The 55,725-nt window shown below is 72.2% G+C and carries 56 protein-coding genes and 1 tRNA gene (2 of these 57 running past the window's edge); 30 read left to right on the top strand and 27 right to left on the bottom strand.

The features are described from left to right. The 5 genes from purL to purM all read left to right on the top strand — a co-directional run. Nucleotides 1-1,893, top strand: the 3' portion of a protein-coding gene (gene purL, locus AB7F12_RS07070; protein ID WP_428500095.1) for a phosphoribosylformylglycinamidine synthase subunit PurL. It extends 390 nt beyond the left edge of the window; only the last 1,893 of its 2,283 coding nucleotides appear in the window; the start codon falls outside the window, past its left edge; the stop codon is at nucleotides 1,891-1,893. Beyond that, nucleotides 1,886-2,218 (top strand): sterol carrier family protein, encoded by a 333-nt coding sequence (locus tag AB7F12_RS07065; RefSeq protein WP_428500096.1) that lies wholly within the window; start codon nucleotides 1,886-1,888, stop codon nucleotides 2,216-2,218. The genes purL and AB7F12_RS07065 overlap by 8 nt, the downstream gene beginning before the upstream one ends. A 139-nt stretch (nucleotides 2,219-2,357) precedes the next feature. Then, nucleotides 2,358-4,574, top strand: coding sequence for a putative bifunctional diguanylate cyclase/phosphodiesterase (locus AB7F12_RS07060; RefSeq protein WP_428516320.1), 2,217 nt, complete (start codon nucleotides 2,358-2,360; stop codon nucleotides 4,572-4,574). 122 nt (nucleotides 4,575-4,696) lie between these two features. After that, complete coding sequence (gene purF, locus AB7F12_RS07055; protein WP_428500099.1) at nucleotides 4,697-6,274, top strand: amidophosphoribosyltransferase; 1,578 nt, start codon at nucleotides 4,697-4,699, stop codon at nucleotides 6,272-6,274. A 252-nt stretch (nucleotides 6,275-6,526) separates the two neighbouring features. Further along, nucleotides 6,527-7,651 carry a phosphoribosylformylglycinamidine cyclo-ligase gene (purM, locus tag AB7F12_RS07050; protein WP_428500100.1) on the top strand — a complete coding sequence of 375 codons (1,125 nt, stop codon included), beginning with the start codon at nucleotides 6,527-6,529 and terminating at the stop codon, nucleotides 7,649-7,651. Between the two features lie 151 nt (nucleotides 7,652-7,802). Here purM and AB7F12_RS07045 read toward each other — a convergent pair whose 3' ends face one another. From AB7F12_RS07045 to AB7F12_RS07030, 4 genes are all read right to left on the bottom strand, one after another. After that, nucleotides 7,803-8,495 (bottom strand): NUDIX hydrolase, encoded by a 693-nt coding sequence (locus AB7F12_RS07045; protein ID WP_428500101.1) that lies wholly within the window; start codon nucleotides 8,493-8,495, stop codon nucleotides 7,803-7,805. Nucleotides 8,496-8,671: 176 nt separating this feature from the next. After that, nucleotides 8,672-9,031 carry a GntR family transcriptional regulator gene (locus AB7F12_RS07040; protein ID WP_428500102.1) on the bottom strand — a complete coding sequence of 120 codons (360 nt, stop codon included), beginning with the start codon at nucleotides 9,029-9,031 and terminating at the stop codon, nucleotides 8,672-8,674. A gap of 1 nt (nucleotide 9,032) precedes the next feature. Beyond that, complete coding sequence (locus AB7F12_RS07035; protein WP_428500103.1) at nucleotides 9,033-9,983, bottom strand: hypothetical protein; 951 nt, start codon at nucleotides 9,981-9,983, stop codon at nucleotides 9,033-9,035. Nucleotides 9,984-10,136: 153 nt separating this feature from the next. Beyond that, nucleotides 10,137-10,346: a DUF3073 domain-containing protein gene (locus AB7F12_RS07030; RefSeq protein WP_428500104.1), complete on the bottom strand. Its 210-nt coding sequence runs from the start codon at nucleotides 10,344-10,346 to the stop codon at nucleotides 10,137-10,139. 163 nt (nucleotides 10,347-10,509) lie between these two features. Between AB7F12_RS07030 and AB7F12_RS07025 the strand changes: the two genes are divergently transcribed. Continuing rightward, on the top strand, nucleotides 10,510-11,325 hold the full coding sequence (locus AB7F12_RS07025; protein ID WP_428500105.1) for a hypothetical protein: 816 nt from the start codon (nucleotides 10,510-10,512) through the stop codon (nucleotides 11,323-11,325). Nucleotides 11,326-11,328: 3 nt separating this feature from the next. Here AB7F12_RS07025 and AB7F12_RS07020 read toward each other — a convergent pair whose 3' ends face one another. Both AB7F12_RS07020 and AB7F12_RS07015 read right to left on the bottom strand, forming a co-directional pair. After that, nucleotides 11,329-12,429: a YgfZ/GcvT domain-containing protein gene (locus tag AB7F12_RS07020; RefSeq protein ID WP_428500106.1), complete on the bottom strand. Its 1,101-nt coding sequence runs from the start codon at nucleotides 12,427-12,429 to the stop codon at nucleotides 11,329-11,331. Then, the gene (locus tag AB7F12_RS07015; protein ID WP_428500122.1) at nucleotides 12,426-12,875 is read right to left on the bottom strand and encodes a Fur family transcriptional regulator; all 450 of its coding nucleotides are present in this window, start codon (nucleotides 12,873-12,875) and stop codon (nucleotides 12,426-12,428) included. Before AB7F12_RS07015 ends, AB7F12_RS07020 begins: the two co-directional genes overlap by 4 nt. Before the next feature lie 224 nt (nucleotides 12,876-13,099). On the opposite strand from AB7F12_RS07015, the gene AB7F12_RS07010 reads away from it, so the two are divergent. Both AB7F12_RS07010 and AB7F12_RS07005 read left to right on the top strand, forming a co-directional pair. Further along, on the top strand, nucleotides 13,100-15,145 hold the full coding sequence (locus AB7F12_RS07010) for a hypothetical protein (RefSeq protein WP_428500107.1): 2,046 nt from the start codon (nucleotides 13,100-13,102) through the stop codon (nucleotides 15,143-15,145). 45 nt (nucleotides 15,146-15,190) lie between these two features. Further along, nucleotides 15,191-16,468, top strand: coding sequence for a hypothetical protein (locus tag AB7F12_RS07005; RefSeq protein ID WP_428500108.1), 1,278 nt, complete (start codon nucleotides 15,191-15,193; stop codon nucleotides 16,466-16,468). Nucleotides 16,469-16,508: 40 nt separating this feature from the next. On the opposite strand, the gene AB7F12_RS07000 is transcribed toward AB7F12_RS07005, so the two are convergent. The 6 genes from AB7F12_RS07000 to AB7F12_RS06975 all read right to left on the bottom strand — a co-directional run bounded on the left by AB7F12_RS07000 (nucleotide 16,509) and on the right by AB7F12_RS06975 (nucleotide 20,552). Further along, on the bottom strand, nucleotides 16,509-17,114 hold the full coding sequence (locus tag AB7F12_RS07000; protein WP_428500123.1) for an FABP family protein: 606 nt from the start codon (nucleotides 17,112-17,114) through the stop codon (nucleotides 16,509-16,511). 293 nt (nucleotides 17,115-17,407) lie between these two features. Next, on the bottom strand, nucleotides 17,408-17,707 hold the full coding sequence (locus AB7F12_RS06995; RefSeq protein ID WP_428500109.1) for a DUF1416 domain-containing protein: 300 nt from the start codon (nucleotides 17,705-17,707) through the stop codon (nucleotides 17,408-17,410). Next, nucleotides 17,707-18,546 carry a sulfurtransferase gene (locus AB7F12_RS06990; protein ID WP_428500110.1) on the bottom strand — a complete coding sequence of 280 codons (840 nt, stop codon included), beginning with the start codon at nucleotides 18,544-18,546 and terminating at the stop codon, nucleotides 17,707-17,709. Before AB7F12_RS06990 ends, AB7F12_RS06995 begins: the two co-directional genes overlap by 1 nt. Then, the gene (locus AB7F12_RS06985; RefSeq protein ID WP_428500111.1) at nucleotides 18,543-19,055 is read right to left on the bottom strand and encodes a DUF4395 domain-containing protein; all 513 of its coding nucleotides are present in this window, start codon (nucleotides 19,053-19,055) and stop codon (nucleotides 18,543-18,545) included. The genes AB7F12_RS06990 and AB7F12_RS06985 overlap by 4 nt, the downstream gene beginning before the upstream one ends. 234 nt (nucleotides 19,056-19,289) lie before the next feature. Next, entirely contained in the window at nucleotides 19,290-19,718 is a 429-nt protein-coding gene (locus AB7F12_RS06980) for a thioredoxin family protein (protein ID WP_428500112.1), read from the bottom strand. Between the two features lie 36 nt (nucleotides 19,719-19,754). Continuing rightward, complete coding sequence (locus tag AB7F12_RS06975) at nucleotides 19,755-20,552, bottom strand: LmeA family phospholipid-binding protein (RefSeq protein WP_428500113.1); 798 nt, start codon at nucleotides 20,550-20,552, stop codon at nucleotides 19,755-19,757. A gap of 278 nt (nucleotides 20,553-20,830) precedes the next feature. On the opposite strand from AB7F12_RS06975, the gene AB7F12_RS06970 reads away from it, so the two are divergent. The 6 genes from AB7F12_RS06970 (at nucleotide 20,831) to pstB (ending at nucleotide 26,745) form a co-directional block, all read left to right on the top strand. Next, nucleotides 20,831-21,592 carry a winged helix-turn-helix transcriptional regulator gene (locus AB7F12_RS06970; protein ID WP_428500114.1) on the top strand — a complete coding sequence of 254 codons (762 nt, stop codon included), beginning with the start codon at nucleotides 20,831-20,833 and terminating at the stop codon, nucleotides 21,590-21,592. A 30-nt stretch (nucleotides 21,593-21,622) separates the two neighbouring features. Continuing rightward, nucleotides 21,623-22,531 carry a mycothiol synthase gene (mshD, locus tag AB7F12_RS06965; protein ID WP_428500116.1) on the top strand — a complete coding sequence of 303 codons (909 nt, stop codon included), beginning with the start codon at nucleotides 21,623-21,625 and terminating at the stop codon, nucleotides 22,529-22,531. A 217-nt stretch (nucleotides 22,532-22,748) separates the two neighbouring features. After that, nucleotides 22,749-23,864, top strand: coding sequence for a phosphate ABC transporter substrate-binding protein PstS (gene pstS / locus AB7F12_RS06960; RefSeq protein ID WP_428500117.1), 1,116 nt, complete (start codon nucleotides 22,749-22,751; stop codon nucleotides 23,862-23,864). A 112-nt stretch (nucleotides 23,865-23,976) separates the two neighbouring features. Further along, on the top strand, nucleotides 23,977-25,047 hold the full coding sequence (gene pstC / locus AB7F12_RS06955; protein ID WP_428500118.1) for a phosphate ABC transporter permease subunit PstC: 1,071 nt from the start codon (nucleotides 23,977-23,979) through the stop codon (nucleotides 25,045-25,047). Next, entirely contained in the window at nucleotides 25,044-25,955 is a 912-nt protein-coding gene (pstA, locus tag AB7F12_RS06950) for a phosphate ABC transporter permease PstA (RefSeq protein WP_428500119.1), read from the top strand. The genes pstC and pstA overlap by 4 nt, the downstream gene beginning before the upstream one ends. Nucleotides 25,956-25,968: 13 nt before the next feature. Then, entirely contained in the window at nucleotides 25,969-26,745 is a 777-nt protein-coding gene (gene pstB / locus AB7F12_RS06945) for a phosphate ABC transporter ATP-binding protein PstB (RefSeq protein ID WP_428500120.1), read from the top strand. Nucleotides 26,746-26,812: 67 nt separating this feature from the next. Here the strand turns inward: pstB and phoU (AB7F12_RS06940) are convergent, their stop codons facing one another. The 4 genes from phoU (AB7F12_RS06940) to AB7F12_RS06925 all read right to left on the bottom strand — a co-directional run bounded on the left by phoU (AB7F12_RS06940) (nucleotide 26,813) and on the right by AB7F12_RS06925 (nucleotide 29,879). Further along, nucleotides 26,813-27,469 (bottom strand): phosphate signaling complex protein PhoU, encoded by a 657-nt coding sequence (phoU, locus tag AB7F12_RS06940; RefSeq protein WP_428500121.1) that lies wholly within the window; start codon nucleotides 27,467-27,469, stop codon nucleotides 26,813-26,815. Between the two features lie 77 nt (nucleotides 27,470-27,546). Beyond that, nucleotides 27,547-27,756, bottom strand: coding sequence for a dodecin (locus AB7F12_RS06935; RefSeq protein ID WP_428516323.1), 210 nt, complete (start codon nucleotides 27,754-27,756; stop codon nucleotides 27,547-27,549). Nucleotides 27,757-27,818: 62 nt separating this feature from the next. Next, complete coding sequence (gene phoU, locus AB7F12_RS06930) at nucleotides 27,819-28,475, bottom strand: phosphate signaling complex protein PhoU (protein ID WP_428497665.1); 657 nt, start codon at nucleotides 28,473-28,475, stop codon at nucleotides 27,819-27,821. 102 nt (nucleotides 28,476-28,577) lie between these two features. After that, a complete protein-coding gene (locus AB7F12_RS06925) occupies nucleotides 28,578-29,879 on the bottom strand; it encodes an LCP family protein (RefSeq protein ID WP_428497664.1) in 1,302 nt (433 codons plus the stop codon). 234 nt (nucleotides 29,880-30,113) lie between these two features. Between AB7F12_RS06925 and AB7F12_RS06920 the strand changes: the two genes are divergently transcribed. Further along, the gene (locus AB7F12_RS06920) at nucleotides 30,114-30,236 is read left to right on the top strand and encodes a hypothetical protein (protein WP_428497663.1); all 123 of its coding nucleotides are present in this window, start codon (nucleotides 30,114-30,116) and stop codon (nucleotides 30,234-30,236) included. An 897-nt stretch (nucleotides 30,237-31,133) separates the two neighbouring features. On the opposite strand, the gene AB7F12_RS06915 is transcribed toward AB7F12_RS06920, so the two are convergent. The 3 genes from AB7F12_RS06915 to AB7F12_RS06905 all read right to left on the bottom strand — a co-directional run bounded on the left by AB7F12_RS06915 (nucleotide 31,134) and on the right by AB7F12_RS06905 (nucleotide 33,902). Next, complete coding sequence (locus AB7F12_RS06915) at nucleotides 31,134-31,970, bottom strand: GGDEF domain-containing protein (RefSeq protein WP_428497662.1); 837 nt, start codon at nucleotides 31,968-31,970, stop codon at nucleotides 31,134-31,136. A 134-nt stretch (nucleotides 31,971-32,104) separates the two neighbouring features. Next, the gene (gene dusB / locus AB7F12_RS06910) at nucleotides 32,105-33,295 is read right to left on the bottom strand and encodes a tRNA dihydrouridine synthase DusB (RefSeq protein ID WP_428497661.1); all 1,191 of its coding nucleotides are present in this window, start codon (nucleotides 33,293-33,295) and stop codon (nucleotides 32,105-32,107) included. A 19-nt stretch (nucleotides 33,296-33,314) separates the two neighbouring features. Then, nucleotides 33,315-33,902 (bottom strand): superoxide dismutase family protein, encoded by a 588-nt coding sequence (locus AB7F12_RS06905; RefSeq protein ID WP_428497660.1) that lies wholly within the window; start codon nucleotides 33,900-33,902, stop codon nucleotides 33,315-33,317. 142 nt (nucleotides 33,903-34,044) lie between these two features. Between AB7F12_RS06905 and AB7F12_RS06900 the strand changes: the two genes are divergently transcribed. From AB7F12_RS06900 to AB7F12_RS06890, 3 genes are all read left to right on the top strand, one after another. After that, nucleotides 34,045-34,117: transfer RNA gene (locus AB7F12_RS06900), tRNA-Lys, on the top strand. A gap of 148 nt (nucleotides 34,118-34,265) precedes the next feature. After that, nucleotides 34,266-35,510, top strand: a complete 1,245-nt coding sequence (locus AB7F12_RS06895) for a tyrosine-type recombinase/integrase (protein ID WP_428497659.1) — start codon at nucleotides 34,266-34,268, stop codon at nucleotides 35,508-35,510. Between the two features lie 92 nt (nucleotides 35,511-35,602). Beyond that, nucleotides 35,603-36,346: a hypothetical protein gene (locus AB7F12_RS06890; RefSeq protein ID WP_428497658.1), complete on the top strand. Its 744-nt coding sequence runs from the start codon at nucleotides 35,603-35,605 to the stop codon at nucleotides 36,344-36,346. A gap of 366 nt (nucleotides 36,347-36,712) precedes the next feature. On the opposite strand, the gene AB7F12_RS06885 is transcribed toward AB7F12_RS06890, so the two are convergent. The 3 genes from AB7F12_RS06885 to AB7F12_RS06875 all read right to left on the bottom strand — a co-directional run bounded on the left by AB7F12_RS06885 (nucleotide 36,713) and on the right by AB7F12_RS06875 (nucleotide 38,989). Continuing rightward, nucleotides 36,713-37,261, bottom strand: a complete 549-nt coding sequence (locus tag AB7F12_RS06885) for an isochorismatase family cysteine hydrolase (RefSeq protein ID WP_428497657.1) — start codon at nucleotides 37,259-37,261, stop codon at nucleotides 36,713-36,715. Nucleotides 37,262-37,264: 3 nt separating this feature from the next. Continuing rightward, nucleotides 37,265-38,395 (bottom strand): hypothetical protein, encoded by a 1,131-nt coding sequence (locus AB7F12_RS06880; RefSeq protein ID WP_428497656.1) that lies wholly within the window; start codon nucleotides 38,393-38,395, stop codon nucleotides 37,265-37,267. Between the two features lie 150 nt (nucleotides 38,396-38,545). Beyond that, nucleotides 38,546-38,989 carry a winged helix-turn-helix domain-containing protein gene (locus AB7F12_RS06875; RefSeq protein ID WP_428517886.1) on the bottom strand — a complete coding sequence of 148 codons (444 nt, stop codon included), beginning with the start codon at nucleotides 38,987-38,989 and terminating at the stop codon, nucleotides 38,546-38,548. 46 nt (nucleotides 38,990-39,035) lie between these two features. Between AB7F12_RS06875 and AB7F12_RS06870 the strand changes: the two genes are divergently transcribed. The 11 genes from AB7F12_RS06870 (at nucleotide 39,036) to mobF (ending at nucleotide 49,780) form a co-directional block, all read left to right on the top strand. After that, nucleotides 39,036-39,368, top strand: coding sequence for a helix-turn-helix domain-containing protein (locus AB7F12_RS06870; RefSeq protein ID WP_428497654.1), 333 nt, complete (start codon nucleotides 39,036-39,038; stop codon nucleotides 39,366-39,368). Continuing rightward, nucleotides 39,365-39,604 (top strand): hypothetical protein, encoded by a 240-nt coding sequence (locus AB7F12_RS06865; RefSeq protein ID WP_428497653.1) that lies wholly within the window; start codon nucleotides 39,365-39,367, stop codon nucleotides 39,602-39,604. Before AB7F12_RS06870 ends, AB7F12_RS06865 begins: the two co-directional genes overlap by 4 nt. Then, nucleotides 39,601-39,993 carry a WhiB family transcriptional regulator gene (locus AB7F12_RS06860; protein ID WP_428497652.1) on the top strand — a complete coding sequence of 131 codons (393 nt, stop codon included), beginning with the start codon at nucleotides 39,601-39,603 and terminating at the stop codon, nucleotides 39,991-39,993. The genes AB7F12_RS06865 and AB7F12_RS06860 overlap by 4 nt, the downstream gene beginning before the upstream one ends. Further along, a complete protein-coding gene (locus AB7F12_RS06855) occupies nucleotides 39,994-40,440 on the top strand; it encodes a hypothetical protein (RefSeq protein WP_428497651.1) in 447 nt (148 codons plus the stop codon). Next, nucleotides 40,437-40,799, top strand: coding sequence for a hypothetical protein (locus AB7F12_RS06850; protein ID WP_428497650.1), 363 nt, complete (start codon nucleotides 40,437-40,439; stop codon nucleotides 40,797-40,799). The genes AB7F12_RS06855 and AB7F12_RS06850 overlap by 4 nt, the downstream gene beginning before the upstream one ends. Next, the gene (locus AB7F12_RS06845; protein WP_428497649.1) at nucleotides 40,796-42,709 is read left to right on the top strand and encodes a type IV secretory system conjugative DNA transfer family protein; all 1,914 of its coding nucleotides are present in this window, start codon (nucleotides 40,796-40,798) and stop codon (nucleotides 42,707-42,709) included. The genes AB7F12_RS06850 and AB7F12_RS06845 overlap by 4 nt, the downstream gene beginning before the upstream one ends. Then, nucleotides 42,706-43,044, top strand: coding sequence for a hypothetical protein (locus tag AB7F12_RS06840; protein ID WP_428497648.1), 339 nt, complete (start codon nucleotides 42,706-42,708; stop codon nucleotides 43,042-43,044). The genes AB7F12_RS06845 and AB7F12_RS06840 overlap by 4 nt, the downstream gene beginning before the upstream one ends. A 41-nt stretch (nucleotides 43,045-43,085) precedes the next feature. Then, the gene (locus tag AB7F12_RS06835) at nucleotides 43,086-43,826 is read left to right on the top strand and encodes a hypothetical protein (protein WP_428497647.1); all 741 of its coding nucleotides are present in this window, start codon (nucleotides 43,086-43,088) and stop codon (nucleotides 43,824-43,826) included. Next, complete coding sequence (locus AB7F12_RS06830; protein ID WP_428497646.1) at nucleotides 43,823-44,200, top strand: hypothetical protein; 378 nt, start codon at nucleotides 43,823-43,825, stop codon at nucleotides 44,198-44,200. The genes AB7F12_RS06835 and AB7F12_RS06830 overlap by 4 nt, the downstream gene beginning before the upstream one ends. Further along, complete coding sequence (locus AB7F12_RS06825; RefSeq protein WP_428497645.1) at nucleotides 44,197-45,105, top strand: hypothetical protein; 909 nt, start codon at nucleotides 44,197-44,199, stop codon at nucleotides 45,103-45,105. Before AB7F12_RS06830 ends, AB7F12_RS06825 begins: the two co-directional genes overlap by 4 nt. A gap of 238 nt (nucleotides 45,106-45,343) precedes the next feature. Further along, on the top strand, nucleotides 45,344-49,780 hold the full coding sequence (mobF, locus tag AB7F12_RS06820; RefSeq protein ID WP_428497644.1) for a MobF family relaxase: 4,437 nt from the start codon (nucleotides 45,344-45,346) through the stop codon (nucleotides 49,778-49,780). A gap of 67 nt (nucleotides 49,781-49,847) precedes the next feature. Here the strand turns inward: mobF and AB7F12_RS06815 are convergent, their stop codons facing one another. Both AB7F12_RS06815 and AB7F12_RS06810 read right to left on the bottom strand, forming a co-directional pair. Then, nucleotides 49,848-50,378 carry a hypothetical protein gene (locus tag AB7F12_RS06815; protein WP_428497643.1) on the bottom strand — a complete coding sequence of 177 codons (531 nt, stop codon included), beginning with the start codon at nucleotides 50,376-50,378 and terminating at the stop codon, nucleotides 49,848-49,850. A gap of 78 nt (nucleotides 50,379-50,456) precedes the next feature. Beyond that, the gene (locus AB7F12_RS06810; protein ID WP_428497642.1) at nucleotides 50,457-53,303 is read right to left on the bottom strand and encodes an NACHT domain-containing protein; all 2,847 of its coding nucleotides are present in this window, start codon (nucleotides 53,301-53,303) and stop codon (nucleotides 50,457-50,459) included. A 657-nt stretch (nucleotides 53,304-53,960) separates the two neighbouring features. On the opposite strand from AB7F12_RS06810, the gene AB7F12_RS06805 reads away from it, so the two are divergent. Beyond that, entirely contained in the window at nucleotides 53,961-54,731 is a 771-nt protein-coding gene (locus AB7F12_RS06805) for a hypothetical protein (RefSeq protein ID WP_428497641.1), read from the top strand. 84 nt (nucleotides 54,732-54,815) lie between these two features. On the opposite strand, the gene AB7F12_RS06800 is transcribed toward AB7F12_RS06805, so the two are convergent. From AB7F12_RS06800 to AB7F12_RS06790, 3 genes are all read right to left on the bottom strand, one after another. Further along, nucleotides 54,816-54,995, bottom strand: coding sequence for a hypothetical protein (locus AB7F12_RS06800; RefSeq protein WP_428497640.1), 180 nt, complete (start codon nucleotides 54,993-54,995; stop codon nucleotides 54,816-54,818). Further along, on the bottom strand, nucleotides 54,992-55,285 hold the full coding sequence (locus AB7F12_RS06795) for a hypothetical protein (RefSeq protein ID WP_428497639.1): 294 nt from the start codon (nucleotides 55,283-55,285) through the stop codon (nucleotides 54,992-54,994). The genes AB7F12_RS06800 and AB7F12_RS06795 overlap by 4 nt, the downstream gene beginning before the upstream one ends. A 166-nt stretch (nucleotides 55,286-55,451) precedes the next feature. Continuing rightward, nucleotides 55,452-55,725, bottom strand: the final stretch of a protein-coding gene (locus AB7F12_RS06790) for a class I SAM-dependent DNA methyltransferase (protein WP_428497638.1). It continues 2,546 nt past the right edge of the window; the window shows 274 of its 2,820 coding nt (coding positions 2,547-2,820); its start codon lies off the right edge, out of view; the stop codon is at nucleotides 55,452-55,454.

Here is a 55,725-nt window from a genome sequence, read left to right as displayed (position 1 = left end):
GGCGGCATCGTGCGCGACATCATGGCGATGGGGGCCCGGCCGATCGCGGTGGCCGACCCGCTGCGCTTCGGGCCGGCCGACGCACCCGACACCGCGCGGGTGCTGCCCGGTGTCGTGGCGGGCGTCGGGGGCTACGGCAACTCCCTGGGCCTGCCCAACGTCGGCGGCGAGGTGGTGTTCGACGCCAGCTACGCCGGCAACCCGCTGGTCAACGCCATGTGTGTGGGGTCGATGCGGGTCGAGGACCTGCACCTGGCGTTCGCGTCGGGCACCGGCAACAAGATCATCCTGTTCGGCGCCCGCACGGGTCTGGACGGCATCGGCGGCGTGTCGGTGCTGGCGAGCGAGACGTTCTCCGGCGACGGCGGCGGCCGCAAGAAGCTGCCGAGCGTGCAGGTGGGCGACCCGTTCACCGAGAAGGTCCTCATCGAGTGCTGCCTGGAGCTGTTCCACGCGGGGCTCGTCGTCGGCATCCAGGACCTGGGTGGCGCGGGCCTGTCGTGCGCCACGAGCGAGCTGGCCAGCGCGGGCGACGGCGGCATGTTCGTCGACCTCGACGCGGTCCCGCTGCGCGCCGACAACATGACGGCCGCGGAGATCCTGTCCAGCGAGTCGCAGGAGCGCATGTGCGCGGTCGTGCGGCCCGAGGACGTCGACGCGTTCATGGCCGTCTGCGCCAAGTGGGACACGATCGCGACCGTGATCGGCGAGGTCACCGAGGGCGACCGGCTGCGGATCGCCTACCGCGGTGAGACCGTCGTCGACGTGCCGCCGCGCACCGTCGCCCACGACGGCCCGGTCTACGAGCGGCCGGTCGCGCGGGGCGAGGGCCAGGACGCGCTGCAGGCCGACGTGGCCGACCGGCTGCCGCGGCCGGCGTCGCCGTCGGAGCTGCGCGCCGAGATCCTGCGGATGGCCGCCAGCCCGAACCTGTGCAGCCGCGCGTGGGTCACCGAGCAGTACGACCGCTACGTGCGCGGCAACACGGCCTCGGCCCAGCCTGCCGACACCGGCGTCGTGCGCATCGACGAGGAGACCGGCCGCGGCGTCGCGGTCTCGACCGACTGCAACGCCCGGTTCGCCGCGCTCGACCCGTACGCGGGTGCGCAGCTGGCGCTGGCCGAGGCGTACCGCAACGTCGCCGTCTCGGGTGCCGTGCCGGCCGCGGTCACCAACTGCCTGAACTTCGGCTCGCCCGAGGACCCGCACGTCATGTGGCAGTTCTCGCAGGCCGTGCGGGGTCTGGCCGACGGGTGCGCCCAGCTGGGCATCCCGGTCACGGGCGGCAACGTCAGCTTCTACAACCAGACGGGCGACCGCGCCATCCTGCCGACCCCGGTGATCGGTGTGCTCGGTGTGCTGGACGACGTCGCGCGGCGGGTGCGCAGCGGGTTCACCGGCGAGGGCGATGCCGTCGTGCTGCTGGGGACGACGCGCGACGAACTGAGTGGCGGCGAGTGGGCGCACGTCGTCCACGGGCACCTCGGCGGGCTGCCGCCGGCGGTCGACCTGGCCGCGGAGCAGCGGCTGGCGGAGCTGCTCGCGGCGGCGTCGGCCGACGGGGTGCTGCGCGGCTCCCACGACCTGTCCGACGGCGGCCTGGCGCAGGCGCTGCTCGAGGCGGTCCTCGTCGGTGGCCACGGTGCCGAGGTCGTGCTGCCCGCCGGGGTCGACCCGTTCGTCGCGCTGTTCAGCGAGTCGGCGGGCCGGGTGCTGGTCACGGTGGCCGACGCCGACGCGTTCCTGGCCCGCGCCGAGGCGGCCGGGGTGCCGGCCGAGCGGATCGGCACCACGGGTGGTGACGGGCTGCGGATCGAGACCCTCGCCCCGTTGTCGGCCGACGAGATGCGGGAGGCGTGGGAGGGCACGCTGCCGAGGCTCTTCGGTGTCTGACGCGGTCGACGCGTGGCTCGCGGGTGGGGAGCAGCCCGACCGGGTGACGCTCAAGGCCGCGGTGAAGGCGAGCCTCGCGCTGCTGGTCGAGCGGGCGCCCGGGCACACGGTCGAGGTGCGCGTTCCGCCGTTCGGCGCCGTGCAGTGCGTCGAGGGGCCCAGGCACACGCGCGGGAACCCGCCGAACGTCGTCGAGACCGATCCCAGGACGTGGCTCGCGCTCTCCCGCGGTATCCTCACCTGGTGTGATGCGGTTCACGCCGGCGTGCTCACGGCGTCCGGATCGCGCGCACCCGAGGTGGCAACGTTGCTGCCGCTGCGCTGACAACGGGTGACGGCTGCGTCACCCGCACGGATGATCCGCAACACCTGTCGGTGGTCAAACAACCGTCGGCGGTCGAAGATTGCGCCGCGGAGTGCGCGATCTTGCGGTCGTCACGCAACGGGCGACGGAGGTGACGGGCATGGTCGTGGCACGACTGCCCGGGCCGTCCGACCGGCCCGCCCCTGGACCCGGCCGTGCCCTGCGCGCCGTCGAGCCGGTCGAACCCGTGGGTACCGGTCCCAGCACGTCCGATCCCGCCAGCCGCCTCGCCGACCGCTGGGCCGACCTGCTGCCCGGCCCCGGCAGCCCCGCGATCGGCCAGCTCCGCACCCTGCTCCGCCGGCTGTCGACGGTCCTGCGCGCCGACCCCTTCTGGCCGCCCGCCGCCCGCCGCATCGGGGCCTCCTTCTACCACTGCGGACCCGCCGGCCGCCCCCTCGGCCCGGGCGGCCCGCAGCCCGAGGAACTCCTCCCACCGACGCTGGGCCTGCTGCGCAGCGACGCACAGGCGATGCTCGGCACCCCGGGGCCCGAGGGTGCCCGCCGCCTGGCCACCGCGCTCGACCAGCTGGTCGCCGGCTACCTCGGTGCGATGCGTGAACGCGCCGAGAGCGAACGGCAGGACCTGCTCACCGCGACCCGGTGGCCACCCGAGGACCTGCAGCGCGTCCTCACCGACGGCGACCTGCACTACCGCGCGCTCTACCTGCGCGGCCGGGTCGGCATCGCCGTCGGCAGCCTCGCCGGCGACGTCATCGACGCCAACCCCGCCCTCTACCGGCTCTTCGGCGCCGACGACCCGCCCGAGTTCCCGCACGCGGCCGCCGACTTCGTCCACCCCGACGACCTGGCCACGTTCGTCGAGAGCTACCACCAGGTCGTGTCGGCCGACGGGCCCGACAGCGTCGAGATCGACGTCCGGCTGGTCCGGCCCGACCGCATCGTCGTATGGGCGCGCGTCAACGCCACCCTGGTGCGCAACGACCGCGGCGAGCCCGACCGGGTCGTCGCCGTCGTGCAGGACATCTCCGAGCGGCACCGGCTGCACTCGCGGCTCGAACGCGCCACCACCCTCGACCGGCTGACCCGGCTGCCCAACCGCGGCGTCGCCGAGGCGCAGCTGAGACAGGCCTTCGCGCCGGGAGCCGCCCGCCGGGCCGGGCTGTGCGCCGTCGACATCGACGGGTTCCGCTCCGTCAACGACACCCTCGGCCACGCGGTCGGCGACGAACTGCTCTTCGCGGTGGCCGGGCGGCTGCAGATGGCGGCGGGCGACCACCTCGTCACCCGCACCGGGGGCGACGAGTTCGCCGTCCTCGCCGTCGACACCACCGGCGCCGACGACATGACCGCCCTCGCCGACCGGCTACTCGACGCGCTGGCCCCGCCGTTCCAGCTCGCCGGCCGGTCGTTGACGGTGACCGCCAGCATCGGGGTCAGCGAGGCGCCGACGGCCACGACCGTCCCCGAGGAGCTCATGCGCTCCGCCGACGTCGCGATGTCGTGGGCCAAGGCGCAGGGCGGTGGGCGCCGCGTGCTGTTCGACCCCGAGCGCGACGCGGGTGAGGCCGCCCGGTTCACACTGCTCGCAGCCCTGCCGGAGGCCGTCGACCGCGGCGAGTTCCGGCTCGCCTTCCAACCCCTCGTCCGGCTGCGTGACGAGCACGTCCTCGGCACCGAGGCGCTGGTGCGCTGGCAGCACCCCGTCGAGGGGGTCATCGGGCCGGGCCGGTTCATCGAGCTCGCCGAACGCAGCGGCGCGATCGTCTCCCTCGGCCGCTGGGTGCTGCGCGAGGCGTGCCGCCAGGCCGCCTGCTGGCACGAGCAGCTGGGCGAGGCCTCGCCGTACGTCAGCGTCAACGTCTCGCCGGTGCAACTGGTCGCGCCCGGCTGGTTCGAGGCCGTCACCGACGCGCTGACCGAGTCGGGGCTGCCGCCGCACAAGCTGCAGCTGGAGATCACCGAGCAGGCCGTCCTCGGTGACGAGGCGCTCGCCCTCGACGTGCTGGCCGCGCTGCGCGGCGCGCAGGTGCGGCTGGCCCTCGACGACTTCGGCACCGGCTGGTCGAGCCTGGCCTGGCTGCGGCGGCTGCCCGTGCACGCCCTCAAGATCGACGGCTCGTTCATCGACGGGCTCCGCCACACCGCCCCCGACCCGATGGACGAGAGCATCGTCCGCGCGCTGGTGGAGCTGGCCCACGCGCTCGACCTCGAGGTCACCGCCGAGTGGGTGGAGACGCGCACGCAGGCCGAGCGGCTCGAACGCCTGGGCTGCGACCTCGGCCAGGGGCGCTGGTTCGGCGACGCCGGCCCCGCGGCGTGGGTGCCCGACCTGGTGCGTCGCTCCCTGCGCTGACGGCCCTTTATTCCCCACGGCGGCGATCGGTGACGCCGGTCCCGTGGGATGGGTTCTGGCCCACGGGCCGCGTACGATCGGACCACGGTGTTGCCCGCCGTCAGCTGAGGAGAGTGTGTGCGTTGAGTTCCGGCAGGAACGAGCACCCAGCCCCCCACCCCGACACCGACGACGACGTCCCGCACGACGAGTGCGGTGTGTTCGGCGTGTGGGCGCCCGGTGAGGAGGTGTCCAAGCTCGCCTACTACGGGCTGTTCGCCATCCAGCACCGTGGCCAGGAGTCCGCGGGGATCGCCGTCTCCGACGGCCACCGGATGGTGGTGTTCAAGGACCTCGGCCTGGTGAGCCAGGTGTTCGACGAGCAGACGTTGTCGTCGCTGCGCGGGCACCTCGCCGTCGGCCACACCCGCTACTCGACGACCGGGTCCAGTACCTGGGAGAACGCGCAGCCGACGTTCCGGACCACGGCCACCGGCAGCGGTGTCGCCCTCGGCCACAACGGCAACCTCGTGAACACCGCCGAGCTGCGCGACGAGATCAACGCCCGCGGCATCGCAGGTGGCGCGTTCCGCGCGAGCACCGACTCCGACCTGCTGTGCGAGCTGATGGCCGCCGACGCCGCCGACACCGGCCTCGAGGAGGCCGCGATGCGTGTCCTGCCGCGGGCCCGCGGTGCGTTCTCGCTGGTCTTCGCCGACGAGCGCACCCTCTACGCCGCCCGCGACCCGCAGGGCGTCCGCCCGCTCGTCCTGGGTCGTCTGGAACGTGGGTGGGTCGTCGCCAGCGAGACCGCGGCGCTCGACATCGTCGGCGCCTCCATGGTCCGCGAGGTCGAGCCGGGCGAGCTCATCGCCATCGACGAGAACGGCATGCGCAGCTCGCGGTTCGCCAACCCCGAGCCCAAGGGCTGCGTGTTCGAGTACGTCTACATCGCCCGCCCCGACACGACGATCTCCGGCCGCTCCGTGCACGCGACGCGCGTCGAGATCGGCCGCAGGCTCGCTCAGGAGTACCCCGTCGAGGCCGACCTGGTGATCCCCGTCCCGGAGTCGGGCACGCCCGCCGCGATCGGCTACGCGCAGGGCTCGGGCATCGACTACGGCCAGGGCCTGGTCAAGAACTCCTACGTCGGCCGCACGTTCATCCAGCCGTCGCAGACGATCCGCCAGCTCGGTATCCGGCTCAAGCTCAACCCGCTGCGCGACGTCATCCGGGGCAAGCGCCTGGTGGTGGTCGACGACTCGATCGTCCGCGGGAACACCCAACGCGCGCTGGTCCGGATGCTGCGGGAGGCCGGTGCACTCGAGGTGCACGTGCGGATCGCGTCCCCGCCGGTGCGCTGGCCCTGCTTCTACGGCATCGACTTCGCCACGCGCGCCGAGCTGCTCGCGAGCGGCCTCGACGTCGACGGTGTCCGCCGCTCGATCGGCGCCGACACGCTCGGCTACGTGTCGATCGACAACATGGTCGCGGCCACCGAGCAGCCCCGCAGCCGGCTCTGTTGCGCCTGTTTCGACGGCGAGTACCCGATCTCGCTGCCGGACGAGGCCCGCCTGGGCAAGCACCTGCTGGAGCTGGGCGACGACCGTGGCACCGCCGACGGCGGGGCGAGCTTCGCCGGTGTCGCCGCGGAGGCCTCGGGCGATGCCGCGTCCATGTCGGTCGGCTACGGTGCGGCGGACGCCCTGCGCCGTCCCTGAGCGGATCCCGCGACCCGGGGTCCCGACCCCGGGTCGCCCGCGGGCCCGGACTCGACCTCGTGGTCGGTGACCGGCCATGATGATCCAGGCCGCCCGCCGCGGGTCCACCCCGGGCGGGCCCCGGCGCGGGCCACCGGCCGGAACCGCGCCGAAGACCTACGGCCGTGCCCCGCGGCCGCCAGACGACAGGCCGCACCTGCGGCCGTGACAGACAGGACGCCCCCAGGGGCGGCCGTCAGGAGCGATCACCCCATGCCGCCCACGCCGACCGTGCCCGAGGACAACGTGCAGGACCGCGAGGACGCCCCGCGGGCCAGCTACGCGTCGGCGGGAGTCGACATCGAGGCGGGGGAGCAGGCCGTCGAGGCGTTCCGCCCGCACGCCGAGATGGCGACGCGGCCCGAGGTCCTCGGCGGCATCGGTGGTTTCGCCGGGCTGTTCGCGCCGAAGCTGAGCCGCTACTCGGAGCCGGTGCTCGCGGCGTCCACCGACGGCGTCGGCACCAAGGTCGCGATCGCCCAGGCCATGGACAAGCACGACACCATCGGCCTCGACCTGGTCGCCATGGTCGTCGACGACCTCGTCGTCTGCGGTGCGGAGCCGCTGTTCCTGCAGGACTACATCGCCGTCGGCAAGCTGGTCCCCGAGCAGGTGGCGTCGATCGTCAAGGGCATCGCGGAGGGCTGCAAGCAGGCGGGCTGCGCCCTGCTGGGCGGCGAGACCGCCGAGCACCCCGGGCTCATGGAGGCCGGTGGCTACGACATCTCCGCGACCGGTGTCGGCATCGTCGACGCCGAGGCGATGCTGCGTCCCGAACGCGTCCGCCCGGGCGACGTCCTGCTCGCGATGGGCTCGTCGGGTCTGCACTCCAACGGCTACTCCCTGGCCCGCCACGTCCTGCTCGACATCGCGCGGATGCCCCTCGACGGGCACGTCGAGGAGTTCGGGACGACGCTCGGCGAGGAGATGCTGATCCCGACCCGCATCTACGCCCGCGACTGCCTGGCGCTGGCCGCCGAGACCGGGGTGCGGACGTTCTCGCACATCACCGGGGGCGGGCTGGCCCGCAACCTGGAGCGGGTGCTGCCGCCGGGCCTCGTCGCGGTGGCCGACCGGGGCAGCTGGACGCCGGCGCCGGTGTTCAAGCTGATCGCCTCCCGGGGCCGCGTCGAGCGTGCCGAGATGGAGAAGACGTTCAACATGGGGGTCGGCATGGTCGCCGTGCTCCCGGCCGACGACGTCGACCGCGCCCTCGCGGTGCTGACCGCGCGGCACGTCCCGTCGTGGGTGCTGGGCGAGGTCCGCCGCGGCACGGGCGAGGAGCCGACGGGTGTCGGCGCCCGGGTGCAGCTGCAGGGCGAGCACCCGCGCTTCTGACGCCACCTCCGGTCGCAACCTCACGGTCGCGGTCCGCGCCCGGGGCGACCGTGGGGTTGCGCGCTCCGAGCCGGGTGCAACGTCATGGTCGTGCTCGGGCGGCCGGGGCGACCGTCGGGTTGCGCGCCGGTTCTGCCCGAGGGCGTGGTGCTCAGCCGACGCGGACGGCGGGCTCCCGCAGCATCGCCGGGTGCAGCCGGGTGGCCGGGCCGCGGCGGAACAGCTGCGCGGGCCGGCCGGGGCCACCCGTGACGTGCCGCTGCGTCGGCACCAGGAAACCAGGGGTCGAGGTGACCTTGCGGGAGAAGTTGCGCGGGTCGATCTCGGTGCGCCACACGGCCTCGTAGACCCGCCGCAGGTCGGTGACCGTGAACTCGGGCGGGCAGAAGGCTGCGGCGAGCGTCGTGTACTCCAGCGTCTCGCGGGCGCGTTCGACGCCGTCGGCGAGGATCTGGGAGTGGTCGAACGCGAGGTCGGTGACGTCGGCCACCGGGTGCCAGCCGCTGACGACGTCGGGCTGGTCGGGGTCGGGCATGTCGGGCAGCAGGGCCAGGAAGGCGACGGAGAGCACCCGGCCGCGGGGGTCGCGGTCGGGCGCGGCGTAGCCCGCGATCTGTTCGAGGTGGCCGGACACGCGTCCGGCGGTACCGGCGCCGGTCTGGGCGGCCAGCTCGCGGGCCGCGGTGTCGGGCAGGTCCTCGTCGGGCGCCACGAACCCCCCGGGCAGGCCCCACGTGTCCTCGAAGGGCTTCTCGGTGCGGCGTACCAGCAGCACGCACAGCTCGTCGTCGCGGACGGTGAGGACCACCAGGTCCACACCGACGGCGAACAGGTTGCCACGCATCGTGATCCGTTCCTGACGTCCGAAATTCTCGTCAGGGTGACACTACCGCGATGATCCATGTCACGCGGCACGACGTGTCGCCCGGGCCCGTCGCGACGAGCCTCTCCGGGTCGATCGCGCCGACCGAGAGCCTCGTTACCGCCGGTCCCGACACGTCACCCCGACGGGCGTGTGGATCACGGGCCCGATGCCGTCGACCGGACGAGCGCGACCAGTTCGTCCTCGTCGAGGTCGATGCGACGCGCAGCCGCCACGAGATCGTGCACCAGGCCCAGCAGCACCGCGCGGTCGGACCGGACCCCGTCCCGGACGGTCGCGCCCCGGCCGCGCCGCAGCTCGATCAGGTCCTCGTCGCGCAGCTGCTGGTAGCCCGCTAGCACGGTGTGGATGCTCACATCGAGCGACGCCGCCAGCTCCCGCGCCGGCGGCAGCCGCTCGCCCGGCGCGACCGTCCCGTCCGCGATGCCGCGGCGCACGTTGGCCGCGACCTGGTCGGCGAGGGGGACCGGCCGGGCCGGGTCGAGCCGGAAGAGCACGTCAGGACACCTCCTGGGCCAGGCCGGCGAGCAGGCCCGCGGCCGTTCGCGGGTCGTCGACGGTGACGGTGAACCGCCGCCCCGACCGCCGCGTCACGATCAGCGCGGGCCCGCTGCGCAGCACCACGCCCGAGCCGCCGGGGACGATCCGGTAGCCCCAGCCGCCGAACTCTGCGGGGGAGACGTCGCCGGTCGTCACCGACTCGACGTCCGCGACGGGGACGCGCAAGTGCGGCCAGCCGAACGCGCCGAGGGCGACGACGAGCCCCCGCCGGTCGACCGTCACCAGCGCCGACGAGCCGAGCGTCAGCACGGCCAGTCCGGCCACGATCAGCAGAGCGCCCGGCAGCCACCCGGCGAGCCAGCCGAGGACCAGGCCGCCGACGAGGACCACCGCCCCCAACGCCAGCGACATCCGCGACTCGACGCGGCGTGACCAGCTCACCCGCTCCGTGAGGCCGACCTGGACCGGCGCGCTCGGGGGCGCCTCGGGAGCCGGGGGCGGCGACGGCGTCACCAAATACCCGACGGCACCCGCCACGACCGCGGCCCCGACGGCGATGAGCAGCCGACCGGGGGGCAGGTGGGCCTCGGCCGCGGACGTGACGTCGACGTTGGCCGCCGTCGCCAGGTAGAGCACCGAGCCCAACAGGCCTGCCGTCGCCCACGAGACCGCGCCGAAGAACCGCGCCGTGTCCGCGGCCGACACCCGCGTCGCGGTCGGCCGGGCACCCATCGCTCCGAAGACGAGCGCCAGCAGCACGCCGAGCACGACCATCGCCGCCACGAGTGCGGCGTGCGGCATGGTCGAGGTCGCGGTGCCGTCGAAGGAGAACCGGGTGGCGGGCTCGGCCGGCATCCGGTCGGCCGCGACCAGTGCGGTCACGACCGCGGGGGTCACCGCCACCAGGTGCGGGAGCCCGGTGAGGAGCGCTCTGCCGATCCGTCCCATCGTCGGTCCACCTCTCTACTTGTTATGAACCAACTATAACAAGCAGCGGGATGTACGACCACAACCGCCGACGCCGGGGTGTCCGTGGACACGCTGAACCGGGCGCCGAGGCGCCCGGTTCACGACGACAGGACGAGAAGGAGCCGCAGCCGCCTAACGGCGGGGTGCGTCCTCGTCCTCCTCGCCGTCCTTGGAGGCGTAGGAGGAGTAGTACGAGTCGTACTCGTCGTACTCCTCGTCGTCAGAAGGAGCCGTCCCACTACCGATCTCGCGTTGCAGCGCATCGAGATCCATCGTGGGGGAGCTGTACTTGAGCTCGCGGGCCACCTTCGTCTGCTTGGCCTTGGCTCGTCCGCGCCCCATGGCTGGTCCCCCTTACAACAGGGAAGGGGCGGCCGGATGTCTCGGCGGCCCCATTCATGTCATCAATATCCTGGGGTCCACCGTACATTGCTGACCCGCCACCGTGCGACGTGGCATCGATGGTGTGACCCGGAACAGCCCCGGGCCTGGAATCATCCCGTCCATGCCGGAGCCGTTCCTGTCCTACCTGCGGGTCTACGAACCCCTCCGCGCATTCGACGGCCCCACCGGCGCGCCGGTCCGCGAAGCCCTCCGCCGCGGCCCCGTCGCCGCCGGCGACGCCGGCGACCGCGACCGCGACCGCTGCCTGCGCGTGGGCCTCGGCACCGGGAAACTGCCCGCCGACACCGTCGACGTCCTCGTCACGACGGCGCGGTCCGGCGACACGCTCGTCTGCCCGCTCGACACCCGCCCCCGCGCCGCCGCGGCCCTGCTGGCCTTCCTCGCCGAGCAACCGCCCGTGCTGCGTGCGGCCGTCCTGGGCGGCCCCGAGTCGACCGCCCGCCGCGACGCGGAGGCCGCGCTCGCCGAGATCGGCGACGGCGCCGCCCACGTCGTCACCTCCGCCTGGACCGTCCCGCTGCCCTGGTTCGCACTCGTCGACCCCGACGCCCGCCGGCTGAGCCTCCACGGCACCCGGCGCGTCCACTGGCAGGTCCCCATCGGCACCGCCCTCGCCCGGGCCGAACGCGCCGAGAAGACCGTGCGCTCCGGCATCGGCGACGACGGCCCCGCCGAGGTCCTCGCCGAGACCGCGAGCTGGCTGGCCCGCTTCGACCACGACTCGGTCGTCGAGCTCGACTACGGCGGCCTCGTCACGTTCCTCGACGACGACACCCTCCGGGGCGACAGCTCCGCCGAGCTCGTCCAGGACGCGCTGCAGGCGCTCCAGGACGGCGACGGCGACGTCGCGCAGTCCTGCTACGAGAAGCTGCGTGACTTCTGGGGAGCCGTCGCCGCCCACCGCGGCAGCGGCTGAGCGTCAGCCCCGTAGGCCCGACTGGGCCGCCCGCCCCGGCGGTGGTGCGGCCTCCTCCGGCGGCATCGAGTCCGGGTCGATCCGCGCCGGCGCCGCCCGCTCGTCGACACCCGCGACCAGCTCCGCGTCGACCGGGACCGACCGCTTCAGCAGCGTCAGCGCCACCGCGCCCAGCTCGTGGTGCAACGTCACCGTGCCCACCCGCCCGACCGCCCGCCCGTCCTTGAACACCGGGTCGCCGGCCAGCGGCAGCTCCTCGTCACCCGCGTCGAGGTGCAGCAGCACCAGCCTGCGCGGCGGCCTGCCCATGTTGGCCACCCGCGCCACCGTCTCCTGACCCCGGTAGCAGCCCTTGGTCAGATGCACGGCCGCGCCGATCCAGCCCACCTCGTGCGGAATCGTCCGCTCGTCGGTGTCGACGCGCAGCCGCGGGCGCAACGACTCCACCCGCAACGCCTCGAACGCCATCGTCCCCGCGGCACGCGCACCCGCCGCCGTCAGCCGGGCGAACCAGGCCTCCCGCTCCGCGCGCGGCACGACGACGTCCGCCGCGTCCTTGCCCGGCCACGGCATCCGCCGCACGAACCCGCCACCCGGCAACGCCGTCGCACCCGACGGCGCGTCCGGCACCGGGACCCCGGCCGCGGCCAGCACGGCGGCCGTGTCGGGCCCGACCACGCTCAGCACCGCGAGCTCCGCCGTCGCGTCCCGCGGCTCCACCTTCGACCAGAAGACCATCTTCGTCAGGTAGTCGAGCAGGCCGGCCGAGTCACCCGGCTCCGTGTCGAGCCACACCACATCGCCGACGTGCGCGACGTTCATGTGGTGCAGCACCCGGCCGTTGAGGTCCAGGACCAGGGCCTCGGTGGCCGTGTCCGCCGGCAGCGCGCTGACGTGCTGGGTGAGCAGCAGGTGCAGCCAGCTCAGCCGGTCCTCACCCGGAACCGCGATCACCTCCCGGTGCCCGCGGTCGACGACGGCCGCGCCCCGGGCCATCGCCCGCTGCTCGGCGAACGGGTCGCCCCGGTGGGCCGGTACCGCCTCGTCGGGATCGGCCGGCGCCTCCGGCCCGGCGGTGTCGACGTCCGTCTGCGGTTCGGTCACCGCGCGCTCCCTTCGGTATGACGATCGGTGTGATGGTCGGGGCCCGCCGCGGCGTCCCCCGTGTCGTCGGCGGGCTCCCCGTCCTCGGCGCAGTCGGCGCACCGGCCGGACAGGGCCACGTGCGTCGCGTCCAGGGTGAACCCGGACTCCTCCTGCAGCCGGTGCGCCAACGCGTCCATCAGGTCGGTCGGCGCCTCCGCGACCCGCCCGCAGTGGTGGCACACCAGGTGGACGTGCTGGTGGTCCTCCTCCGAGTACGTCGGGGCGCCGTGCCCCAGATGCGTGTGCCGCACCAGCCCGATCCGCTCCAGCAGCTCCAGCGTGCGATAGATCGTCGTGATGTTCACGGCGGGCGCGGTCTGCTGGACACGCGTGCAGATCTGCTCCGGCGTCGCGTGGCCCAGCTCGCGGACCGCATCGACGACGAGCTGACGCTGAGGTGTCATGCGCAGGCCGCGCCGGTGCAGCGTCTGCCGCAGCGAGGTGTCCACGACCAGATCGTAGGCGAACCCGACCCCGCCCCGCCCGTGCCCGAACCCGGCAACCGCACGAGGTCACGACGGCGGCCGGGAGCACACCGACCGGCTGATCTCTGCTCCGTCAGGGTGAACGCACTGCTTCGCTGACGGTAGGCTCGGTGGTCTGGACGCCCGGGTCAGGAGGTAACGCGATGTCGTCCGACGCCGGCGACCGGTCCCCCGGTGCCACGCACTTCGACGTCGTCTTCCGCGGCTACTCGCGCCGCCAGGTCGACGACCACATCCAGCGGCTGCACCGGGTCCTCGCCCGCATGCGCGCGGATCTCGACGCCGCCCAGGCCACCCGTCCCGTGAGTTCGCCGCCGCAGCGGCCCGGGCCTCGGCCTGCGCCGCGGCCGCGCCCCGTCGACCCGATCGACGGCATGTCCGACCGGATGCAGTCCATCCTCACCCACGCCGAGCAGGAGGCGGAGGAGATCCGGGACCGGGCCCGTCGTGAGGTCGAGGAGCTCTCGCGCCGCCGCGACGCCCTCGCCCGCGAGGTCGAGCGGATGCGCAGCGAGCTCGACGGGGCCCGGTCCGTGGCCGACCCGGCTTCCGCCGCCACGGCGGCCCACCCGCTCGCGGGCCGGCCCGCCCAGCCGCCCTCGGGGCGCTCTGCGGAACCGTCCGCGGAGCGGTCGTCCGCGGGGTCGTCCGCGGGGTCCTCGTCGCAGCCGGCCGCATCCATGCCGACGATCGTCGCCGCGCCGCCCGTCCCCGCGCGTCCACCGGGCGCCGCCGCGGGCCCGGCGCCTGCCGGCGGTCCGGCGCCGGAGACCTTCCCGGCGCGTCCGGCCGCCCCGGCACCGGCCGCGTCCGGTGGCGCGCCGACGCCATCCGGTGCGCCGCACCGTTCTGCGCCCACGACGCCGGGACGCTCCGCGGGCCCGGCCCCGGGGTCGTCGCCGGTGGGTGGGCAGAAGAAGAGTGCCGGTTCCCCGTCCGCACCCGCCCGGAAGACCCCTGCCGCGCCGGCGGGTGGGCAGCCCGCCGGCGGAGCCGCGGCAGCGGCGCGCAAACCGGGCGTTGCGGCGTCCCCGGCGCCGACGTCTCCCGGGGCGAACACATCCGCGTCGACCGCCACGGGACCTGCGCAGGGTGCGCGTAAGGCCCCCGGTCCGCCCGCCGGGTCGCGTCCGGTCTCGACCGGACCGGCGACCGCCGGTTCGTGGGGCTACACCTCCTCGCCCACCACACAGACCCCGAACGCCGCGGCGGGACAGCAGCCCGCCGGCACGCCCGGCGGGGGACCGGCGGCAACGCAGCAGACCCCGTCCCGGCAGGCTCCGGCCCCGAAGGGCCCGCCGACCCGATCCGGGCAGACGCCGGGCCGGCAGAGCCCGCCGCAGCAGAACCCGGGCCCCAAGACGCCGCCCGACCAGACTGCGGCCCAGCAGACTGCGGCCCAGCAGACTGCGGCCCAGCAGACTGCGGCTCAGCAGACTGCGGCTCAGCAGACTGCTGCCCAGCAGGCGGCGGCCCAGCAGGCTGCGGCGCCGCAGACAACGGCCCGGAAGGCCCCGGTGCGGAAGGCCCCGGGCCCGCCGACGCCGCCCGAGAAGACGTCGCAGAAGGCGCCGCCCCGGAACCCGTCCCGGACCGACCCGCCGCAGCCCGGTCTCCCGGCGAGCCCACAGCCGGGCGCCCCGAAGAAGGGGACGCATCCGACCCCCGCCGACATGCCCGCGGCCCGCGGCGGCCAGCGTCGGCCGGGAGGGGACGACGGCGCGACCGTGTCGATGCGCCCCAACGGCGACGCCGCCCAGCCGGCCGACCTCTTCCGGCCCGCGTCGGGTAGTGCCTCCCGCCCGGACGCTCCGACCACCCGCACGCCTGCGGGCACCGCGCACCCCGGCACGACGGCCGCCGACAAGGCCCAGGACAAGGGCGCGGGCACCACCGGATCGGGCGAATCGCAGAAGGCGGCCGCAGGCGCCGCGTCGCCGGCCGGCCCGGACGGCAGCGGGTCCGAGGCCTCCGGGAGACCGGCGTCGAACGGCGCCGGTAAGCCCGCCGCGCCGCCCGCGAACGGGACGAAGGGCGCGGACAACCGCACGTCACAGCGGCCGTCGACGGCCGGGGCCGGCTCCACGGGCGATCGCGGCGCCGAGGGCGGCGGTGCGCCCTCCGGCGACGGGAAGGACTCGGAGCGCAGCCGGTCGGAGCGCTCGACCTCGGGGTCACGCTCCGGGTGACAACGGTTGCGCTGGGTGATGTGACCTCGCGTACCGTCCGCGCCCATGGTGTCGCCGTTCTCGGCCGAAGCGTTCGCGCCACTGGGTGTGCCCATCGGTTGGCTGGTGGTCGCGGGCGTCGTGCTCGTCGCCGCGGTCGTGTGCGTCCTGGTGGCGCTGCGTCGTCGGCGGCGCCGACCGCTCGCGGGACAGGCCCCTGCGGCGCCGGCCGCGCCCGTTCAGGAGTCGGCGTCGGGGGAGCCGGTCGTTCCGGGTGAGCCGCTGCGCGCGCTCGGCGAGCCTGCGACCGCCGGCTCGGACACCGCGGCGGCGCGGGACGCGACCGACGTGCCGGACGCGGCAGGGTTGCCGGACGCGACCGAGGTGCCGGACGCGACCGAGGTGCCGGACGCGGCAGGGGCACCGGCCGCGGCCGCGGCGCCGGGGGAGCCCGGGACGACCCTCGAGCAGCCGCCGGAGAAGACGGTCGAGAAGAAGGACGCCGTGGCGCCCTCGGTCACGACGGTCGGCGATCTCGCCGCGCTACGGGGCGGCCGGCCCCTCCTCGTCGCCGGCGACGTGCGCGACCCCGACACGACGCCACTGCCGGTCAGCTCCGACATGCTGCTGCAGCGGGCGGCGGCCCGGCGGGCGTCGACGTCGGTGCGGGTCCGGGTGCCCGCCCGAGGCGCCGCGGCGGCCGCCACGGCGGAGCCCACCGACGACACCGACGTCGCGGCGCCGTGGCTGCGTGTCGACCTGACGCTCGCCGACGACACCGCTCCCGGCCCCGAGGCCGGCCGGTCGACCACCGGGGACGCGACGGTGTCCGCCGGGGACGGGCCCGGCGCCGGTGCCCCCGGCGCCGGGCACCGGGAGCCGCAGGACGAGCCGCCGGCCGTTGCGGCACAGCCGGAGAGCCCGACGAGCGTCCTGCGCGCGGTGCCGGCACCGGAACCCGACCCCGCCGGTCATGTCCCGGCTGCCGAGCCGGCGGGCGCCGGGCGCTCGCTGGCCGACGCCGTCGCGAACGCGCTGGCGAACCGGGCGTCGGCCGACCGGGCCGGCCCCCAGGCCGCCGCCGAGGCGCCGGACAGCGCCGCGCGCGACCGGCTGCTGGCGGTCCTGCTCGCGGACCCGGACCGCGCCGTCGGCGCCACGGTCGAGCTGGACCGGGTCCGCGGCCAGCTCGACCGGCTCGTCGAGGCGGTCCGGCACGAGCAGGACGCGCTGGCGGGTCTCGTCGAGAGGCTGGCGTCGGCGGGCCTGGACGACGCACAGATCGCCCGCCTGGCCGGCATCCCGGCGGGCGAGGTGGCGACGTTGCGGTCCGCGCAGCGCTGACGCCGACGACGCCGTGAGCGGCCGGCGGCCGCGATCGACGTCAGCCGGCGATGCGGTGCAGCCGGGCCGACAGGTGCGGCTGCAGGGGCTGGCCCATCATGGCGCGCTCGTCGACGTAGGCGAGGTCGCCGCCCTCGACGAGGCCGTAGAGCCGGTGCGACCCGGTGACGTCCTTGGCGGTCGCGGTGCGGGCGACCGCGTCGGTCTCGATCTCCCAGGACGTCAGCGTGCGTGCCTTGCCGTAGTAGATCTCGAGGATCCCGGTGGCGTGCACGATCAGCACCTCGAGGGTGCCGTCGGCCTGGGGTCGCCAGAAACCGGTCTCCCGGGCGGCCTGCCGGATGACCTTGCCGTCGTCGTCGAGGAGCCACGCGCGGGCCTCGTAGCTGACGAAGGGGCGGCCGTCGTGGGCGAAGACGAGCTGCTGGGCGTAGTGGTACGGGCCCTCGATCGTCGGGTAGACGACCTCGCCGGTGCCGCGCCACACCCCGATCAGGGGGAGCAGACCGAGGCAGGCCTCGTTGAGGTCGGGACCCTCGCGGAGGTTGGCGGTGTCGTCGGGGACCGGTAGGTCCTCCCAGCGGGGCCGGTTGCGCTGCGGTGAGTCGGGCGCGGCGTGGGCGGGGCCCTGGATCGTCGTGCCCAGCTCGGGCTCGGCGCCGGCCGAGGGGTCGGCAGCGGTCGAGGAGCCGGCAGCGGTCGAGCGGTCGGCCGGGTCGGAGGGGGAGCTCACTGTGCCTCGTCGTGGTGGGGGGTGGTGGTGAACAGCCTGCGCAGCAGGAAGCCGGTGTAGCCGGCGATCCCCACGCTGACCGCGATCAACAGTCCGGTGAACATCCAGTGCACGGCCGCGGAGCATAGTCGCGTGCCGGGCCGGTGACGTCGAACGCCGCCCCGGACGTGAGGTCCGGGGCGGCGTTCGGAAGCGGCCGGAACGGGTCAGGCGACCGCGACCTGCGTCTGGTGCAGGCCGGGCCCGTCGGCGGTCAGGACCGCCTCGCCGTTGCCCGAGCGGGACAGCGCGCGGACGGTCCAGGTGCCGGGCGCGGCGAAGAACCGGAAGTCGCCCGATGCCGAGGAGACGACCTCGGCGGTGAACTCGCCGGTGCCGTCGAGCAGCCGGACGAACGCGCCACCGACGGGCGAACCGCCGGCGACGACGCGGCCGGCGAGGACGGTCTGCTTCTCCAGGTCGGTGCCCGCGGGCAGTGCGATGGCCTGGTCAGGTGCGGCGCACATCAGTTGCCCGCCCCGAGCTCGATCGGCACGCCGACGAGCGAGCCGTACTCGACCCAGCTGCCGTCGTAGTTCTTGACGTCGGAGTGGCCCAGCAGCTCGCGCAGCACGAACCAGGTGTGCGAGCTGCGCTCGCCGATGCGGCAGTAGGCGATGACGGCCTTGCCGCCGTCGAGACCGGCGTCGCCGTAGAGGGCGGTGAGCTCCTCGTCGGACTTGAAGGTGCCGTCCTCGTTGGCCGCCTTGCTCCACGGCACGTTGATGGCGCCCTTGACGTGGCCGCGGCGCTGCGACACCTCCTGCGGGAGGTGCGCGGGGGCGAAGATCTTGCCGGAGTACTCGTCGGGCGAGCGCACGTCGACCAGGTTCTTCACGCCGATGGAGGCGACGACCTCGTCACGGAACGCGCGGATCGACAGGTCGGCGTCCTTGGCGGTGTAGGTGGCGGCGGGGCGGTCGGCGACCTCGGTGGTGAGGGTCCGGCCGTCGAGCTCCCACTTCTTGCGGCCACCGTCGATGAGCTTGACGTTCTGGTGGCCGTAGAGCTTGAACTCCCAGTAGGCGTAGGCCGCGAACCAGTTGTTGTTGCCGCCGTAGAGGACGACGGTGTCGTCGTTGGAGATGCCCTTGGCCGACAGCACGGCCGCGAAGTCCTCCTTGCTCAGGACGTCGCGACGCACGGGGTCGGTGAGCTCGGTGGTCCAGCTGAACTTGACGGCGCCGGGGATGTGTCCCCCGTCGTAGGCCGTGGTGTCCTCGTCGACCTCGACGAAGACGACGCCCTCAGCGCCGAGGTTCTTCTCGGCCCAGTCCGTGGTGACCAGGACGTCTTCGCGGCTCATACGGTCGCTCCTTCTGCGGTGTGCGGGTTGCGGGCCCGAATCCGGGCCCGGGTGCGGGAGATCAGGGTGTACATCTCGCAGCCGAGGCAGAAGCCGAAGGCTGCGTTGAGGAACGCCGCGGCGAGCGCGAACGCGGTGGCGACGATCCCGAGGGTCGTCGCTCCCGTGAGGTAGCCGATCGCGGCGACGGTGGCGAACAGGAAGCCCACGAGCTGGGAGAACCGCACGGGTGCGGCGTCCTCGCGTTCGGTGGGCGGGCCGAGGCGACGTGCGAGCAGTGCCCGGTACAGCACCGAGTAGGGCGCGAAGCGCATGCCGGCGAACGCCCCGAGGGCGAACACGAGGGCCTGCGCTGCGGCCAGCCAGCCGCTGCCTGCGAGCAGCACCAGCACGAGCACGACGGTGGTGAGGGTTGCCGCGAAGCGGACGCCCCGCGGGTCGAGGGAGGGTTCGCCCGGGGCGGGACCGGAACCCGCCGCAGGCGCGGCGGCACCATCCGGTGTGGACATGGGATCTCCTGGAGACGAACGGATCGAGTTCGTGTCCGGCGCTACGCGTGCCCCGTGTGTCACACGGGGCCACGTCGGCGGGCCGGCGTCAGGAGTCGCGACACAGGCAGCTGCCGACGCGGCACAGATCGACTGCGCGTCGTCTCGTCAGCGGCCAGTTCACGGTGGCGAGCCTAACCGAGGATCCCGCAAAGCGGGAATGCCAGGTCCGAGGGTCGGGATGCATGGCGTGCGTCACGTTCCCAGCGAGGGGGTGATGGCGTCGACCAGGTCGGGCCGGCGCGGCACGCCCGACACCCGCAGCAGTTCGGTGCCGGACCGGTCGAACGCGACGGTCGTCGGGGTGCGCATGATGCCCAGCTCGGCCGCCACCTCGGGCCGGTCGGAGACGTCGACCTCGACGTGCACGAGGCCCGGTGTGGTGGTGCTCAGCTCGTCGAGCAGCGTGGCGGTCTGCCGGCACGGGGCGCACACGGGTGAGGACACCTGCAGCAGCAGGACGCGGTCGTCGGCGACGGGGTCGTGGCCGGCGAGCGCCCACCCGGCGGCGGCCGTCCGGGTCGCGGATGTCCGGACACGTCCTGAGCGGGCCCGCATGACGAGCCCGGCCACGGTCGCGACGACGAGCACGCCGACGACCACCCACAACCCGGTGGTGTTCACGTGCCCATGAACGCGTCGCCTGCCGACGGCATTCCGTCACTGCGCCAGCGGGGACGCTCCACCGATCGTCATGTTCTCGACGGTGCCGCTGATCTCGATCGTGCCGTCGCGCGGGCGCAGCAGCCGGGGCGTCACCTCGAAGGGCAGCGTGCCGGGGCTGATGCGCATCGTGAAGCGCTCGTTGAGCGAGCGGACGAGGGCGGCGGGCAGGGGGACGCGGTCGCCGTGGCCGTCGTCGACGCGGAAGTCGTGCGGCACGATCAGGATGTCGCGCCCGTCGAGCAGGAACGACGCGATGACCGAGACCTCCTTCTCGCCCAGCACCGGGAGGTCGATGGTGCCGACGACCCGTGCCGACGAGTCGAGGTCCACGCCCAGCAGGGACGAGGACGCACCCTCGTCGACGAGGTCGGTGAGGGTGTTGCGGTCGATGTTGTCGATGCGCATCTTGGTGACACCGGGCATCAGCCGCTGCAGGTCGTCGGCGTCGATGCGGACGGTCCCGTCGGCCTCGGCGACTGTGAACGTCTTCGGGCCCGACCCGAGCAGCATCGACAGGGGGGCGTCGACGTCGCGCAGCTGCGCGCGGACCTCGACCTCGCGCAGCGGGCCGACCGACAGGTGGGTCGCGGTGACGTCGATGCTGCGGTACTCGCCCGAGATCGCCTGGGTGAGGAACGGGAACCCGTTGATGCGGACGTCCGGGTCGTCGGTGAGGGCGAGCTGCGTGCGCATCTGCCGCGACACCGCGGACTCGGCGAATGCGGCCGTGCCGTAGTCGGCGGCGAGGGCGAGGCCGACCAGCACGACCAGCGCGATGAGCAGGCGCTTCACTCCGACCTCCGACCCGGACGAACCAACCTGTCGACGGTAGTGGGCGTGCCCGGCACGGCCCCGGTTGGCCCCCTCCGACGGAGGTGGGCGGCCCGTGAGGTGCGCCGCGATCTCCGGACACCGCGCAGCCGGACCGATATGGTTCGAGCGTTGCGTGTGGGCCCGGCCGGGTCGCGCGGAGGCGGGCACCGGGCGGACCGGCCCCCGCCGCCACGGGTCGGGCGACATGTGCGACATGCCGGTGGCCTGGTCGCGCCCCCGGCGGAGAGGAGCCGGCGGTGGAACTCCTGCTGCTCACTACGGACCCCGATCCGGGGTCGGTCCTGCCCGCGTTGACGTTGCTGCCGCACGGGGTGCGCACGGCCGCCCCCGAGGTGGCGGCCCTGCTCGACGCCGGCCCCCACGACGCGGTGCTCGTCGACGCCCGCACCGACCTCGTCGCCGCGCGCAGCCTGTGCCGCCTGCTGGGCAGCACGGGGACCGACGTCCCCGTCGTCGCCATCCTCACCGAGGGCGGGCTGGTCGCCGTGTCCTCGGAGTGGGCCGTCGACGAGATCCTGCTGCCGGGTGCGGGCCCGGCGGAGGTCGACGCGCGGCTGCGGTTGCTGCGGGCCCGTCCCGGCGGCGACGCCGCGACCACCGGCGGGGCGCTGGTCCTGGGCGAGCTGGTGATCGACGAGGCGACGTACTCGGCGCGGCTGCGGGGCCGCCTGCTCGAGCTGACCTACAAGGAGTTCGAGCTGCTCAAGTATCTCGCGCAGCACGCGGGCCGGGTGTTCACCCGGGCCCAGCTGCTGCAGGAGGTGTGGGGTTACGACTTCTTCGGCGGCACCCGCACCGTCGACGTGCACGTGCGGCGGCTGCGCGCCAAGCTCGGCACCGAGCACGAGCAGATGATCGGCACCGTGCGCAACGTCGGCTACAAGTTCGTCCGGCCCGCGCGCGGCGCGATGGGGGTGGCCGTCGGCGGGCTCGAGGAACAGGCCGACGACGACGAGGAGGGGCACCTGGCCCCGGAGTCGGTGTCGCGCCACAGCTGAGCCGCTGGCAGCCCGCGTAGGGTTCGTCACATGACCGGAACCGCCTCACCGTCCACGTCGGACCGCATCGGCGACGAGGACGCCGCGGCGGTCCGGGCGCTCGTCGACGCGGCCGCGCAGGCCGACGGGATCGCCCCCGTGTCGGAGCAGATCCTGATCAACCTGCGCCACGGCGGCCCCGGGATCCTGCACGTCCTGGCACGGGCCGGCGGTGGGGCCGGGTCCGTCGCCGGGTACGCGCAGCTCGACACGTCGGGCGACGGGGCGGCGACGGCGGAGCTCGTCGTCGACCCGCGGTCGCGGCGGCAGGGGATCGGCACGGTGCTGGTCGACGAGGTCGTCGCCCGGGCCGGCGGTCCGGTCGAGGTGTGGGCGCACGGCGAGCACCCGGGCGCGGCCCGCCTCGCGGCCACGCATGACATGGCGAAGGTCCGGGAGCTGTGGCAGATGCGTCGCGAGCTGACCGAGCCGCTGCCCGCCGCGGCCTTCCCCGAGGGCGTGGAGCTGCGTGCCTACGAGCCCGGTCGCGACGAGGCGGAGTTCCTGCGCGTCAACAACGCGGCGTTCGACTGGCACCCCGAGCAGGGCGGTTGGACACACGAGCAGGTCGCTCGGCGGGAGGCGGAGCCGTGGTTCGACCCCGCCGGGTTCCTGCTGGCCGTCGAGGGCGACCGGCTGCTGGGCTACCACTGGACGAAGGTCCATCCGGCCGGCCCGGAGGGGCCCGCGATCGGTGAGGTGTACGTCCTGGGGGTCGACCCGGCGGCGCAGGGCAGGCGCCTCGGTGGCGCCCTGACGATCGCGGGGCTGGAACACCTGCGGTCGCAGGGTCTCGACGCCGTCATGCTCTACGTGGAGTCCGACAACGACCCCGCGGTGGCGGTGTACCGGCGGCTCGGCTTCACCCCGTGGCGCGTCCACTCGATGTACCGCAACTGATCGTCGTTCACCGTGGCGCAACCCGGATCCGGGCTGTGTCGGCGCAGGTCAACCCGGTCCCCATGATCACGATCGGGTAGTGATTCCGGGCACGCCCTGTGATGTGTTCATTCCTCGTTCATCTGATCAGGGTCGGCTGGCCACCCGGCCTGCCTACCGTCCTCCGCGAACGGCCGCCCCGAGCCGTGCAAGCGTGATCCAAGCGGAGGAAATTCCAGTGAAGCTCCAGCGCCACGGGCTCGTGGTCGCACTGGCGGCGGCGGGCGCGATCCTGCTTGCCGCATGTGGCAGCGACCCCAACGCCGGCGGCTCGGGTGCCGGCGGGACGTCGTCGGCGAACTCGCCGGCCGTCGACTGCAACGGCAAGGCCGGCCTGACCGCGGAGGGCTCCTCGGCCCAGAAGAACGCGATGGACGTGTTCGCGCAGGCCTACCAGGCCAAGTGCGCGAACAGCAAGATTGCCTACAACCCGACCGGCTCGGGCGCGGGCGTCAAGCAGTTCACCGCCGGTCTCGTCGACTTCGGCGGTTCGGACTCGGCGCTCAGCTCCACCGAGACCGGCCCCGCCGCGACCCGCTGCCAGAGCAACCCGGCGTGGAACCTCCCGCTGGTGTTCGGTCCCGTCGCGATCGCCTACAACGTCGCCGGCGCCGACTCGCTCACCCTCGACGGCGAGGTCGCCGCGAAGATCTTCAACGGTCAGATCAAGAGCTGGAACGACCCGGCCATCGCCGCGCTGAACAGCGGCGTCACCCTGCCGGCCACGCCCGTCAACGTCGTCTTCCGTTCCGACGACTCGGGCACCACCGACAACTTCCAGAAGTACCTGAAGGCCTCCTCGAAGGGCGCCTGGACCCAGGACGCCGGCAAGAAGTTCACCGGTGGCGTCGGCTCCGGTGCGCAGGGCTCCGCGGGTGTCGCGCAGGCCATCGCCGCGACCGAGGGTTCCATCGGCTACGTCGAGCTGTCGTTCGCGCAGGACAACAAGCTGGGCATGGCCAAGATCGACAGCGGTTCGGGTCCGGTCGAGCTGACCGACGCCAACGTCGGCAAGGCCATCGCGGGCGTCACCGTCACCGGCCAGGGCAACGACCTGACCCTCGACCTGACCAAGACCTACGCGCAGCCCCCGGCCGGTTCGTACCCGCTCTTCCTGGCGACCTACGAGATCGTCTGCTCGAAGGGCTACGACGCCGCCACGGCGACCGCCGTCAAGTCGTTCCTGACGGTCGCCGCCACCGACGGCCAGGCCAACCTCGCCGCCGCCGGCTACGCGCCGCTGCCGGCCGAGTTCCAGCAGAAGCTGCTGACCGCGATCCAGGCCATCGCCTGACCTTCGCCCACTGGCAGAATCACGGAGGCGACGCCATGAGCGAGCGCGAGCGAGCGATCGATCAGTACAGCGCGTGCGCGAAGCGCCGCCCGAGCTCCGGCGAGGGCGCGCGATGAGCGACCCGACCGTGACGGACGGCCCCACCGGCACCGGCGAGCCCGGTGACCGGTGGGGCGGTTCCGTCTCCGCAGCAGTTCCGGAGGCCGGCATTCCTCCCAGCGAACCGCCCGCCCCCGACCAGGGCACGGCCGGCGCGACATTCGTCCAGCGTGGCGACCGGATCTTCCGGTTCCTCGCGACGGGATCGGGTGCCTTCGTCGTCGCGCTCATCGGGGCGATCGGCCTGTTCCTGCTGATCCAGGCGGTCCCTCCGCTCCTGCAGAACAACGCCAACTTCCTCACCAGCCGGCAGTTCGAGGCCGGCGACCCGAACAACCTGCACTTCGGGATCCTCGACCTGCTGCTCGTCACCGTCGAGGTGTCGCTGTTCGCGCTGGTCCTGGCGATGCCCATCGGGCTGGGCATCGCCCTGTTCCTCACCCAGTACGCGCCGGCCAAGGTCGCCCGGCCGTTCGGCTACCTGGTCGACCTGCTGGCGGCCGTGCCGTCGATCATCTTCGGTCTGTGGGGCCTGTTCGTCCTGGCGCCGGCGATCCAGCCGTTCGCGCTGTGGCTGCAGAACACCCTGGGCTGGTTCTTCCTGTTCTCCCCGGGCAACGTGCAGATCGCCGGTGCGACGATCTTCACCGCCGGCATCGTGCTCGCGGTGATGATCCTGCCGATCATCACCGCCATCAGCCGTGAGGTGTTCCAGCGCACCCCCCGCGCGCACATCGAGGCGGCGCTCGCGCTCGGTGCCACCAAGTGGGAGGTCGTGCGGATGACGGTGTGGCCCTTCGGTCGTGCCGGCTACGTCAGCGCCTCGATGCTCGGCCTCGGCCGGGCCCTCGGCGAGACCATCGCCCTGATGATCATCCTGGCGGCCACGCCCGCGATCTTCACGGGCAGCCTCTTCGACGGCGGTGCCACGTTCGCGTCGAAGATCGCCCTGTCGTTCGCCGAGCTCAACAACAACCTCTCGGCGGGCGCGTTCATCGCGGCCGGTCTCGTCCTGTTCGTGCTGACGTTCCTCGTCAACGCGGCCGCCCGCTGGGTCATCGCGCGCTCGGGAGCCAAGGCATGAGCACCACCGTCGACCTCGACACGTCCGCGACCGCGCCGACCTTCACCGGCATCAGCGCCGGCCGCAAGGCGCGCAACAGCGTTGCGACCGTCCTGATGACCCTCGCGTTCCTGATTGCGCTCGTGCCGCTGGTGTGGGTCATCTGGACCGTCGTCAGCCAGGGCGCCGCCGCGATCGCGAGCTCCACGTGGTGGTCGCAGTCGCTCAACGGCCTGCTCGCCCGCCAGGAGGGCGGCGGCGCGTACCACGCGATCGTCGGCACCCTGCTCCAAGGCCTCGTCTGCGCGATCATCGCGACGCCCATCGGCAGCATGGTCGCGATCTACCTGGTCGAGTACGGCGCAGGCACCCGGCTCGCCCGGGCCACGACGTTCATGGTCGACATCCTGACCGGTGTCCCGTCGATCGTCGCCGCGCTGTTCGTCTACGCGGTCTGGATCTCGATCTTCGGGCTGCCCCGCAGCGCCTTCGCGGTCTCGCTCGCGCTCGTCCTGCTCATGCTGCCCGTCGTCGTGCGGTCGACCGAGGAGATGCTGCGCATCGTCCCCGACGACCTGCGCGAGGCGTCGTACGCACTCGGCGTGCCCAAATGGAAGACGATCATGAAGGTCGTCATCCCCACGGCACTCTCGGGCATGCTCACCGGCATCGTGCTCGCGCTCGCCCGCGTCATGGGCGAGACCGCGCCCGTGCTGATCCTGGTCGCGTACGCGCCCTACATCAACTTCGACATCTTCGGCGGCAACATGGCATCGCTGCCGCTCATGATGACGGTCGAGCGGAGCAACCCCACCGACGCCGGCGCCGACCGGCTCTGGGGTGCGGCCATCACCCTGATCCTGATCATCACGATCTTCCAGCTCCTGGCGGCCTTCCTGTCCAAGGTCACCGCCCCCAAGACCAAGTGAGAGAGGGCCTCCGGTGGCCAAGCGTCTGGACCTGAAGGACGTCGACATCTACTACGGCAAGTTCCATGCCGTCGACGGCGTCAGCCTCTCCGTCGCCCCCCGCAGCGTCACGGCCTTCATCGGCCCGTCCGGCTGCGGGAAGTCAACGGTGCTGCGCACCCTGAACCGCATGCACGAGGTCATCCCCGGCGCCCGCGTCGACGGGGAGATCCTGCTCGACGGCGAGAACATCTACGGCTCGTCGGTCGACCCGGTGAGCGTGCGCCGCACCATCGGCATGGTGTTCCAGCGGCCCAACCCGTTCCCGACGATGTCGATCCGCGACAACGTCGTGGCCGGGCTGAAGCTGCAGGGCCGCAAGAGCAAGAAGGACCTCGACGAGGTCGCCGAGCGCGCCCTGCGCGGCGCGAACCTGTGGAACGAGGTCAAGGACCGGCTCACCAAGCCGGGCGGCGGGCTCTCCGGTGGCCAGCAGCAACGGCTCTGCATCGCCCGCGCGATCGCGGTGCAGCCCGAGGTCCTGCTCATGGACGAGCCGTGCTCCGCGCTCGACCCCATCTCGACCCTCGCCATCGAGGACCTGATCTCCGAGCTCAAGACCGACTACACGATCGTCATCGTCACGCACAACATGCAGCAGGCCGCCCGCGTCAGCGACCAGACGGCCTTCTTCAACCTGCGCGCGACCGGTGAGCCCGGCCGGCTGGTGGAGATCGACGAGACGCCGAAGATGTTCTCCAACCCCACCCAGCAGGCCACCGAGGACTACATCTCCGGCCGCTTCGGCTGAGCCACGGCCCGGTTCCGGCCGGGCCCCGGCACAGCCGTGCGCGCAGGAGACCGCGAGAGGCGGCGGGTCAGATCGGGAGGGGGTCGGGCCCGCCGCCGACCACGGCATGGATGGTGCGCCTCGCCACCGCCACGGCGTGGTCGGCGTACCGCTCGTAGAACCGGGCCAGCAGCGTCAGATCCACCGCCGCCGTCACCTCGTGCGGCCAGCTGCGGTCCATGAGGACGGCGAACACCTCACGGTGCAGCTGGTCCATCTCGTCGTCGTCGCCGTCGAGCTCGGCGGCGAGCAGCACGTTACCCGTCCGAAGCACATCGGATGCCTTGAGCGCCATGGCGATCGCCGTGTCGGCCATGCGCTCCAGCAGCGGGTGGACCTCGCTCGGGACCGGGGACGCCGGGTGCCTGCGCCGTGCCGACTTCGCGACGTGCTCGGCGAGGTCGCCCATCCGCTCGATGTCGTCGGCCACGTGGATGACCGCGAGGGCCCGGCGCAGATCCGTCGCCACCGGTTGCTGCAGCGCGAGCAGCGAGACGGCTTGCTCCGCGACCTCGTCGCGGCACGCGTCGATCGCCGCGTCCCCCGCGATCACCCGTTCGGCCAGCCGCATCCTGCCGTCGAGGCAGGCGGTGGTCGCATCGCGCATCGCCTGGGCGACGTCGCGGGTCATCACGGCGAGCCGGCCCGTCAGCTGGGTCAGCTGCATCTGCAGCGCATCACGCACCGCAACAACCTAGGAAACAGACATCGCCGCCCGCTGTGTTCGGGATGAACGACGGGTGAACGAGCGGGGTCGACAGGTCAGTCGTCCAGCCGGAACCCCACCTTCAGCCCCACCTGGTAGTAGTCGACGCCACCCTCGGCGAGGTGCCCGCGGATCTCGGTGACCTCGAACCAGTCCAGGTTGCGCACCGTCTCCGACGCGCGTGCCACCCCGCTGCTGATCGCCTCTTCCACGCTCGTGGTGGAGGTCCCGACGATCTCGGTCACGCGATACACGTTGCTCGACATGACCGATGTGTCCCCGAACCGGTCCCGCGCCAAACGGCGGGACCGGCCCGGGGTGGGGCCGGTCAGACGGTGAGCGGGCCCGGCATCTGGCCGGTGACCACGTACACGATCCGGCGTGCCACCGCGACCGCGTGGTCGGCGTAGCGCTCGTAGAACCGGGCCAGCAGCGTCACGTCGACGGCCGCGGCCACGCCGTGGTCCCAGTCGCGGTCCATCAGCACGGTGAACATGTGCCGGTGGAGGTCGTCCATCGCGTCGTCGTCGGTCTCGAGCTCGGCCGCCGCGGCGAGGTCGCGGCTGCGGATGACGGCGGCCGCCTTCCTGGCCAGCTCCACACCGACGCGGCCCATCTCGGAGAAGTACGGGGCGATCTCGTCGGGCAGCACGGGCTGCGGGTGGCGGCGGCGGGCCGCCTGCGCCACGTGCAGCGCCAGATCGCCCATCCGCTCGATGTCGCCGGCGCCGTGGATGGCCGACACGACGATCCGCAGGTCGGTCGCCACCGGCGCCTGCAGCGCGAGCAACGCGAACGCCTGCTCCTCGGCCTTGTCCCGGATGCCGTCGATGCCGGTGTCCTCGGAGATGACCTCCTCGGCCAGCTGGAGGTCGGCGGTCAGGAGGGCGCGTGTCGCCTTGTCCAGCGCGGCCGCCACCCTGTCGCACATGTCCGCCAGCCGGTTGGCCAGCTCGTCGAGTTGTTCCTGGTAGTGGTCACGCATACCGGAAAGCCTACGGTGAAGCGTCCTCCGGGTCCGATCCTGACGGTGAACCCACGGTGAACGATCGCGGTCCCCGCCCTGCTCAGGCGGCCCGGTCGCCCCTCAGGAGCACGCGCCCGACACCGGACCCGGCGCCGGCCCGCCCGCCGGGGTCGGAGGGATCGCCCGGATCGTCCCGTCGAACGAGTCGCCCAGGACGAGCTGCAGCACACCGCTCGCCGTCGCGTCGGGAACCGACCGTGCCGACGGCACCGCCGACGCCACCCCCTGGGCCTCCGCCGACCGGTCCGGCGAGAACCGGATCACCGTGTCCGTCGCCGGTCGCGCGGCGTTGGCCACCGACCCGATCCCGAACGTCACCGCCCGCAGCCGCGCGGCCACGTCCTGGGCCAGCCCGGTGCGCTGCGACGCGTTCAGCACGTCCACCGTGATCGTCGACGGCGCCGGCACGGCCGCGGTGCTCGCCGGCGCCGGCTCCGGGACGGGCGCGCCCGTCCGCAACGCCTTGAACAGCGCCGACGCCTCCCGGTCGCGCAGCACCGCGTTGCCCCGGGTGTTGGTCTCCGCGGCCGTCGGCACCGTGACGAACGGAGTCTCGGGGCCGATGCCGCGCAACGTCAGCGCCGCCGCGAGCAGCTGGTCGACGTCCATGCCGTCGGTCACCACCGACGTGCCCAGCACCTGCCCGAACGCGTTGCTGCCGAACGGGTTCAGCAGTGTGGACGTCGACAACGCACCGTCCAGCGCCGCTGCCAGCACCCGCTGCTGCCGGTCGACCAGACCCTCGTCACCTACCCCGTCGCCCTGCACGTGCCGTGCCCGGACGACCCCCGCGGCGGCGCCCGCGTCCAGCGTGACCGCCCCCGCCGTGGGAGCGACCGTGCCGAGCACCCCGTCGACGACCGGGCGGTCCAGGCACACCGGCAGCCCGCCGAGGGCGCCCGCCATGTCGGCGAGCCCGTCGAGCTGGACCGCCGCGAAGCCCGACACCGACAGCCCCGTCAGCTGCTGCACGACGCGCACCACACACGCCGGCCCCCCGGACCGGTACGCGGTGTCGATCGTCGTCCGCGTCTCGGCCGGGACCGTCCGGTCGAGGTAGGCCCTCGCCGCCGGGTCCCAGCCCTGGCACGGCGGCCGGTTGATCTCCAGGTTGCGCGGGAACGACAGCCGCGTCGGCGCGCCGCCGTCGGCCGGGGTGTGCGCGAGCACGATCGTGTCGGACCCCGGATCCGTCCCCGTCGTCGTGTCGACCCCCAGCAGCAGCACGTTGTGGGCGCCGGCCTGGGCGTCGGCGTCGAGCACCGCGCCCGACTCCGGGTCGAGCGCCGCCACCTGGTGGAGCCGACCGTCCAGGCCCAGCTTCGACGACCACCCCACCGTCATGGCGACGAATACGGCCACCGCCGCTGCCACCGCCGCCCAGCGCAGCCGCCGCGCCCGAGCGTCGATGTCCGGGGACCAGGGGCCGCCGGCGGCGAGCGGCTCGGGGACCTCGTCCTGGGCGGGCGGTCCGTCGTCGTCCTCGTCGTCGTCCCCCTCGGGGTCGTGCTCGGCGTCGTGCTCGCGGGGTGGGACGGGGCCGCGGTGGGCGGCCGAGAGCCGGGTCAGGCTCTCGTCGATCTTCCTGCGACGCGCATGACCGTCGTCGGGGGTGGCGAGATCGACGGGGTCGTCGGCATCCCCCTCGTCCGGAGCACCCCCGGTGTCGGCCGGGACCCGGCCGATGTCGAGTGCCTCGACCAGACCCGGTGGCAGTGAGCCCGGGGCAGGCCGCGACCCGGCCCGCTGTTCCGGGCCCGGGCGCCCGCTCGGGACGTCGTCCGTCGCCGGCGAACGGGGGGCCGCCGAGGTGGCTGCCGTCGGCGCACCACCGCCCCGCGACGAACCGGGACCGCCTGACGAACCAGGGCCCCTTGCCGGGCCGGGACCTCCTGACGGGCCGGGACCGCCTGACGGGCCGGGACCGCCTGCCGGGCCGGGACCTCCTGACGGGCCGGGACCTCCTGACGGGCCGGGAACCCCTGACGGGCCGGGAACCCCTGACGGGCCGGGAACCTGCGGAGACACAGGTCCGTGCGGTGAACCGGGGCCCGCCGCCGACCCTGGGCGCTCCGGCGGGTCGGCCGAGGGAGGCGCGGTGCGGCCCGGGCCGGCCGGCGGCCCGCCCGGGGGAGGCGGGACCGTCGGGATGGCGGTCGTCGGGATGGCGGCGGTCGGCGGCGTCGTCGGCCGGATCGACGTCGTCGGCGGACCGTCACGGGCCTCGTCGCGAGCCGGGGGCGGGCTCGGAGCGGCGGCCGAGTCGTCGACCCGCGGGTGCAGCCGCGTGAACTGCTCCGTGACGGGATCACCGCGCCGCACACCGCGGCCGACCACCGGCAGCACCGACGTGCGCGGGGCCGGCTCCTCCGCACGGGGGTCTCGCCTACGCCGATCAGCGGCGCCCCCGTCACGCGCTTCGGGGGAACCCGGCTCTAGAGGAGTACGCGGGCGGCGGCGGGCCGAGGGATCTCGCGGACGGTCCGACCCGTTCGGCACGGTCACCTCCTCGGCCAGACGCGAAAGGGCGGACCCGGCCGTGTTCGACCGAACGATCCGCCCCCGCGTCCGCCCGAGTTTACGGAGCCGACTCCCCACGACCGCCCGGGGGCGGGATCAGCCAGTGGTGCGGACCGGCTGCGGGATGGACCGCCGCCGCGACGCCGGACCCGCCAGCCGCACCAACCCGGTGCGCTCCGACCGGTACGCGACGGCGTTGCGGCCCGCCTGCTTCGCCGTGTACAGGTGCGCGTCGGCGGCACCGATGAGCCGCTCGACGTCGGTGGGCCGGCTGTCGGAATACGCGACGCCGATGCTCACCGTGACCCGGAGGTCGCCGTGCAGCTCGTGCCACGGATGCTGCGCGACCCGCTCCCGGGCCGCCTCGCACCAGCGCACCGCGTCGGCCAGCACCCGGCCCGGCATGACGAGCGCGAACTCCTCACCGCCGTAGCGGGCGCAGAACGCGCCGTCGGGCAGCGCCGCGTCGAGCTCGGAGACCATGCGCTGCAGCACCCGGTCGCCCAGCAGATGGCCGTGGGTGTCGTTGACCAGTTTGAAATGGTCGATGTCGGCCAGCGCCACGCAGATACCTGCGGTGCGGACCGTGTCGTCGCCCAGGTCGGCGAGTTCGGTGAGCAGCGCGTCGAGCCGCTCGTCGAGATAGCGACGGTTGTAGCTCGCCGTCAGGCTGTCGCGGCGGCTCTGCTCCCGGGCCTCGGCGTGCTCGCGGCGCAACCGGTCCAGCTCGTCGGGCGCCGCCGTCGCGCTGCCCGCCAGGTGGTGCAGGCGGACCGCCGCCCGCAGATGCGTGTACGCCTGCTCCCACAGGCCCTGCGCGGCCAGCTTCTCGGCCTCCGCGGTGTGCCGCGCGGCGCGGGCCGCAGCCGCGGCAGGGGTCGACTCGACGTCACCGATCGGCGTCGGCCCCGCCGTCACGGTCGCGTCGCTCACGTCATCACCCCCGTCACCATGCCGATTGTCTCGTCGTGACAGGTGTGACCCTTGAGGTTTCCGGGCCTGCACAACCCGTTCGCGCCCGACTCCACACGACCGGGCGAGGACACCGGCACCGGCCGTAGAGGCGATCACCCGCCGGAATGATCCAGTTCCGCGCCGAACGGGACCGACGGGTCGCACGGGTCGTCGAGCCAGTGCTCCGGGAGCACGACACGCCCCGGCGACCCCTGCCGCCCGCGCGGCCCCTCCGCGTCCGCCGGGAACGGCTCGTCGTGGTCGAGCATCGCCAGCAGCTCGTCGAGCTCGTCGATGCTCGCCACCATGCCCAGCCGCTTCCGGACGTCCCCGCCCACCGGGAAGCCCTTCAGGTACCAGGCGATGTGCTTGCGGACGTCGCGGATGCCCTTGTGGTCGCCCATGTGCTCGCACAGCAGCACCGCGTGCCGGCGGATGGTCGCCGCGACCGTGCCCAGGTTCGGCGGCGCCGGCAACGGTCGGCCCGCGAACGCCGCCTCCAGGTCGGCGAACAGCCACGGCCTGCCCAGGCAGCCACGCCCGATCACGACACCGTCGCACCCCGTCTGCGACACCATCGCGAGCGCGTCGTCGGCGGAGAAGATGTCGCCGTTGCCCAGCACGGGCAGCTCAGCGGGCATCGCGTCGCGCAACCGGGAGATCATCGACCAGTCCGCCGTGCCCGAGTAGCGCTGCGCCGCCGTGCGCGCGTGCAGCGCGACCGCCGACACCCCGCAGTCCCGCGCGATCCGGGCCGCCTCGAGGAACGTGTGGTGCTCGTCGTCGATACCGATGCGCATCTTCACCGTCACCGGGATGCCCGCCGGCGCGGCGTTGTCCACCGCCGCGCGCACGATCCGCTCGAACAGCCGCACCTTGTACGGCAACGCCGCCCCGCCGCCCTTGCGCGTCACCTTGGGGACGGGACAGCCGAAGTTCAGGTCCAGGTGATCGGCCAGGTCGCGCTCGGCGATGACCCGCACCGCCGCCCCGATCGTCGCCGGGTCGACGCCATAGAGCTGCATCGACCGCGGGTGCTCGTCGGCGTCGAAAGCGATCATGCGGAACGTCAACGGGTTGCGCTCCACCAGGCCGCGCGACGTGATCATCTCGCACACGTAGTAGCCCGCGCCCTGCTCGCGGCACAGCCGCCGGAAACCGGGGTTGGTGATCCCGGCCATCGGTGCCAGCACCACCGGGGTGTCGACGGAGAACTTCCCGATACGCAGCGGCGGCAGCACCGGCGTCGGGGCCGGTGCTGCCGTCGCGGTCGCCGGGCGGGCGACGAGGTCCTGCACACTCACCCGGCCGATTGTCCTCCGTCTAGAAGCCGACGTTCACGCAGGCCAGCCGGTCACCCGCCGTGCCCGCCTTCCCCGGCTCCATCGACGTGTGGTTCGCGTGCACCACCACCGACTTCGGCGCCGCCGCGTCGGTGAAGTCCCACGCCACCGTCGACGTCGCCGAGGCAGCGCCCGACCCACCCGTCGACAGGTCGAGCCAGATCTCGTTCTGCGGGTTGGCGAACGCCGGGTCCACGCTCGGCGTCACCGGGTCCTTCTCGTTCTGGAAGTGCGGCCCGGAGTCGGCGGCCGCTGCGCCGCAGGGCTTCGTGTGGGCGTGCGCGCCGTAATGGTGGTCGGGCAGCAGACCCGTGACCGTCAGCGTGACCGTCGACGACCCACCCCCCGAGCGCGACGACACCGCCACCGAGGAACCCACCGGCACGAGATCGGGCTTGTACGTGATCGCGGAGGTGTCGGAGGCGGAGAACTCCTTGGTGACATCCACCGCGCGGGTCTGGGCGTTCGCCGGGGCGGCGGGCGCGTCCGACGGCTGTTCTGAGTTCGAGCAGCCGACGAGCAGGAGGGCAGCGATTAGGAACGTCGCGGAAGTCCGCAATGCGCGCATCGGAGCAGGATCGCCGATGACGCACCGTGACCGACGGCAGGTGGGGGTGTCGGCGCGACGAAGGTCACCCGCGGACACCGGTGGGGCCGAGATGCGGGTGGACGGCAGGTCGTAGTCTGACGTGGGCGTTGCGGCGCCCACGGGGCCTCTAGCTCAACCGGCAGAGCAGCGGACTTTTAATCCGCGGGTTCGGGGTTCGATCCCCCGGGGGCCCACTACCTCTGAACTGCGAAAATGTAAGATCGCCGCGACTTTGATCAAGCCTCTGACTGCGGGAATGACTGCGGCTAGGATGCGGTCATGGCTCCGTCGGCTCCGAAGCGCCAGCGCGGGACGATCAGGCAGCGCGGCGGCTCCTACCAGGTGGTCGTCTACGCCGGGCAGGATCCGGTCACCGGGAAGCGCCTCTACCTGACCGACTCGACGACCGACGAGCGCGAGGCCGAGCGCATCCGCCGGCGCTTCGTCGCCCAGGTCGACGACCAGCGAAACGTGCGTACCCGGGCGACGCTCGGGAAGACGCTGGAGTCGTGGCTCCGGACGCACGAGGCCGAGGAGTCGACGCTCGATGGCTACCGCGGCTACATCCGTCGGACGATCGAGCCCGCCCTCGGCAATGTGGCCATCGGCAAGGTCACGGCGCAGGTGCTGGAGGAGCTGTACGCCGACCTGCGGCGGTGCCGCCACCGCTGCAAAGACGGCGAGCCGGTCGTCGACCACCGCACGACCGTTCCGCACGAGTGCCGGGAGGTCCGGCACAAGCGCAAGCCGGGTCGGCCGGGGAAGCCCCCGCACGACTGCGAGGCCGCTGGATGCGTCGTCGTCGAGTGCCCGCCGCACCACTGCACGCCGATGTCGGCGTCGTCGATCCGGCAGGTCCACTGGATCCTCAGCGCGGCGCTGGCGGCCGCGGTGCGGTGGGAGTGGATTCGCAGCAACCCCGCCGAGGTGGCGAAGAAGCCGCGGCAGCGCGCGCCCCAGCCGGAGCCGCCGACCTCGACAGAGGCGGCCCGCATCGTCGAGGCGGCTTGGGCCGAAGACGATTCGTGGGGAACGCTCGTCTGGCTGGTCATGGTCACTGGGATGCGTCGCGCCGAGCTGGTCGCGCTGCGCTGGTCGGACGTGGACCTCGCCGAAGGCAAGCTCACCATCCGTCGGAGCTACGTGCGTACGGGCGGGCGCGGCCTGGAGAAGGACACCAAGACCCACCAGATGCGGCGCATCTCCCTCGACGCTGCGACGGTCGAGGTGCTCGGCGAGCACCGACAGCGGGTCGAGGCGCAGCTCGCCCTCGTCGACCAGGAGCTAACGGCGTCGACGTATCTGTTCTCGCACAGGCCTCTTCACGACGGCCCGGCTGATCCGAGTGCCGTGACGCATCGCTACGGCCGCATGTGCACGACGCTTGGGATTGACAGTCACCTCCACGCGCTGCGGCACTACTCGGCCACGGAGCTGCTGACCGCTGGCGTCGACCTGCGGACGGTCGCGGGGCGACTTGGGCACGGGGGCGGTGGAGCGACCACTCTGCGCGTCTACGCAGCGTGGGTGGCCGAGGCGGATCAGCAGGCTGCGGATGTGCTTGGGAGCCGTATGCGACGGAGGTGAGCCGTGTCGGCAGCGGCGCCGTGCTGCGCTGGCCGCGGTTTCCGTGACACTCTGGGTAGCTGTTTCCGTGTAAATCTTGGTAACCTTCGACCATGGCTGCGACCGAGTACGTCTGGTTCCTCCGGCTAGCGGTGCGAGTGAGCCCGCCAGCCAGTTATGACATCGCCGAGCGCATTGCGCGCCAGACGGCCGCGGCGGTCGGCCACGATCTGATCCTCATGGGTCGGACCGACAGTTACCGGCTGGTCAGTGTTGTGGTTGGTGGTGTTGATCCGGCACCCCCGATACCGGTGCCCCCGGCCTTCATTGATGCCTTGCATGCGGCTGCGGAGTCCAATGGGCTCGTCGCATATCCGGCCGCGCCCGAAGATTTCGTCTTGACGACCTCGATGCCAGAGGAGCCCCCGTCCCCCGACCTCGTCGATACGAAAGAGTTCGCAGGGATGTGCGGACTTTCACCTCAGCGGTTGTACGAGCTTGAGTCTGCGCGGGCCCGCGCGGTCTCGGCGGGACTTGCGCACGTCTTTCCGGCCCCTTTTGTGACGGGGTGGTGGCACCGCCGACAGGCCGAGGCGTTCGCTGAAACTCGCCGGACGACTCGCGGTCCGCGTCGGCGGAGCCCGAATTGCAATGTTGACGGCTGCATCGTGGAGGGCGCGTCGATCGTGGGTTCGACGGGCCGTGGTCGTCGCATCGAGGTTTGGGTGTGTCCCGGACACGAGCAGGTTCTTGCCACGGCGCGCGAAGGAGTGGACTGGGTCGTGCATGTTGTGCCGTCGACCAAGGTGATCCTCAGTCCCGACATTTCGAGGATGAACGTCGGTGAGAATCCCTAACTGGCCCACCCCCGGTCGGACCCTAGCTCTCGTTCTCTATCCTGAGGTGATCAACTCGCGATAGAGAACGGGCGGCACGTGGGACTCATTAAGGAAGCAAAGGCGAATACAGCACTTCAGCACGCTACGCAAGCAATGTCCGAAGGGCGTCGAGTTCTCCTGTATCGGCAGAATGTGCCTGCGACTTCCTTGGGGCTCAGCGGACCGGTCTCAGGTGTTGCTGAGGTGATCGAAGCTATCGAATCTGCGGGCTGGGCGCTCGTGGACATGGCGTATGACGGCGCTCAGTCCAAGAACGGCGGTGTGCTCCTCCTGTTTCGTCCTGCGCGAGGACGGCAGGGATGAGCTGCAAGGGGACATGGACACCTATGGTGTGGCGATACTCCGCTCGACATCGGCAGTGGTGATCGTCTGGCGTCGCCCGATCATCTTTTCCGCCACGAGCACACCTGCGCGGTGGGCTGGGTCTCCGGAGTGGCTCGCCGACGCGTCAGTTATCAGCCAGGCTCGGATTCCGTGCTCGAAGGCGTCAACCGCTGTCTTAAGTACGCACACCTCCGTGTCGATCCCGCATACGAACATGTCCGTCCATCGACGCGACACGGCAAGCGCAATGCCCTCGTCGTTGAACAGCGAGTAGATTCTCTTGTCGATGACAGCGGTCACCTTGTGAGTGAGGTCCTCCAAGTCGTCGACTACGTCGATCTCGGGTGACTCCTTGAGTTTTGACCATCCCATCACGCGCTCAAAGGGGCTGTCGTCGTAGTTGAGGTACCGCGTGAACACCACGTCGCGGCCGGCGTCGAGCCACTGCTGGACGAGGCGGGCAATGACCGGCACCACGTGCTGCGAGTGCTCGGTGATGAAGCCGTTCTGCACGTCGACGACGACGAGGACGGGGTTGATCTCTGGCACCTGCTACCGCCTGTCGCAGTCTCGAAGGCTGTCGATGGCCTGGTCCAGTCTGCGGATCAGGCCACTGGTGTTGACGATCGCCTCCCGCATGGCGCGGTGCTGGGAGGTCTCCTGCGGGCGCTCGGTCGTGAGCCTGGAGCGGATGCCGCGGAGATAGCGCCAGCCGAACTCCGGCGGCACGTCAGGATCGGCGCCGGCCTCCACGACGCGGCGGATGTAGTCGGCGTAGGCCCACGCGGCCTGGACGGACAGCTCGCAGGCGATGAGTTCGCCCTCCGCGAGGCACTGTTCGGGCGCGAGTGGTGCGTAGACGACGCCGGACCACGAGGCGTAGGCGGTCGCGATAGCGCGGACGCCGAAGTCGCAGATGTCGGGGTGGTCGAATCCGTCGCGGAGGAAGGCCTGCTCGACGACGGAGGCCCGCGCGAGCTTCTCCTCCGCGGTGCCCTGTTCGTGGCGGCTGACGAGCACGCGCGGGACGCAGAGCAGGCGGAGCCCAGTTTCGTGCTGCAGTCCGTCGAGTGGCGTGCTGTCCACCCAGTAGGCGCTCAGGACGTAGGGGTCGCCGAGGACGTCGATACCCGAGTCCGCGACCGCCTGGTTCGCGCGGTGCATGTTTTCCTCGTAGGAGTGGCGGCGCCACACCGCCACGGATGCAACGGAATCGGGCTCGATCTCCTCGACGAGGTGGAACATGACGACGCCGAATGGCCAGCACAGCGCCCGGGTGTTCGGTACGGCGAGGTCTGAGACCTGCTCTGCGCCCAGCCAGTCATCCTGGGCCTCGGCCCGGGCGGGTGCGCGCGAAAGGCCGGCGACCGCTTCGGCGCCTACGTAGAGCGGAACGAACTTGTGGCTGCGGAGTCGGTAGGTGCTTCCGCTCGATGTCGCGGAGTCGGAAGGCCCGAACAGTTCGGCGGTCGGCCGCTCGAAGAACTCGGCGATGAGGGTGGCGTAGAAGTCATCCGGCCGTCGGACCCGGCCTGTCTCCAGCCGGTAGATCTGTTTCTCGATGTTCGCTTCACCGGGCGAGCTCCATCCGCGGGCGCCGCAGTAGAGGTGCAGTTCGCGGGCTAGTCGGGGCCGACCCCAGGTTCGCGAGGCACGGAGCTCCAGGAGGACGCGGTTGGGCACTCGGGCGCTCGATGTCCCTGTGTCCATGCCTGATGTCCCCCGTGTCCCGTGACACCGGACGGTGTCCGTGGCTGTCCCCGCTGTCGTCTGTTGATCTTCCCTGCTCTGGACGACAGTTGTGGCATGAACGGAGAAAGTCGACAGAACGAGTTACGACGGATCGGCTCGCTCGCTCTCAAGGCGCGCGACCCGGGCCGTGAGGGCGTCGAGGTCGCGCCGGAGGGATGCGATCACTGCGTCACGGGGGACGGCGGCCTCAGAAGCTCCCTCGAGTACGAAGGCTCCCTTGCCTTGGTGCGTCGACACGAGGCCTTCCGCTCGCAGCTCGCCGACGGCGGATCGCGCGACGGTGATCGAGACGTCGTAGTCGCGCATCAGGGCTGAGTACGACGGGAGCTGTTCGCCGGGCTGAAGCTGTCCGCCCCGGATCTTCTGTCGCAGGTCCTCGGCGACCTGTAGGTAGGCCGGTTCTCCACGAGTCCAGTCGGCCAACGCGCACAACTCCTTCCGAGGCGACGGGACGTTAGCGACCCGTCCACGGACAGCATGCCGTGCGGCGCTTCGGCGAGGAACACTTGACGCACTATGAGGCATAGTGCACTGTGAGACACAGTTTGCAGATCGAGAAGGGATATGCAGCGTGAGCAGTCAGAGCAACCAGATGCAGGTCGGGCAGCCGACCCGATCCGCGGAGCGATCGTCGGCGCTGGATCGTGCGATCCGCAAGCGTGCGAACGGGGTGCCGACATACACCGTTCCCGAGGCAGCGGCGCTCCTGAGCATCTCGCAGGAGTACCTCTACCGCCTGATCCAGGCCGAGGCGTTCCCCGCGGTCCGCATGGGCCTCGGCGGCCGACACGGTCGCTACGTGATCGCGGCGAAGGCCGTCGAGCAGTTGCTGGACGGCGCCGCCGGTGACAACGCGGTGTCAACGACGGCGAAGGGTGCCAACGTCTCCGGGGGCCTCAGGTGAGCGTCGGGGTGCTGATCCTATTCGCGGTTGTGGGTGCGCTGATCTGCGCGAAGGCGCGCGTCGCGGCCGGGGCCGTGGTGTTCTCCCTCGTCGCGCTGGTGCTGTTCGTGGCCACGCCCGCGGGGCAGGGGCTGCCCGAGGCGGTCTCGTCGTTTCTGTCGACGGTCGATCACTCGACGGCCCCGGCGCTGAACCACGAGCGCGAGGCGTCCGCGGGATCGGGGGCTGTGGGATGACCGCCGCCTACGACATCGACCGAGACTGGCGTGCGGACGCGCTCTGCGCGCGGGTCGACCCGGAGCTGTTCTTCCCGACGGCCGAAGACGGCCCGCTGTACGAGGCGCAGGTTGTCGCGGCGAAACGGGTGTGCGCGGGCTGCCCGGTCTGGCGCCGGTGCCTGGACTACGCCCTGGCGGCGCTGCCGGACGGGATCGCGGGCGGCCTGACCCCGGACGAGCGGGCGAGGCTGCGCCGCCGCGGCGGGCTCGACAACCCCACGGCCGCTCGCGCGGCACGGGTGGGTGTGGGGGAGGGGAGCCCGGCGGCAACCGGTACTCCCCTCCGGATCTTCGCAGCACGTGAGGCCCTGGCAGGCAACAAGTCACCGGAAGGAAACCGAGGGTAGATGACCACGATGAGCAGCCACTACGACAACGACGGCCAGGACGTCGACGACCGCCCGGCGGTGCGTCAGGCCGAGGCCGGCGCGCAGGCGTGGCGGGCGGTCGTCCACGCCCAGGGCACCGCCGACCCGGAACACACCGACTTCTACGCGATCGCCGCCGAGCTGGTCGACACCCTGGCCGCGGTCGCCGCGCTGGCCGAGGTCCTGGCCCGGCAGGTCGAGCACTACGGCGACGACCGGCCGGTCTACGACGACTCCCGGGTCGTCGACCCGTACGAGCGCCTGTACGCCGCGGCCGCGGACATGCACGAGCTGGCCGTCCGCGCCCGGGAGGCGGATCGGGTGGTCAACGCATTCTGGTCGCGGATCAGCCACATCGGCGTCAACTACAGCACCGAGCACGCGGCCGAGGTCACCGGCGACGGTCCTGTGGCGGTGACCCGATGAGCGGGCCGGGATCGGCGACCGCGGCGGCGGTCGGATTGCGCCGTTGGGCCCGCAGCCATGACGACCACGTGAATGCGGCGGTCGGGCTGCTGATCGCGTCGGAGGTGTGGTTGGCGCGCAGCGAGTTCCGCACCACGTGCGTCGAGCACGACGACGACGGGACGTGCTGGATCGACTGGACCGAGGCCCGCGCGTGCTTCGACGCCGGACGGTTCGCGAAGGCGTCCTCGACCGAGATCGTGGTGCTCGACCTCGCGATCGCCCTGGGGGAGGACCGCTACCGGTTCTCCCGAATCGACAGCGCTCAGGCCCGAATGGTTGTTGAGGCGGTCACGGCTGCGGTGGGGGTGGACCGATGAACCTGTGGTCGATCCTGCTCGTGGCCGCCCCGATCGTCGCCGCGATGGTCGCGTTCAAGCGCGGCGCCAAGCGTCTCGGCGCGGTGTTCGCAGTGGTGTCGCTGCTGCCGCTGTGGGCGCTGCTCGCCGTCCTCGGGCTCCCGCTCCTGCTGATCGGCGGCGCCCTCGCCGCGCTCGTGGGCTGGCACCGGTGGACCCGCTCGTCGTCGACAGTGGCCCGGTGGGGTGCTCGGTCGCGCCGCAAGGCCGGCGTCGCCTCGACCCTGGACATCGTCCGGCACGCGGGCGGGCTCGCGATGCGCCGCCGCGCCGGGTCGGTGCGGCCGTCGCTGGCCGCGCTCGACTGGCGGGCACGGCTGCGGCTGCCAGTCGTTGAGGTCGCGGTCAGGTTGTGCCGGACCGGGCTGGTGCGGGTGTGGTCCTCGATCGAGGACGTGACCCTGATCTTCGGCGGCCCCCGCACCGGCAAGTCCGGCTGGCTGGCCGGGCAGATCCTTGACGCCCCCGGCGCCGTCCTGGTCGCCTCGACCCGCACCGACCTGCACGACCTCACCGCCACCCGACGCGCGGCACGGGGGCCAGTGCTGGTGTTCAACGCGGTCGGCCTCGGCCACCTTGCCTCGACGGTGACGTTCAACCCGGTCGACGGCTGCGTCGATCCGGTGACGGCGTCGGAGAGGGCTACGGACATGCTCACCGCGACGATCCGCGCAGGCGGCAGCGGTGATCGGGAGTTCTGGGACGCGCAGGGGCGCCGCGTGCTCGCCGCGCTGCTGCACGCTGCCGCCCTCGGTGGCCGGACGATGCGTGACGTTCTCGGGTGGTTGGCCGACCCGACCGCGGCCGCCAAGGACGTCACCGTGCTGTTGCGCCGAAGTCCGGAGCCTGCGTTCGAGTTGGACCTCGGCCAGTTCCTCACGACGAACGACCGCACCCGCTCGTCGATCACCTCGACGATCATGCCCGCGCTCGGCTGGCTCACCTCCCCGGCCGCGTGCGCCGCAGCCGGGATCAACGACCAGGACGGTCGCCATCGGCTCGACGTGGCGGAGCTGCTGGCCGCCAACGGCACCGTCTACCTGGTCGGCGGGGACGAGTCTCAGGTCGCCCCGCTGGTGGCTGCGCTGACCGGGCACGTCGCCCGGCAGGCCCGTCGCATCGCCGCCACCCGCCCAGGTGGGCGGCTCGACCCGCCGTTGCGCCTGGCCCTCGATGAGGCGGCGCTGATCTGCCCGGTCCCGCTGGAGTCGTGGACGGCAGACATGGGCGGGCGCGGGGTGAACATCCTCGCCGCGTTCCAGTCCCGCGCCCAGCTCCTGGCCCGCTACGGCACGCACGACGCCGCGACGATTCTGAACAACGCGGGTGCGGTGATGGTGTTCGGCGGCACCCGCGACCGTGACGATCTGCAGTTCTGGTCCACCCTGACCGGGGACCGGGACGAGCCGGCCGACACGGTCGACCCGACCGGCCACACCACGGCCCGGACCTCACGCAAGACGGCGGTGTTGTCTCCGGCGCAGATCGCGAACCTGCCCGCGGGTCGGGTGTTGGTGATCCGCCGCGGGATCGCGCCGGTGGTCGGGAGGGCGCAGATGTTGTGGCAGCGCCCCGACGTCCGCTGGGAGCGGTTCGCGACGGACCATCCCGGCTGGGCCCAGCGGGCCGAGCACACCGCGGCCTGGTGCCGTTCCCTTCCGACGCGGGTCGCTCAGCGGCTCGGCCGTCGTCGGCCTGCGCGGGTTGCGGTCGCGGCGCTGGCCGCCGGACCGAACGCCGAGCCCGTCGAGGCTGTCGGATCGGCGACGGCAGGCCGGCCGCGGCTGGTCGTCGTCGACGCGCTGGCCGCCGACAACACGCGCGGCGAGGCCGAGTCCAGCGGCGGGGCTGATCGTGGGGGTGTGGCATGACCCGCCGACATCCGCCGCCGCTGCAGTTCCCCGCCCAGCACGGCAGCCCCGGCACAGCCCGGGTCCTGCTGCCCGGACTCGCGTTGCTCCTGCTGGTCGGGTTCGCGGACCACTACGCGCCGTGGACGCTCGCCGTCGCGACAGGGCTCGCCGTCACCGCTGCGGTCGCACGGCGGTGGAGGCGTTGGCGGCGGGAGCGCTGCGAGGACGTCGCCGATCTTGCCGAAGGCCGGGCGTTCGCCGCGCACGACCGGTTCAGCGCCGTTCCGATCGACCCGACGGCAGCGCCGCCCACCGCGGGCCAGTCCGTTCGGCCCGCCGGCCGCGCGAGCTGACCGCCCTCGGGCTCCCTCGATACCTGTTGCAGGAGAACGCGATGAGCAACCAGAACGGGCACCGCCCGCCGGGCGCGCCGGGCGGCGTTGACCGCACCGTGTCAACGCCCCCGCCGCCCACCGCGGCGGCATCAGACGACGACGGCTGGGCCGGTCCGGTGGCTGGGCTTGCCCGGCTCGTCGACGGGCTGCGCCGCGACCTCAACCCGCTCACCGGGCTGCCCGAGCGGGTCGACGAGCTGGCCTCGCTGGTCGCCGGGCTCGCCGACGCTCTGGCCGCCTCGACCTCACGTCGCCAGGCCGGACCGGCCCCGTCCTGGCTCCTCGCCCCGACCGACCCGCAGAAGGCCGCCGAGCTGCTGGACGGGTTGGCGGGCTGGCTGGGGGTGGTGTTCCTGCGCTACCCCGACGGCGCCGCGGCGTTGCCGGAGTGCTGGTGCTGGCATCCCGACGTCGTCGAGGAGCTGCTCTGGCTCATGCATGCCTGGTCGGCCGCCTACCAGGGCCCGGCCGCGTCGGTGGGGTTGGCGGGGGACTGGCACGACCGCCAACGGCCCGGCGTCGTGCGCCGCATCCGGGGTGCCGCGGGGTCGTGCTCGCGGGAGAACCACCAGACCCGCCCCGGCAGACCCCCGCTCCCCACCGGTGCCCCCACGGTGCCCGCCGCCGACGAGCTGGCCGTGATCGCCGGGCGGTGGGCCACCGACCGCGACCACCCCGCGCCCGAACCCGCCAGCACCGGAGCCGCCGGCGCGATCGCTCATGAAGGAGCGCGACCGTGACCACCCGTCAGAGTCCCAACCCCCGCTTGCCGGTCGAGCGCGACGTCGACGCCGTCGAGGCCGCCCTGTGGCCGTGGATCACCGCCGCCTGTGACGTCGAGGTCCCGCTGCTGGGCACCGAGGAGTGGACGGCGGCGGCTCCGGTCGTACAGCGGGCGTCGGTGGCGGTGTTCGTGCTCGGCTGTCTGGTCGAGCGGGACCCGCTGGTGATCGCTGCCCGGCTCGCCGCTGAGATCGCCACTGCCCGCGCGGTCCGGTGCGCCGCCGCCCGCCAGGCGTCGCACGCCATCGCCGCCGCTACCGACTGGACCGCCGTCGCATCCCGGCTCGTCCAGCGCGCCGCCGATGGCCCGACCCGGGCGAGCACCCGATGAGCCGCCCAACGGACCGCCCCGCGGCAGGGACGCCACGGCTGGTGCTGTGGCTGCCCGGTCTCGTGGTCGCGCTGGGCGCCGCCGCGGCGACGGCGCACGGGCTCTACGAGGTCGCCGCCGCCGCGCGGGTCCCGGCCGGGATCGCCTGGATCTACCCGCTGATCACCGACGGACTGGCCGTGGTTGCCTACACCGCCACCGCTCGCCTGACCGGGTCTGCCCGCCGCTACGCGTGGTCGGTCGTCGTCCTGTCCGCCGGGCTATCGGGTCTGGCGCAGGCGGTGTTCCTCGCCAGCGACCCCACCCCGACCGCAGGCGCGGTCGCCGGGCTGACGGTCCCGGCGGCGCTGCGGTTCGGCATCGGCGCCTGGCCCGCCATCGCCGCCGCGCTGGCCGCGCACCTACTACACCTGCTCACCGCCCACCCCACTCACGAGGTCGACGACGGCCCGGCCCCGGCGGCCGAGCCCGCGCAGGTGCAATGGGTCGCCGAGACGTCGGTGACGCCGTCCCGTTCAACGGCTGCTGTTCAACCGGCGGCGTTCAATGGTGCGGGAGTTCAGGCCGACGCGTTGACCGCGCCGCTGCCGATCGTCCCGGCCAGCTTTCAACCGACGACCGCTCCCGCGGCCCCCGCGGCGCCCGTGCGTCCGGTGAACGGCCCGGCTGAACGGCCCGCTTCGCGGGCCGGGGAAGCCCCCGCGCGCGAGCGCGCCCAGGCCGCCGCCGACCGGCTGCGCACTCGCACCGGAGCACTCCCGACCGTCTCCGAACTCGAAGCCGAGGCCCAGGTGTCCCGCGGTACCGCCGCCACCGTCCTCAAGGCCCTGCGCGAGCACCCCGCACCCGTCCCGGCGGCTACGACCGCCCCGACGACGACCGATCACGAGGCGACCCAGCGATGACCACGACCACCCTTCAGCACCCGACGAGCACTCACCCGAGCACTGACAAGGACACCACTCGGCAACTTCACACCAATACCGACGAACAGTTCAGAACCAACACAGCAACGACCAAGACCAAGCGATCACACCTATGCATCACGATCCGAGGGGCCGCGCCGGCCTTCGGCCGTCAGCGGACGACCCGCCCCGCTGTTGATCTTGGATTCGGGCTCATCGCGGCTTCGGGTTGGTGGTCGTGGTGCTGAGTGTGTCGTCGGGCTACAGCCCGGACTACCTGCTCAAGCAGGTCGCGACCGGCCGGGAGAACTACTACACCGGCGCAGTCACCGAGGGCGAGCCCCCGGGCCGCTGGTGGGGGACCGGGGCCGAGCGGCTGGGCCTTCACGGGCTCGTCGAAGCCCAGGACATGCGCGCGGTCTACGAACGGTTCCTCGACCCCCGCGCCAAGGGGTTCCACGATCCCGCCCAGTGGGGCGAGCTACCGACCCTCGGACACACCGGCCGCTCGTACAAATCCGAGGACGAGTTGTACGCCGCCGCGGTTGAACGCGAACCGAACGCCTCGGCTGAACGCCGGGTTGAACTCCGTACAGAAGCGGGCAAGGCCGCCCGGCGCAACGTCGCGTTCTACGACGTGACGTTCAGCGTGGCGAAGTCGGTCACGCTGCTGCACACCGCGTTCGAGGCCGAACAGGTCAAGGCCGCCGCGCGCGGGGACGAGGGCGCGGCCGCGGCGTGGGGGGAGTACCGGGCAGCGGTCGAGGAGGCGATCTGGGCGGGCAACAACGCCGCCCTCGGCTACCTGTCGGAGCGGGCCGGGTACTCCCGGGTCGGGCACCACGGCGGCGCCGCGGGCCGGTATGTCGACGCGCACGAGTGGGTGGTTGCCTCGTTCTTCCAGCACGACTCCCGCGACCACGACCCGCAGCTGCACATCCACAACCCGATCCTCAACCGCGTCCAGGGCCCCGACGGGCAGTGGCGGACCCTCGACGGGCGCAGCCTCTACCGGTGGCGCGCCGCCGCGGGCGCGGTGGCCGAGCGGACGACGGAGGAGCGGATCGCCCACGCGCTCGGGCTGCGGTTCGCCACGCGCCCGGATGGGAAGGCGCGTGAGGCCGTCGGGGTCGACCCGGCGGCGATGGCACTGATCTCGTCGCGGCGGCGGGCGGTGACGGCGAAGGCCGAGCAGCTGATCGCCGCGTTCGAGACCCAGTTCGGGCGGGCTCCGAACAACCTGGAGCGCGACCGCCTGTCTCGGCAGGCCACGTTCGCGACCCGGCGGGCGAAGTCGCACGAGGGCCTCACGCGCGAGCAGCTCCTGGCCCGGGTCGACACCCAGCTCCGCGCCGAGGTCGCCGGTGGCCTGGCTGGGGTGGCCCGCGACGCCCTGGCCGCCCGCGACGACGGCGCTCTCGCAGCGCAGGTGTGGTCGCCGTCGGCGGTGATCGAGACCGCGCTCGCAGACGTCCAAGCCCGGTCTGCAGGCTGGACCCGTTCCGACCTGACCCGAGCGATCAACGCCGCGCTGCCGGACTACCTCGGGCTGCCCGACGGCACCGACGTCGGTCGGCTGCTCGACCAGCTCACCGCCCAAGGCCTCACGGCGGCGACCCCGCTCGACGCCGCTCGACCCGCCGCCGACGCGATCCCCGACGCGCTGCGCCTCGCCAACGGCGACTCGGCCTACGAGCAGCCGGGCGGGCGGCTCTACGCGACCCCGGAGCAGGTCCGCACCGAGCGGTTCCTCGTCGCCGCCACCGCCCAGGGCGGCGCGACGGCGCTTCCCCGCGAGCAGGCCCGCCGGTTCCTCGACGAGCTGGCCGAGTCGGGGATCGAACTCGGCGCCGACCAGGCCGCCGCCGTCCGCGGGGTCCTCACCTCTGGGGCCCGGATCGAGTCCCTGGTCGGCCCGGCCGGGACCGGGAAGTCCTTCGTCGTCGGCGCGATCGCCCGCGGTTGGACCACCGCGCCGCAGCTGGACGGCACACCGGCGGGGCGGGTGTTCGGGCTCGCGACGTCCCAGGTCGCGACCGACGTCCTCACCGGCGAGGGACTCACCGCGCGCAACGTCGCCCGCTGGCTCGCCACCCAGGACCGGCTCGCCGCACCGGCCGCCGAGGCGCGCGCGAGCGCCGACGACGCCGGGTGGGCGCTGCGCACGGGCGACCTGGTCGTGGTCGACGAGTCCGCGATGACCGACACCGCTTCCCTGGCCGCGATCCATCGCCACGTGGACGCGGCCGGGGCGAAGCTGCTGCTGGTGGGGGACCACCGCCAGCTCGCCGCGGTCGGCGCCGGCGGGGGCATGGACCTGCTCGCCAACTCGGGAGCCCGCTACGAGCTCGCAGAAGCCCGCCGGTTCACCGCGGACTGGGAGCGGTCGGCGTCGCTGCGGCTGCGCGCCGGGGACGAGTCCGTGCTGCGCGACTACTTCGAGCAGGGCCGCCTCGTCGACGCCGGAACCACCGACGCTGCGGAGCAGTCCGCCGCCGCGGCGTGGCTGGCCGACACCCTCGACGGGCGCCGTTCCCTGCTGCTGGTCGACACTAACGACCAGGCCGCCGCCCTGTCCGCGCAGCTACGGGCCGAGCTGGTCCGGCTCGGGCGGGTCGCCGAGGACGGCGTGCCGCTGGAGTTGCAGGGCACCAACGCCGGGGTGGGGGACCTGGTCCAGGCCCGCCGCAACGGCTGGCACCTCGCCGGGATGGAGGGCAACCGGCGCGGGCCGATCAACCGCGAGACCTACCGGGTCACCGCCACCCGCTCCGATGGCGGGCTCGAGGTCGCGCCCATCCTCGACAACGGCCCGGACGGGGAGCAGCTCGGCGAGACGATCGTGCTGGCCGCCGCCTACGTCGGCGAGCACCTGGCGCTGGGCTACGCCTCGACCGTGCACGCCGCCCAAGGCGCGACAGTCGACACCAGCCACACCGTCGTCACCTCACGCACCGGCCCGGCCGCGCTCTACGTCGGCATGTCCCGCGGCCGGGCCGGCAACACCGCGCACGTCGCCACCGTCTCCGCGGTCGAGGACCCGGCCAACGGGCGCCCTGACCAGACCCTGCGCCGCCACCCGGTCGCGATGCTGGCCGGGCTGCTCGACTCCGACGACCGGACCGCGACCCGTTCCGCGCTCGCCGCCGCGGCTGACTCCGCCGCCGAGGCCGGGAGTCTGCGCGCGGCGGTGGAGCTGCTCGCCGACGCCTCCCAGCTCGCCGCGACCGACCGCACCGCCGGATGGCTCGACCAGCTCACCGCCGACGGCGTCCTCTCGCAGGCGGACCGGCGGCGGATCGCCGCCGAGGACGGCGCCGCGTCCCTGACACGCATTCTGCGCCGGGCTGAACTGGCCGGCCACGACCCGCGTGCCGTCCTGGCCGCGGCGGTCGCGGGTCGGCCGTTGGACGGGGCGCGGAACCTGACCAACGTCATCCACACCCGCATCGCCGACGCCGGCCTGCCGCTGGACCCGGTCGCCGCGACGTGGGCGGCGCGGGTGCCGACGGTCGACGATCCGCAGTATCAGCGCTACCTCGACCAACTCGGCGCCGTCGTCGACGAGCGCGCCGCCGCGCTCGGCGCCGCCGCAGCAGCCGATCCACCCGCGTGGGCACTGGCAGCGCTCGGCACCCAACCTGACGACGCCGGCGGGCGACAGCGCTGGCAGGAGGCAGCCGCCGCCGTCGGCGCACACCGCGAACTCACCCACGACGGCGCCGCCCGCGAGCGCGAGGACGCGCGGGCCGGGCGGGTCGGGGACGTGCTCGGGCGGGCCCCGAAGCCCGGCCAGATCGAGCACTACGCGGCCTTCCGCGGAGCGTGGCGGGCCCTGGGCCGTCCCGAGATCGACCGGGAGACCGCGGAACTCTCCGACGGGCAGTTGCGGATGCGGATCCGCGGAGCGGCCCGCGACGAGGCCTGGGCGCCCCGGTTCGTCGGCAACGAACTCGCCGCGACCCGACAAGCGGCCGAGGGCCACCGCCGCAACGCCAGCCTGCGCCGCGCTGAGGCCGACGCTGCGGCCGACCCGGCCGAGCGGGCCCGGCTGTTCCTGGAGGCCACCGACGCCGGGGTGCTGGCCGACACCCTCGACACCCGCGCCGGGACGTTGCAGGAACTCGACGACGCTCGCGCGCGCTGGCTCGCCCACACCGCCGGCAACCGGGCCGCCGCCGACCAGGCCCGGCTCGTGCTCGCCGACCGCCACGCCGACACCGCCCCGGAGCCCGAGGTCACCGCCGAGGAATGGCTGGCCGCCGCCCGCGAAGCCGACCAGGCTGAGTACGCCCACCGCGACATCACCGACATCGACCTCATCGATCTGCCTGCCGATGCCGCGGACCTGCCCGAGCGCCGGATCGGCGACGACGCAGTGCTCGTCGAGACTGCGGTCGACGACGTGCGCGACGTCGCGGTCGGTGATGCCGCGCCGAGTGAGGACGTGGTGCGGGTTCCCAGCGCCGACGCCGTCGCCGCGTCGATCGATCGCGCCGCCCGCTCACTGCGCGAGATCGAAGCCCGCGAAGCAGCTGAGCAGGCCGAGGCCGCCGACCGCGCTGCCGAACTCATCCACTGGCACACCGACGACCAGGCAGACGACCACCTGATCGACGTCGCCGACGAGGCCGGCGACGACTATGCCGACGCTCTCGACCCCGCACCGACATAACCACATCCCAACGCGACGACGGCCGGACCTGCACTCAGGTCCGGCCGTAGCGCATTCGGTGCCCGTCTCAGCCCGTCGCAACCGGGTGGGGACTCGCGGACAACACCAACAATCGCGCCCGGCACAGCTCCAGCTCCGCGACCGGAATTCGCCTAGCAGCCCCGTCGAAGAACGGGGCCATCAGCCGCGGATCAGTCAACTCGCCGAGCAGCCAGCCCAACGTCACTACGACTCCGTGCATGTAGTGGCGGACGTAGCTGTCCCCGGCCCGCAACTCCCAGGCTCCGGGGGTGAGCCGATCCTCCGGTGCGATTTCGTGCACCGCCCACCACCCCGGCGGCGGATAGGGCTCGCCTTCGGCGAGTGCGTCCGCGACCAGCATCGACGACCAGGCCGCCGCCTTCGACGGCAGTCCCTCGCCCAACGGCCCCGGCGTCCGCTCCCCGGCTGCCGCACCCAGCCACGACAGGCTCACCCACGACCCCAACGCCTGCGGCGCTTGGGTCCGCCGGTACTCCGCCAGCAGGAACAACTCGATGTTCGCGACGGCCCGCAGTGGCGGGCACACCCACTCCGGCACACTGCTCAACCTCGACATGACCCCGAGTGTGCCGCCAAATACCGACGATCTCCGCTCGGTCCGAGATCTGGTCGACAAATCGTTGACGCGGTCGTGTCAACTCTCCTGGGAGTCCGCCACAAGCCGGAGAAGATCGCCGATTGGCTGGCGCAGGACAATGGGCAGAGCATCCTCACGCAGCGATTTCAGCAGCCGCGGCTCGTGTGCCATGATATGCAACAGGGCATCGTCGAGTGTGGGGCCGCTGCCATTGAGAAGCACTTCGGTCACGAGCCCGACGTCGTGGGCGGCAGGTTGGTCAACTCTCGCAAGCCGCCGGATAGCTGCTGCGACGTCCCTTAGGCCTGCCCGTTGAGCATCCGTTGCCCGGGAGGTCGCGATCTCGAGGTCGAAGTCCTCCCAACCGTCGCTCGAAGAGAGACGCGAATTATCCACGGACCTGGTCCGAGCTAAGCCTAGGCCCCTCATGCGAGCAGGCAACCCCAGCTCGCTAACAAGATCAGGAACAAGTCCCTGGAAGTGGTGAGCCGTCTGACGTGAGTTGTCAGACCCACCGAGGGCCGCTCGCAGAGCTTCCGTAATAGTCTCACGCTGCTCATCGCCGACAGCGGCATACCGCATTAGAATCCGCGCATAGAAGGAGAAGTCGTCAGAAATTGGCTCCCACAGTAGTCGGAGTCCGTGAGAGATGATCCGGTTCCGCCACCTCGGCAGAGACCGGGCCATGCCGTCGTCGATGAGTTCGAGTGCAAGTCGTGGGCCGGTGGGCAGTGTCATACCGAGGCGCTGACTCGCGTTGATATCGAACGATTCCAGAACCTCGACGACTGCCTCGTGGTGATGATCTTGAGGATCGGCGAATAGCTGACCCGCTGCGAAGATCCAACTGTTGCGCCAATGCGGGCTTGCGCCCGCGATGTGCAGTCGCTCCTTCACTTGCACGAGTGGGCCGGAAGCCAGCTCTCTCGCGGCCATGAGCTCCTGGAGGGAGCGCACGTCGAAGCCGTAGCCCTCGGTGGTCCGGCGTGGGGTCAGAAGCACGAGCCGCTGCGTGACAGCAGTGAAGATTTGATCACGGAGTCCTGAGTCGCGCCCTGAGGGTTGGAAGCCGTCCCGATCCAGAACTCGCCAGATGACGTCCTGAAGCTCTGACGCAGATAGGGTGGCATAGGAGCGGTCGCCAGACTCACTCCGAACCTGCAGCTCAAAACCGACGTGTTCGTGTAGGCGTAGGATCTGTTGGCCATAGTCCTGAAGCAGACGGCGGAGGCTGGCCTTCTTGTCCCGTTCTCGACGGAATACAGTGTCGTAATATCCCCAAAAGAGGCTGTAGCGATCCGGCGACAAGGTTCCGGTGCCGTCGAGAATAATCGTCATGATGAGCACTTGCAGTGGAGTTCGTAGTAGGTTCCGGAGCGATTCGTCCTGCGCGACCTCGCGTAGCCGCGTCATAACACGTTCGATGCGATCCTGGTCACTGCGAAGGCGTACCCTTGTAGCTTTTTCGCCGTACTGTAGCGCGTCGGCAACGGTTAGGTCGTGTAGGTCGATGCGTTCGAACTGAGTGGGGGAAATGTTCTCTGTGTAGCCAATCGGCCGAGTGGTCAAGATCGCAAGGAGATCGCAGTTTTCGGCCTCAGCCTCATTTACCAGCTCGACGACCCGACGAATGAGACGCTTCCGCGTGTCTGGCTCAGTCACCTCGTCGAGTCCGTCGAATACCAGCAGCCACGGCCACTGGGCCATCCATTGGTGGAGGGCCCACGGGTGCACGGTACCGTCATTCAAGCGCTGCGACACCTTCTGGGAAATCCACCTCAGCAGGGTAGATTCCTGGCTGAGACCGCCATCCTCTGCGTACTCTGCAAGGTCGATTCGAATCGGCCAACGCCGGTTCCTGGGTAGCTCACAACCCATCCGTGACAGGGCCTGCTGGTAGCCGAAGATTGTGATGCGCTGTTCATCGCTCAGCTCTGTTGCGCCTTCGAGCATCGCTGCGCGGAACGCTTGGACCAGAAAGCGGGACACTGTAGTTTTCCCGTTACCAGGGGCGCCGGTAATGATGAGGTGGCGCGGCTTGGGGGCGAGCGAAAACGTTGGCTTGAGCATATGCTCGGCTCGCTCCAAGGCGTATTGCACGACAGTGCTCACGTCGCCTTGGCTATTAACTGACGGAAGGTCAATCGCTACCTCATGGATGGGGTAGCCGGAACCGTCACTGCCGCCCGCCTCGTCGAAATAGACGAAGCCATCGCCGGTCAAGGTCGTGCGTGCGTGCACCCTTAGGGCGGTTTCGAGATCGCCAATAGCGATCGAGCCTGTCATGTCGGACAGTGCGGCAAATACATCTGCAGCGGTAAGCATTCCCGGGAACGCTTTGCGGACTTGGTCGTGAACCTTCAATAAGGTCGTTAGCTGGAACTCGTCCCAGATTCGAAACTTCTGGATTCGACGAAGTCGGTCTCGCTGTGCTAAACGCGCGTTACGGCTCGATTTGTCGATATCACGGCTATCATCGTCGAGCTTGGCTATGTAGTTCCGGATGTTGTTAATGACCCGGTCGTGGCCCCCTGTGTCCGGTGTCGGAGTAAGGGGGACGTTGGTGACTACGACGAGGAAGTCCGGAACTTCCGATCGGTCTGCGGCCTTACTCCAGTCGCTTAGCTCTTTGCGGATTTCGCCCCAAAGCCAACTTGCATTATCATCCGGCCGTGCAGAAATTGCGGATTTGTGTTTGACCTGTATGACTGTGTAGCCGTCCCAGACCTCGCCGTTGAAGCCTGGGACCGACTGCCACGACAGCGGGCCGCGGTGGTACAGGTCGCGACCACCGTCGCGTCCTCGGCCCATAGCCTGCACGCCGGGCCCGAACGCGGCGATTGCGAGCGCGCCAGCCAGGTCTTGAAAGCCGGTCGGGCCCAACTGCTGGAGGTTGTCGGTCACGGCTTGACCATCCGAAGTCGGTCGTTGCTGCAGGTCTGGGCGGTTGGGGCGTTTGAGGGTCGCCACAGGCAGGAGCAGGTGGGCACGCAGCCAGCCGCTCGCACAGGGACGTAGACCATTGAGGCATTCTCCCATCCGCATCAGATTCAGCCCTGCTTAGGGTGTGATTCGCCTTGGTCGGGCGATGTGGCTGCCGCGACGGTCATTACTCTGTGGCCAAGATTAGACAGATCGCATCAGGCGTATGCGGCGAAGGTGACGGCAATGGATGCGCGCTTGAGAAGCTGAATGGATCAGCTAGGTGCCTACGGAGAGGCGTCTGAGGTGAGAGATGATCTAAGAGCGCGCACGCAGATACGCGATTCCAAAGCGGCACCTGAAACAGCCGACTACGCATGCGCTCAAGGCCGCGCAGGCCGAGCAACTGATGGCGGACGCCCTTCGGGCGAGGCCTGCCGGCCCTTGGCTTAGCACGGCCGACCTCCCGGTCAAGGGCGCTGCGCTGCGCTCCACGTCGCTGCGCGACGGGACTTCGTCCCGCCCTTGACCGCGAGCCTCCACGGCCGCGCTGGGACGCCTTACGGCGGCGGGGAACACAGCGCCCCGCCACCCCAAGGGGACGGGCCGACAGGCCCACGAGCCGTCGCGGAGGCCAGCATGAGTGCACTCGACCACACCGCCACTAGCACCGACACGACCAACGGCGTTGACACCGTCGTGTCAACGTCGAGCGGGGCGGCGCCAGTCGGGGCGTTCGGGTCGCCGATGGTCGCGGCGCTGGAGGGGGCGTGGGCGGCGATCCAGGCCCGGCACCCGCAGGTCCCGGCGGCGGTGATCCTGGTTGGGCCGGGCTCGGGTGGCGGAGCAGGGTTGAAACTCGGCCACTTCGCGGCGATGCGCTGGCAACACGTCGCCGCTGCCCGGGAGGGGATCGGGCCGCTGCCGGAGGTGTTCGTGGGTGGAGAGGGCCTGGCCCGCGGCCCGGCGGACGTCCTGGCGACGTTGCTGCATGAGGCCGCGCACGCGCTCGCCCACGTGCGGGAGGTCAAGGACACCTCGCGTCAGGGTCGCTGGCACAACGCGAAGTTCAAGGCGTTGGCCGAGGAGCTGGGGATCGAGGTCATGAAGGACCCGCGGCTGGGCTGGTCCCCGACGTCGATCCCGGACGCCACGAAGGCGGAGTACGCGCAGGTGATCGAGGAGCTGCGGCGGGCGCTGCGCACGCATCGCTCGGTCGAGGTCGGCTCAGGCGCCAAGACGACGAGCAAGACGACGCCCCCGGCAGTGTGCGGGTGCGGACGCAAGGTGCGGGTGAGCCGGTCCGTGCTGGCCGAGGGGGCGATCGCGTGCGGGAACTGCGACACGGAGTTCGTGATCCCCGACCTCGACGAGGACCAAGACGACGACTCGTCAGACGGTGGGGCGTAAACGCCCCTGGGCGCCGCTGCTGCGGCACCAAGTCGCTGCTCGGCGGTTCTGCGGTTGTCTCGTCTGCCGTGAGGCCCGCCGGGCTCAGCTTCCGGCGATGAGTAGACGAGTCCCGGCCGGGGCGGGTTGGTCGAGTTCGCACACCACGTCACCGTCGAGCAGGAGCTGGCCGCGCTCGATGTAGGCGCCGAGCCGGGGTTCGGGAATGCCGGCGGCGACGGCGCGGTCGCGGACAGTCGGAATGCCGGGCTGGTCGTCGCTCACGGCTGGTCCAACGATCTGGGGGCGCGTCCGTCGGCGCGGTCGCCCGGAAGCGGTTCGAGCAGGTATTGGCAGGCTCTCAGGGCGTCGCTGAGCAGGACGCGGGGCATCTCGTCGACGTCGAGTGCGACGGTGTCAAAGACCGCGGCCATTGCGAATGCGGCGTAGCCCCAGCGCGGGGCGCCGTCGTGCTTGTCGGCGGCCCCGAGACGGCGCAGCTCCCAGGCGCCGGCGTTGATCCGGTCGACGACCGCGGCCCGTTGTTCGTGGTGCTTGCGCTCGTGTTCTCGCACCACCCGATCGTCACCCGGAACCCGTGATCGAACAAGCGTTCGATCGTGTGGTGAGGTTCTCGACCCGCTGCTGCACGAGGTGTTCGCTGAGGAAGTAGCGGTGTCGCGCGTGATGCGCCGCCCAGCTCACGGCCGGTCTGGCTGCGGGCACCGTGGAGAGGGCTGGCTAGCTCGTGACCTCGCCGACCTCTTGAGGCACGACGGGACCCGGGCCCCGCGCGTTGACCGGATCTTCGGCAAGGTCGAGGTTCAACGCGTAGAGCTGCGTCAGCAGGTCTTCCTCGGCGTTGAACCCATATGCGTCCGTCACTTCCGCGTCCAACGCCTGGTGAAGCGTCCGCAGAGTGCTCCTGCCCGGTTGTCGGAGGACGTCGTACTGCTTGGCAAGGCCGACGCCGGCGGCCAGGTACTCGTTCCGCAAGTCGAGGATGCTTTGGACG

It is taken from the genome of Pseudonocardia sp., from assembly GCF_050250275.1.
GTDB lineage: Bacteria > Actinomycetota > Actinomycetes > Mycobacteriales > Pseudonocardiaceae > Pseudonocardia.
This window is presented reverse-complemented; position numbering and strand designations above follow the sequence as displayed.

Excerpts from the sequence above, each read along its gene's own strand:
- AB7F12_RS06835 (WP_428497647.1), top strand. The coding sequence starts at position 43,086 with ATGAGCAACCAGAACGGGCACCGCCCGCCGGGCGCGCCGGGCGGCGTT.
- AB7F12_RS07060 (WP_428516320.1), top strand. The coding sequence starts at position 2,358 with ATGGTCGTGGCACGACTGCCCGGGCCGTCCGACCGGCCCGCCCCTGGA.
- AB7F12_RS06995 (WP_428500109.1), bottom strand. The coding sequence starts at position 17,707 with ATGTGCGCCGCACCTGACCAGGCCATCGCACTGCCCGCGGGCACCGAC.
- AB7F12_RS06875 (WP_428517886.1), bottom strand. The coding sequence starts at position 38,989 with ATGCCTCATAGTGCGTCAAGTGTTCCTCGCCGAAGCGCCGCACGGCAT.
- pstC (WP_428500118.1), top strand. The coding sequence starts at position 23,977 with ATGAGCGACCCGACCGTGACGGACGGCCCCACCGGCACCGGCGAGCCC.
- AB7F12_RS06890 (WP_428497658.1), top strand. The coding sequence starts at position 35,603 with ATGGCTGCGACCGAGTACGTCTGGTTCCTCCGGCTAGCGGTGCGAGTG.
- AB7F12_RS07045 (WP_428500101.1), bottom strand. The coding sequence starts at position 8,495 with ATGCGTGGCAACCTGTTCGCCGTCGGTGTGGACCTGGTGGTCCTCACC.
- AB7F12_RS06990 (WP_428500110.1), bottom strand. The coding sequence starts at position 18,546 with ATGAGCCGCGAAGACGTCCTGGTCACCACGGACTGGGCCGAGAAGAAC.
- AB7F12_RS06905 (WP_428497660.1), bottom strand. The coding sequence starts at position 33,902 with ATGCGCGCATTGCGGACTTCCGCGACGTTCCTAATCGCTGCCCTCCTG.
- AB7F12_RS07025 (WP_428500105.1), top strand. The coding sequence starts at position 10,510 with ATGCCGGAGCCGTTCCTGTCCTACCTGCGGGTCTACGAACCCCTCCGC.
- AB7F12_RS06825 (WP_428497645.1), top strand. The coding sequence starts at position 44,197 with ATGAGCCGCCCAACGGACCGCCCCGCGGCAGGGACGCCACGGCTGGTG.
- AB7F12_RS06805 (WP_428497641.1), top strand. The coding sequence starts at position 53,961 with ATGAGTGCACTCGACCACACCGCCACTAGCACCGACACGACCAACGGC.
- AB7F12_RS07005 (WP_428500108.1), top strand. The coding sequence starts at position 15,191 with ATGGTGTCGCCGTTCTCGGCCGAAGCGTTCGCGCCACTGGGTGTGCCC.
- AB7F12_RS06985 (WP_428500111.1), bottom strand. The coding sequence starts at position 19,055 with ATGTCCACACCGGATGGTGCCGCCGCGCCTGCGGCGGGTTCCGGTCCC.
- AB7F12_RS07030 (WP_428500104.1), bottom strand. The coding sequence starts at position 10,346 with ATGGGGCGCGGACGAGCCAAGGCCAAGCAGACGAAGGTGGCCCGCGAG.
- mshD (WP_428500116.1), top strand. The coding sequence starts at position 21,623 with ATGACCGGAACCGCCTCACCGTCCACGTCGGACCGCATCGGCGACGAG.
- purM (WP_428500100.1), top strand. The coding sequence starts at position 6,527 with ATGCCGCCCACGCCGACCGTGCCCGAGGACAACGTGCAGGACCGCGAG.
- AB7F12_RS06855 (WP_428497651.1), top strand. The coding sequence starts at position 39,994 with ATGACCACGATGAGCAGCCACTACGACAACGACGGCCAGGACGTCGAC.
- AB7F12_RS06850 (WP_428497650.1), top strand. The coding sequence starts at position 40,437 with ATGAGCGGGCCGGGATCGGCGACCGCGGCGGCGGTCGGATTGCGCCGT.
- phoU (WP_428497665.1), bottom strand. The coding sequence starts at position 28,475 with ATGCGTGACCACTACCAGGAACAACTCGACGAGCTGGCCAACCGGCTG.
- AB7F12_RS06815 (WP_428497643.1), bottom strand. The coding sequence starts at position 50,378 with ATGTCGAGGTTGAGCAGTGTGCCGGAGTGGGTGTGCCCGCCACTGCGG.
- AB7F12_RS07010 (WP_428500107.1), top strand. The coding sequence starts at position 13,100 with ATGTCGTCCGACGCCGGCGACCGGTCCCCCGGTGCCACGCACTTCGAC.
- AB7F12_RS07035 (WP_428500103.1), bottom strand. The coding sequence starts at position 9,983 with ATGGGACGGATCGGCAGAGCGCTCCTCACCGGGCTCCCGCACCTGGTG.
- pstA (WP_428500119.1), top strand. The coding sequence starts at position 25,044 with ATGAGCACCACCGTCGACCTCGACACGTCCGCGACCGCGCCGACCTTC.
- AB7F12_RS06840 (WP_428497648.1), top strand. The coding sequence starts at position 42,706 with ATGACCCGCCGACATCCGCCGCCGCTGCAGTTCCCCGCCCAGCACGGC.
- AB7F12_RS06860 (WP_428497652.1), top strand. The coding sequence starts at position 39,601 with ATGACCGCCGCCTACGACATCGACCGAGACTGGCGTGCGGACGCGCTC.
- AB7F12_RS07015 (WP_428500122.1), bottom strand. The coding sequence starts at position 12,875 with ATGACACCTCAGCGTCAGCTCGTCGTCGATGCGGTCCGCGAGCTGGGC.
- AB7F12_RS06920 (WP_428497663.1), top strand. The coding sequence starts at position 30,114 with ATGACCGTCGTCGGGGGTGGCGAGATCGACGGGGTCGTCGGCATCCCC.
- AB7F12_RS06935 (WP_428516323.1), bottom strand. The coding sequence starts at position 27,756 with ATGTCGAGCAACGTGTATCGCGTGACCGAGATCGTCGGGACCTCCACC.
- AB7F12_RS06845 (WP_428497649.1), top strand. The coding sequence starts at position 40,796 with ATGAACCTGTGGTCGATCCTGCTCGTGGCCGCCCCGATCGTCGCCGCG.